The organism is Pseudomonas sp. GW822-FHT03F08, assembly GCF_058801265.1.
Window position 1 is genome coordinate 1 of record NZ_JBXANC010000007.1, and the last position, 56,867, is coordinate 56,867.

Annotated in this window: 51 protein-coding genes and 1 pseudogene (1 of these 52 running past the window's edge); 30 read left to right on the top strand and 22 right to left on the bottom strand. The window is 61.3% G+C overall.

What is annotated here, in order from left to right; translation table 11 throughout:
- Positions 1 to 73: pseudogene (locus tag AC1RME_RS18165) on the bottom strand (Hcp family type VI secretion system effector); the annotation flags it as partial.
- A 526-nt stretch (positions 74 to 599) separates the two neighbouring features.
- Between AC1RME_RS18165 and AC1RME_RS18170 the strand changes: the two are divergent.
- The 14 genes from AC1RME_RS18170 (at position 600) to AC1RME_RS18235 (ending at position 15,865) form a co-directional block, all read left to right on the top strand.
- Positions 600 to 2,222 carry a methyl-accepting chemotaxis protein gene (locus tag AC1RME_RS18170; protein ID WP_096819669.1) on the top strand — a complete coding sequence of 541 codons (1,623 nt, stop codon included), beginning with the start codon at positions 600 to 602 and terminating at the stop codon, positions 2,220 to 2,222.
- Positions 2,222 to 2,758: a chemotaxis protein CheW gene (locus AC1RME_RS18175; RefSeq protein ID WP_096819668.1), complete on the top strand. Its 537-nt coding sequence runs from the start codon at positions 2,222 to 2,224 to the stop codon at positions 2,756 to 2,758. The genes AC1RME_RS18170 and AC1RME_RS18175 overlap by 1 nt, the downstream gene beginning before the upstream one ends.
- Complete coding sequence (locus tag AC1RME_RS18180; protein WP_096819667.1) at positions 2,755 to 4,026, top strand: CheR family methyltransferase; 1,272 nt, start codon at positions 2,755 to 2,757, stop codon at positions 4,024 to 4,026. The genes AC1RME_RS18175 and AC1RME_RS18180 overlap by 4 nt, the downstream gene beginning before the upstream one ends.
- The gene (locus AC1RME_RS18185; RefSeq protein ID WP_096819677.1) at positions 4,026 to 4,709 is read left to right on the top strand and encodes a chemotaxis protein CheW; all 684 of its coding nucleotides are present in this window, start codon (positions 4,026 to 4,028) and stop codon (positions 4,707 to 4,709) included. The genes AC1RME_RS18180 and AC1RME_RS18185 overlap by 1 nt, the downstream gene beginning before the upstream one ends.
- Positions 4,706 to 7,000: a hybrid sensor histidine kinase/response regulator gene (locus tag AC1RME_RS18190; protein ID WP_096819666.1), complete on the top strand. Its 2,295-nt coding sequence runs from the start codon at positions 4,706 to 4,708 to the stop codon at positions 6,998 to 7,000. Before AC1RME_RS18185 ends, AC1RME_RS18190 begins: the two co-directional genes overlap by 4 nt.
- Positions 6,997 to 8,007: a chemotaxis response regulator protein-glutamate methylesterase gene (locus tag AC1RME_RS18195; RefSeq protein WP_096819665.1), complete on the top strand. Its 1,011-nt coding sequence runs from the start codon at positions 6,997 to 6,999 to the stop codon at positions 8,005 to 8,007. The genes AC1RME_RS18190 and AC1RME_RS18195 overlap by 4 nt, the downstream gene beginning before the upstream one ends.
- Before the next feature lie 48 nt (positions 8,008 to 8,055).
- Positions 8,056 to 9,057, top strand: coding sequence for a response regulator (locus tag AC1RME_RS18200; protein WP_096819664.1), 1,002 nt, complete (start codon positions 8,056 to 8,058; stop codon positions 9,055 to 9,057).
- A gap of 106 nt (positions 9,058 to 9,163) precedes the next feature.
- Positions 9,164 to 10,259, top strand: a protein-coding gene (gene prfB, locus AC1RME_RS18205; protein WP_096819663.1) for a peptide chain release factor 2 whose coding sequence is annotated in 2 segments (ribosomal slippage) — positions 9,164 to 9,235 and positions 9,237 to 10,259 — 1,095 coding nt in all. Because the reading frame shifts where the segments join, the coding sequence is not laid out codon by codon here.
- A gap of 69 nt (positions 10,260 to 10,328) precedes the next feature.
- Positions 10,329 to 11,831, top strand: a complete 1,503-nt coding sequence (gene lysS / locus AC1RME_RS18210; protein ID WP_096819662.1) for a lysine--tRNA ligase — start codon at positions 10,329 to 10,331, stop codon at positions 11,829 to 11,831.
- A gap of 118 nt (positions 11,832 to 11,949) precedes the next feature.
- Entirely contained in the window at positions 11,950 to 12,654 is a 705-nt protein-coding gene (locus tag AC1RME_RS18215; protein WP_096819676.1) for a TetR/AcrR family transcriptional regulator, read from the top strand.
- Positions 12,655 to 12,700: 46 nt separating this feature from the next.
- On the top strand, positions 12,701 to 13,255 hold the full coding sequence (locus tag AC1RME_RS18220) for a hypothetical protein (protein ID WP_096819661.1): 555 nt from the start codon (positions 12,701 to 12,703) through the stop codon (positions 13,253 to 13,255).
- Positions 13,256 to 13,288: 33 nt separating this feature from the next.
- Positions 13,289 to 14,566: a flavohemoglobin expression-modulating QEGLA motif protein gene (locus AC1RME_RS18225; RefSeq protein ID WP_096819660.1), complete on the top strand. Its 1,278-nt coding sequence runs from the start codon at positions 13,289 to 13,291 to the stop codon at positions 14,564 to 14,566.
- 58 nt (positions 14,567 to 14,624) lie between these two features.
- Positions 14,625 to 15,539, top strand: coding sequence for an alpha/beta hydrolase (locus AC1RME_RS18230; RefSeq protein ID WP_096819659.1), 915 nt, complete (start codon positions 14,625 to 14,627; stop codon positions 15,537 to 15,539).
- Complete coding sequence (locus tag AC1RME_RS18235) at positions 15,536 to 15,865, top strand: PA3694 family proteiin (RefSeq protein ID WP_249485229.1); 330 nt, start codon at positions 15,536 to 15,538, stop codon at positions 15,863 to 15,865. The genes AC1RME_RS18230 and AC1RME_RS18235 overlap by 4 nt, the downstream gene beginning before the upstream one ends.
- A 66-nt stretch (positions 15,866 to 15,931) precedes the next feature.
- Here the strand turns inward: AC1RME_RS18235 and lptF are convergent, their stop codons facing one another.
- The 3 genes from lptF to AC1RME_RS18250 form a co-directional block, all read right to left on the bottom strand.
- On the bottom strand, positions 15,932 to 16,720 hold the full coding sequence (gene lptF, locus AC1RME_RS18240) for a lipotoxin F family OmpA-related lipoprotein LptF (protein WP_493091600.1): 789 nt from the start codon (positions 16,718 to 16,720) through the stop codon (positions 15,932 to 15,934).
- Between the two features lie 55 nt (positions 16,721 to 16,775).
- A complete protein-coding gene (locus AC1RME_RS18245; RefSeq protein ID WP_493091601.1) occupies positions 16,776 to 17,180 on the bottom strand; it encodes a DUF4398 domain-containing protein in 405 nt (134 codons plus the stop codon).
- Between the two features lie 274 nt (positions 17,181 to 17,454).
- Positions 17,455 to 17,799, bottom strand: coding sequence for a pilin assembly protein (locus AC1RME_RS18250; protein ID WP_096819655.1), 345 nt, complete (start codon positions 17,797 to 17,799; stop codon positions 17,455 to 17,457).
- A 214-nt stretch (positions 17,800 to 18,013) separates the two neighbouring features.
- On the opposite strand from AC1RME_RS18250, the gene ppc reads away from it, so the two are divergent.
- From ppc to AC1RME_RS18280, 6 genes are all read left to right on the top strand, one after another.
- A complete protein-coding gene (ppc, locus tag AC1RME_RS18255; RefSeq protein ID WP_493071648.1) occupies positions 18,014 to 20,644 on the top strand; it encodes a phosphoenolpyruvate carboxylase in 2,631 nt (876 codons plus the stop codon).
- 300 nt (positions 20,645 to 20,944) lie between these two features.
- Positions 20,945 to 21,592 carry an adenylate kinase gene (gene adk / locus AC1RME_RS18260; protein ID WP_096819653.1) on the top strand — a complete coding sequence of 216 codons (648 nt, stop codon included), beginning with the start codon at positions 20,945 to 20,947 and terminating at the stop codon, positions 21,590 to 21,592.
- A 94-nt stretch (positions 21,593 to 21,686) separates the two neighbouring features.
- Positions 21,687 to 22,361 carry a tRNA (adenosine(37)-N6)-threonylcarbamoyltransferase complex dimerization subunit type 1 TsaB gene (gene tsaB / locus AC1RME_RS18265; RefSeq protein WP_096819652.1) on the top strand — a complete coding sequence of 225 codons (675 nt, stop codon included), beginning with the start codon at positions 21,687 to 21,689 and terminating at the stop codon, positions 22,359 to 22,361.
- 173 nt (positions 22,362 to 22,534) lie between these two features.
- Complete coding sequence (locus tag AC1RME_RS18270) at positions 22,535 to 22,843, top strand: hypothetical protein (protein ID WP_096819651.1); 309 nt, start codon at positions 22,535 to 22,537, stop codon at positions 22,841 to 22,843.
- Entirely contained in the window at positions 22,843 to 23,703 is an 861-nt protein-coding gene (locus AC1RME_RS18275; RefSeq protein ID WP_493091602.1) for a DUF72 domain-containing protein, read from the top strand. Before AC1RME_RS18270 ends, AC1RME_RS18275 begins: the two co-directional genes overlap by 1 nt.
- Before the next feature lie 33 nt (positions 23,704 to 23,736).
- A complete protein-coding gene (locus AC1RME_RS18280) occupies positions 23,737 to 24,573 on the top strand; it encodes an isocitrate lyase/PEP mutase family protein (RefSeq protein ID WP_096819649.1) in 837 nt (278 codons plus the stop codon).
- A 12-nt stretch (positions 24,574 to 24,585) separates the two neighbouring features.
- Here AC1RME_RS18280 and AC1RME_RS18285 read toward each other — a convergent pair whose 3' ends face one another.
- Positions 24,586 to 25,200 (bottom strand): energy transducer TonB, encoded by a 615-nt coding sequence (locus AC1RME_RS18285; protein WP_096819648.1) that lies wholly within the window; start codon positions 25,198 to 25,200, stop codon positions 24,586 to 24,588.
- 93 nt (positions 25,201 to 25,293) lie between these two features.
- On the opposite strand from AC1RME_RS18285, the gene AC1RME_RS18290 reads away from it, so the two are divergent.
- On the top strand, positions 25,294 to 26,076 hold the full coding sequence (locus AC1RME_RS18290) for a class I SAM-dependent methyltransferase (protein WP_085712818.1): 783 nt from the start codon (positions 25,294 to 25,296) through the stop codon (positions 26,074 to 26,076).
- A gap of 45 nt (positions 26,077 to 26,121) precedes the next feature.
- Here AC1RME_RS18290 and AC1RME_RS18295 read toward each other — a convergent pair whose 3' ends face one another.
- A complete protein-coding gene (locus tag AC1RME_RS18295) occupies positions 26,122 to 26,757 on the bottom strand; it encodes a TetR/AcrR family transcriptional regulator (RefSeq protein WP_096819647.1) in 636 nt (211 codons plus the stop codon).
- 94 nt (positions 26,758 to 26,851) lie between these two features.
- Between AC1RME_RS18295 and AC1RME_RS18300 the strand changes: the two genes are divergently transcribed.
- The 3 genes from AC1RME_RS18300 (at position 26,852) to AC1RME_RS18310 (ending at position 32,900) form a co-directional block, all read left to right on the top strand.
- Positions 26,852 to 27,952 (top strand): efflux RND transporter periplasmic adaptor subunit, encoded by a 1,101-nt coding sequence (locus AC1RME_RS18300; RefSeq protein WP_096819646.1) that lies wholly within the window; start codon positions 26,852 to 26,854, stop codon positions 27,950 to 27,952.
- Positions 27,953 to 27,958: 6 nt separating this feature from the next.
- Positions 27,959 to 31,027 (top strand): efflux RND transporter permease subunit, encoded by a 3,069-nt coding sequence (locus AC1RME_RS18305; protein ID WP_096819645.1) that lies wholly within the window; start codon positions 27,959 to 27,961, stop codon positions 31,025 to 31,027.
- 481 nt (positions 31,028 to 31,508) lie between these two features.
- Complete coding sequence (locus tag AC1RME_RS18310; RefSeq protein WP_096819644.1) at positions 31,509 to 32,900, top strand: Fic family protein; 1,392 nt, start codon at positions 31,509 to 31,511, stop codon at positions 32,898 to 32,900.
- Here AC1RME_RS18310 and AC1RME_RS18315 read toward each other — a convergent pair.
- Genes AC1RME_RS18315 through plsB form a run of 3 tightly spaced genes read right to left on the bottom strand, consistent with a single transcriptional unit; the run spans position 32,897 to position 36,564 of the window.
- The gene (locus AC1RME_RS18315; protein WP_096819643.1) at positions 32,897 to 33,586 is read right to left on the bottom strand and encodes a DUF4197 domain-containing protein; all 690 of its coding nucleotides are present in this window, start codon (positions 33,584 to 33,586) and stop codon (positions 32,897 to 32,899) included. The two genes, AC1RME_RS18310 and AC1RME_RS18315, sit on opposite strands and share 4 nt — an antisense overlap.
- 23 nt (positions 33,587 to 33,609) lie before the next feature.
- On the bottom strand, positions 33,610 to 34,008 hold the full coding sequence (locus AC1RME_RS18320; RefSeq protein ID WP_096819642.1) for a YbaY family lipoprotein: 399 nt from the start codon (positions 34,006 to 34,008) through the stop codon (positions 33,610 to 33,612).
- A 51-nt stretch (positions 34,009 to 34,059) separates the two neighbouring features.
- Positions 34,060 to 36,564, bottom strand: a complete 2,505-nt coding sequence (gene plsB / locus AC1RME_RS18325) for a glycerol-3-phosphate 1-O-acyltransferase PlsB (RefSeq protein WP_493091603.1) — start codon at positions 36,562 to 36,564, stop codon at positions 34,060 to 34,062.
- Positions 36,565 to 36,801: 237 nt separating this feature from the next.
- Here plsB and AC1RME_RS18330 point away from each other — a divergent pair, with 237 nt between their 5' ends.
- Complete coding sequence (locus AC1RME_RS18330) at positions 36,802 to 37,011, top strand: cold shock domain-containing protein (protein WP_007954750.1); 210 nt, start codon at positions 36,802 to 36,804, stop codon at positions 37,009 to 37,011.
- A 57-nt stretch (positions 37,012 to 37,068) separates the two neighbouring features.
- On the opposite strand, the gene AC1RME_RS18335 is transcribed toward AC1RME_RS18330, so the two are convergent.
- From AC1RME_RS18335 to AC1RME_RS18350, 4 genes are all read right to left on the bottom strand, one after another.
- Positions 37,069 to 37,446, bottom strand: a complete 378-nt coding sequence (locus tag AC1RME_RS18335; protein WP_085605197.1) for a hypothetical protein — start codon at positions 37,444 to 37,446, stop codon at positions 37,069 to 37,071.
- A 75-nt stretch (positions 37,447 to 37,521) separates the two neighbouring features.
- Positions 37,522 to 38,331 carry a putative RNA methyltransferase gene (locus tag AC1RME_RS18340; protein WP_096819640.1) on the bottom strand — a complete coding sequence of 270 codons (810 nt, stop codon included), beginning with the start codon at positions 38,329 to 38,331 and terminating at the stop codon, positions 37,522 to 37,524.
- The gene (gene dapE / locus AC1RME_RS18345) at positions 38,331 to 39,482 is read right to left on the bottom strand and encodes a succinyl-diaminopimelate desuccinylase (protein ID WP_096819639.1); all 1,152 of its coding nucleotides are present in this window, start codon (positions 39,480 to 39,482) and stop codon (positions 38,331 to 38,333) included. The genes AC1RME_RS18340 and dapE overlap by 1 nt, the downstream gene beginning before the upstream one ends.
- 218 nt (positions 39,483 to 39,700) lie before the next feature.
- Entirely contained in the window at positions 39,701 to 42,292 is a 2,592-nt protein-coding gene (locus AC1RME_RS18350; protein WP_249485210.1) for a glycosyltransferase, read from the bottom strand.
- 273 nt (positions 42,293 to 42,565) lie between these two features.
- Between AC1RME_RS18350 and tcdA the strand changes: the two genes are divergently transcribed.
- Positions 42,566 to 43,384, top strand: coding sequence for a tRNA cyclic N6-threonylcarbamoyladenosine(37) synthase TcdA (tcdA, locus tag AC1RME_RS18355; protein ID WP_493091604.1), 819 nt, complete (start codon positions 42,566 to 42,568; stop codon positions 43,382 to 43,384).
- Positions 43,385 to 43,519: 135 nt separating this feature from the next.
- On the opposite strand, the gene AC1RME_RS18360 is transcribed toward tcdA, so the two are convergent.
- The 4 genes from AC1RME_RS18360 to AC1RME_RS18375 all read right to left on the bottom strand — a co-directional run bounded on the left by AC1RME_RS18360 (position 43,520) and on the right by AC1RME_RS18375 (position 46,646).
- Positions 43,520 to 43,927, bottom strand: coding sequence for a SufE family protein (locus tag AC1RME_RS18360; RefSeq protein ID WP_493091605.1), 408 nt, complete (start codon positions 43,925 to 43,927; stop codon positions 43,520 to 43,522).
- Positions 43,924 to 45,129 (bottom strand): aminotransferase class V-fold PLP-dependent enzyme, encoded by a 1,206-nt coding sequence (locus AC1RME_RS18365; RefSeq protein WP_493091606.1) that lies wholly within the window; start codon positions 45,127 to 45,129, stop codon positions 43,924 to 43,926. The genes AC1RME_RS18360 and AC1RME_RS18365 overlap by 4 nt, the downstream gene beginning before the upstream one ends.
- Positions 45,130 to 45,217: 88 nt before the next feature.
- Positions 45,218 to 46,252 carry a 2,3,4,5-tetrahydropyridine-2,6-dicarboxylate N-succinyltransferase gene (gene dapD / locus AC1RME_RS18370; RefSeq protein ID WP_007954762.1) on the bottom strand — a complete coding sequence of 345 codons (1,035 nt, stop codon included), beginning with the start codon at positions 46,250 to 46,252 and terminating at the stop codon, positions 45,218 to 45,220.
- 31 nt (positions 46,253 to 46,283) lie between these two features.
- A complete protein-coding gene (locus AC1RME_RS18375) occupies positions 46,284 to 46,646 on the bottom strand; it encodes an ArsC family reductase (RefSeq protein ID WP_493091607.1) in 363 nt (120 codons plus the stop codon).
- Positions 46,647 to 46,829: 183 nt separating this feature from the next.
- On the opposite strand from AC1RME_RS18375, the gene AC1RME_RS18380 reads away from it, so the two are divergent.
- Complete coding sequence (locus AC1RME_RS18380; protein WP_493091608.1) at positions 46,830 to 48,461, top strand: Na+/H+ antiporter; 1,632 nt, start codon at positions 46,830 to 46,832, stop codon at positions 48,459 to 48,461.
- 24 nt (positions 48,462 to 48,485) lie between these two features.
- On the opposite strand, the gene AC1RME_RS18385 is transcribed toward AC1RME_RS18380, so the two are convergent.
- Positions 48,486 to 48,728, bottom strand: coding sequence for a hypothetical protein (locus AC1RME_RS18385; RefSeq protein WP_493091609.1), 243 nt, complete (start codon positions 48,726 to 48,728; stop codon positions 48,486 to 48,488).
- Between the two features lie 50 nt (positions 48,729 to 48,778).
- Here AC1RME_RS18385 and AC1RME_RS18390 point away from each other — a divergent pair, with 50 nt between their 5' ends.
- On the top strand, positions 48,779 to 49,261 hold the full coding sequence (locus AC1RME_RS18390) for a hypothetical protein (RefSeq protein WP_493091610.1): 483 nt from the start codon (positions 48,779 to 48,781) through the stop codon (positions 49,259 to 49,261).
- A 165-nt stretch (positions 49,262 to 49,426) separates the two neighbouring features.
- Here AC1RME_RS18390 and AC1RME_RS18395 read toward each other — a convergent pair whose 3' ends face one another.
- The 4 genes from AC1RME_RS18395 to map all read right to left on the bottom strand — a co-directional run bounded on the left by AC1RME_RS18395 (position 49,427) and on the right by map (position 55,092).
- On the bottom strand, positions 49,427 to 50,155 hold the full coding sequence (locus tag AC1RME_RS18395) for a M12 family metallopeptidase (protein WP_096819632.1): 729 nt from the start codon (positions 50,153 to 50,155) through the stop codon (positions 49,427 to 49,429).
- Positions 50,156 to 50,323: 168 nt separating this feature from the next.
- The gene (gene dapC / locus AC1RME_RS18400) at positions 50,324 to 51,523 is read right to left on the bottom strand and encodes a succinyldiaminopimelate transaminase (RefSeq protein WP_096819631.1); all 1,200 of its coding nucleotides are present in this window, start codon (positions 51,521 to 51,523) and stop codon (positions 50,324 to 50,326) included.
- A 43-nt stretch (positions 51,524 to 51,566) separates the two neighbouring features.
- A complete protein-coding gene (locus AC1RME_RS18405; RefSeq protein WP_096819630.1) occupies positions 51,567 to 54,269 on the bottom strand; it encodes a [protein-PII] uridylyltransferase in 2,703 nt (900 codons plus the stop codon).
- A gap of 40 nt (positions 54,270 to 54,309) precedes the next feature.
- On the bottom strand, positions 54,310 to 55,092 hold the full coding sequence (gene map / locus AC1RME_RS18410) for a type I methionyl aminopeptidase (protein ID WP_096819629.1): 783 nt from the start codon (positions 55,090 to 55,092) through the stop codon (positions 54,310 to 54,312).
- A 373-nt stretch (positions 55,093 to 55,465) separates the two neighbouring features.
- Here map and rpsB point away from each other — a divergent pair, with 373 nt between their 5' ends.
- Positions 55,466 to 56,203 carry a 30S ribosomal protein S2 gene (gene rpsB, locus AC1RME_RS18415; RefSeq protein ID WP_003222119.1) on the top strand — a complete coding sequence of 246 codons (738 nt, stop codon included), beginning with the start codon at positions 55,466 to 55,468 and terminating at the stop codon, positions 56,201 to 56,203.
- A gap of 191 nt (positions 56,204 to 56,394) precedes the next feature.
- Positions 56,395 to 56,867 carry the 5' portion of a translation elongation factor Ts gene (gene tsf, locus AC1RME_RS18420; protein ID WP_096819628.1) on the top strand. 391 nt of this gene lie beyond the right edge of the window, so only the first 473 of its 864 coding nucleotides appear in the window; its start codon is at positions 56,395 to 56,397; the stop codon falls past the right edge of the window.

Genomic DNA, 56,867 nt, shown 5'->3' on the forward strand with positions numbered 1-56,867 from the left:
CGGCGGTGAAGGCGCCGGCAGTGATCAGGCCTTGTTTTTCGCCGGTAACCGACATGTACGCTGGTGTTGCCATGGGAGGTGCTCCTTGCGGATAAAGTTAGGGTGCCCGGGAGGCGAAATCGCCCGGTGGGTGCCAAAGCTATATCAAGGACCGTGCCAGCTTTGCCAAAGTCTCCGTGATACGGGGGCGAAACTGCTGTTAAGTGCATGTTTCAAGATGTTTCATGCCAAATTAAGGCCAAAAGTGCGCAACTTCTTGCGCAGTACTGCGCAAGAAGTTGCGCACTCGGCTACAGGCGACGGTACTCGGGGGCTGTAGCGATATCGGGCGGCGATTTTGCGAATCAAGTGCGCAAGAAGTTGCGCACCATGGCACATGGCCATTGTGTCGCCAGGTCATCTAAAACCGAAATGGCCAATCCATCGCCCCTTTTTGCCATTGCGTCACTGGCACGCCGCCCTCCGATTGCTTGAAAGTCCCTATCCAGAGCCCACCCCGTTTACCACCGGAAGGCCCGAGCGCGGCAAACCGTCTTATAAATGAAACACCGCCCTCAGCTATACTCCCCCGCATTTCGACCTGGCCCCGAGGACTGACTGTGAAGAACTGGACGTTGCGCCAACGCATTTTGGCGAGCTTTGCGGTGATTATCGCCATCATGTTGCTGATGGTGGTCGTCTCGTATTCTCGGCTGCTGAAGATCGAAGCCAGTGAAAACAGCGTCCGTGACGACGCGATTCCCGGCGTCTATTACAGCTCGATGATCCGCGGCGCGTGGGTCGACAGCTATCTGCAGACTCAGGAGTTGCTGGGGCTGAAAGAAGGGCAGGGCGTCAGCAGTGAAGACGCGGCGGACTACCAGTCCTTCGAGAAACGTCTCCAGGAGCAGATGGCCAACTACCGCAACACCGTGACCACCGACGAGGACCGGATCGAGTTCGCCGCGTTTGAAAAGGATCACGACAACTACATGAAGATCCAGGACGCCGTGCTGGATCTGCACAAGCGCAATCTGGAAGCCGATGCGGTCAAGCTGTTCAACGAGAAGCTGACCCCGGCCTGGGTTGGCGGGCGTATGAAACTCAACGACATCATCGGCGAGAACAAGAAAGTCGCCGACCAGGCCATGGCCAACATCGACGACGCGGTGGCGGCAGCCAAGGTCAGCATGTTTGTCTCGCTGCTGGTGGCCGTGCTGGCTGCCGGTTTCTGCGGTCTGTTGCTGATGCGCGCGATCATGGCGCCGATGAACCGCATCGTGCAGATCCTCGAAGTCATGCGTACCGGCGACCTGAGCAGCCGCTTGAACCTTGAGCGCAAGGATGAGTTCGGCGCCGTGGAAACCGGCTTCAACGACATGATGACCGAGCTCACCTCGCTGGTGTCCCAGGCCCAGCGCTCGTCGGTGCAGGTCACCACGTCGGTGACCGAGATCGCCGCCACCTCCAAACAACAGCAGGCCACTGCCACCGAAACCGCCGCCACCACGACTGAAATCGGCGCGACGTCCCGCGAGATCGCGGCGACCTCCCGTGACCTCGTACGCACCATGACCGAAGTGTCCACCGCCGCCGATCAGGCCTCGGTGCTGGCCGGTTCCGGGCAACAAGGCCTGGCACGCATGGAAGACACCATGCACTCGGTGATGGGCGCGGCGGATCTGGTGAACGCCAAACTGGCGATCCTCAACGAGAAGGCCGGCAACATCAATCAGGTGGTCGTGACCATCGTCAAGGTCGCCGACCAGACCAACCTGTTGTCCCTGAACGCCGCGATCGAAGCGGAGAAGGCCGGTGAGTACGGTCGCGGTTTCGCGGTGGTCGCCACTGAAGTGCGGCGTCTGGCGGATCAGACGGCTGTCGCTACTTATGACATCGAACAGATGGTTCGCGAGATCCAGTCGGCGGTGTCGGCCGGGGTGATGGGCATGGACAAGTTCTCCGAGGAAGTGCGTCGCGGCATGTCCGAGGTCCAGCAGGTGGGCGAGCAGCTGTCGCAGATCATCCATCAGGTGCAGGCGCTGGCGCCGCGGGTGTTGATGGTCAACGAAGGCATGCAGGCCCAGGCCACCGGCGCCGAGCAGATCAACCATGCGCTGGTGCAACTGGGTGATGCCAGCAGCCAGACCGTCGAGTCGTTGCGTCAGGCCAGTTTCGCCATCGACGAACTGAGTCAGGTGGCCGTAGGCCTGCGCAGCGGCGTTTCGCGATTCAAAGTCTGATGAGCGAAATCACCGCCAAACGCAGCGCTGCACCGGTGGCGAAGCAGGCGTTGTTCTTGCTGTTTCGCATCGGCAGTGAACGCTACGCCCTGCGTGCCACGGAAGTGGCCGAAGTGCTGCCGCGCCTGCCGTTGAAACCGATTGCCCGGGCGCCGCACTGGGTGGCGGGGGTGTTTGCCTATCGTGGTTCGGTGGTGCCGGTGATCGACCTCAGCGCCCTGACGTTCGGTCACCCCGCCGAGGCGCGCACCAGCACACGGCTGGTGCTGGTGCATTACCGCGCGGATGATTCGCAACCCTCGCAATGGCTCGGGCTGATCCTCGAGCAGGCCACCGACACCCTGCGTTGCAACCCGGATGATTTCCAGCCGTACGGCCTCGACAATCGTCAGGCGCCGTACCTGGGCCCGGTGCGCGAAGACGCTCGCGGGCTGGTGCAATGGGTTCGGGTCAATGATCTGTTGGACGAGACGGTGCGCCCGTTGCTGTTCCCGACGCCGCCGCTGGATCCGGCGCGGCTTGAGGAGCAGCCATGAGCAGCGACCAGCGCTTCTTCGATTTCCTCAAGGAACGCATCGGTCTCGACGTTGCTTCGGTAGGCCCGGCGATCATCGAGCGGGCGGTGCGCCAGCGCATCATCCTGTCGCAGATGGTCACGGCCGATGAGTACTGGCAAACGCTGCAAGGCTCACGGGACGAACAGCAAGCGCTGATCGAGGCAGTGATCGTCCCCGAGACCTGGTTTTTCCGTTACCCGGAATCCTTCGCCACCTTGGGCAAACTGGCACGCAAGCGCCTGGCCGAGCTAAACAACATGCGTGCGCTGCGCATTCTCAGCCTGCCGTGCTCCACTGGTGAAGAACCTTATTCGATTGCCATGGCGTTGCTCGATGCGGGCCTCAAGCCCCATCAGTTCAAGGTCGATGGCATGGATGTCAGCCCCTTGTCGGTGGACAAGGCGCAACGGGCGCTGTACGGCAAGAACTCGTTTCGCGGCCAGGAACTGGCGTTCCGCGAACGGCATTTCATGCCGGAGGACGAAGGCTATCGCCTGAATGAATACGTGCGCGAACAGGTGCGTTTGCAGGTCGGCAATGTGCTGGATCCGACGCTGTTGGCCAGCGAGCCACCGTTCGATTTCGTGTTCTGTCGCAACCTGCTGATCTATTTCGATCAACCGACCCAGCAACAGGTGTTCGCCGTGCTCAAGCGCCTGACCCATGTGGATGGCGTGCTGTTTATCGGCCCGGCTGAGGGCAGCCTGCTCGGACGGCTGGGCATGCGCTCGATCGGGATTCCGCAGTCTTTCGCGTTCAGTCGCCACAGCGATCCACAACCCGAACCATTGCCAATGCCGGTCGCCATCCCGACACCGTTGCCGGTGCGCCAGCCGGTGCGCAGCGCGCCGCCGCCCGTGCGCAACCGGCCGTTTGCCGCTGTGACACCGTTGCCCGCCACCGTCAAAAGCCCGAATCCCGACGCCACGACCCTGCTGGCCAACATCGCCGCCCTGGCCAACGAAGGCAAAAGCGCCGAAGCCCGCGCTGCGTGCGAACAGTATTTGCGCAGCCATGAGCCGGTGGCCCAGGTGTTTTACTGGCTTGGCCTGCTCAGCGATGTTGCCGGCAGTGCTCTCGAAGCCCAGGGTTTTTACCGCAAGGCGTTGTACCTCGAGCCGCAACACGCCGAAGCCTTGATGCACCTGGCCGGGTTGCTGCAAGCCCAGGGCGATACGGCCGGTGCCAGACGATTGCAGGAGCGCGCCGCCCGCAGCGGCCGCACCGCCGACAGTGAGCGTAAATGATGATCCCGTCCGACACCTTGAACGTCACCCACGAAGACGCCCGGGCCATCGACGATTGCTGGAATCGCATCGGCATCCACGGCGACAAGTCCTGCCCGCTGCTGGAAGAACACATTCACTGCCGCAATTGCTCGGTGTATTCCGCCGCCGCCACACGCCTGCTCGACCGCTATGCGCTGCAGCAGGACGAACGCGATCCGGTGGCGATCCAGGTTGAGACCGAGCTGAAAACCCGCTCACTGCTGATGTTCCGCCTCGGTGAGGAATGGCTCGGCCTGGCCACCCGCAGTCTGGTGGAGGTCGCGCCGTTGCAGGCGATTCACTCTCTGCCGCATCAGCGCTCCCGGGCCTTGCTCGGCGTGGCGAACGTGCGCGGGGCGCTGGTGGCGTGCCTGTCGCTGGTCGAACTGCTCGACCTCGACAGCAACGCCGCCCCGGCGACCGGCGCACGGATCATGCCGCGCATGCTGATCATCGCGGCCCAGGGCGGGCCGGTGGTGGTGCCGGTGGACGAAGTCGACGGGATTCACGCCATCGACGAGCGAATTCTCGATGCTGCGTCGCGTTCCGGGGCGCAGGCCAGTGCGAAATACACCCGAGGCGTGCTGCCTTTCAAAGGTCGCAGCCTGCGTTGGCTGGATGAAGAACAGCTGCTGTCCGCCGTGACCCGGAGCCTCACATGACCCCCGAGCAAATGCGCGACGCCTCCCTGCTGGAGCTGTTCAGCCTCGAAGCCGAAGCCCAGACCCTGGTGCTCAGCGCCGGGCTGCTGGCGCTGGAACGCAATCCGACCCAGGCCGATCAGCTCGAGTCGTGCATGCGGGCGGCGCATTCGTTGAAAGGTGCGGCGCGGATTGTCGGCATCGACAGCGGCGTCAGCGTCGCCCACGTGATGGAAGACTGTCTGGTCAGTGCGCAGGAAGGGCGGCTGTTCCTGCGCCCGGAACACATCGACGCGCTGTTGCAGGGCACCGACTTGCTGATGCGCATCGCCACGCCGGCCAACGGCCCGCAACCGGCGGACATCGAGGTTTACGTGGCGTTGATGGGCAGTTTGCTCGATCCGGCTGCGCCGGCAGTGGTACCCGTCGCTCCGAGCGCGCCGCCGATGGCCGAGTTGCAGCTTCAGCCACCTCCAGTAGTTGAGCCGACGCCGGTTGAAATCCCCGTCGAAACTGCCGAGCCAGAACCCGCACCGCGCAAGAGCAAGCGCACCACCGAGGGTGGCGAGCGGGTTCTGCGGGTTACTGCCGAGCGCCTGAACAGCCTGCTCGATCTGTCGAGCAAATCCCTGGTGGAAACCCAGCGTCTCAAACCGCATCTGGCCACGATGCAGCGCCTCAAGCGCATGCAGAACAACGGTCTGCGGGCGCTGGAAAGTCTCAATGTGCATCTCAAGGAGCATGCCCTGAGCCTTGAGGCCCAGGAAGCGCTGGAAGATGCGCGGCGTTTGCTCGCCGAATCCCAGCAGTTGCTGGCAGAAAAAAACGCCGAGCTCGACGAGTTTGCCTGGCAAGCGAGCCAGCGCGCGCAAGTGCTCTACGACACCGCGCTGGCTTGCCGCATGCGGCCGTTCGCCGATGTGCTGTCCGGTCAAGTGCGGATGGTGCGCGACCTCGGTCGCAGTCTCGGCAAACAGGTGCGACTGGAGATTGAAGGCGAGAAAACCCAGGTCGACCGCGATGTGTTGGAAAAGCTCGAAGCACCGCTGACGCACCTGCTGCGCAATGCGGTCGATCACGGCATCGAAACGCCGGAAGAACGCCTGCTCAAAGGCAAGCCTGAGGAAGGTCTGATCCGTTTGCGCGCCTCGCATCAGGCCGGTCTGCTGGTACTGGAACTGAGCGATGATGGCAACGGTGTGGACCTGGAAAAAGTCCGCCGCAGCATCGTCGAACGCCAGTTGTCACCCGCCGAAACCGCCGCCCAGTTGAGCGAAGAAGAACTGCTGACCTTCCTGTTCCTGCCGGGATTCAGCCTGCGGGACAAGGTCACCGAAGTGTCCGGGCGTGGCGTCGGCCTCGATGCTGTTCAGCACATGGTCCGCCAGCTGCGTGGCGCAGTGGTGCTGGAGCAGACAGCAGGCGAGGGCAGCCGCTTCCATCTCGAGGTACCGCTGACCCTGTCGGTGGTGCGCAGCCTGGTGGTGGAAGTCGGCGATGAGGCCTACGCCTTCCCGCTGGCGCACATCGAGCGCATGTGCGACCTGGCACCGGACGATATCGTGCAGGTCGAAGGCCGTCAGCATTTCTGGCACGAGGGCCGCCATGTCGGGCTCGTTGCGGCCAGTCAGTTATTGCAGCGTCCGGCCAGCCAGAACAGCGGCGATACCCTGAAAGTCGTGGTGATCCGCGAGCGCGACGCGATCTACGGTGTGGCGGTCGAGCGTTTCATCGGTGAGCGCACGCTGGTGGTGCTGCCGCTGGACGAGCGACTGGGCAAGGTGCAGGACATTTCCGCCGGCGCTCTGCTCGACGATGGCTCGGTGGTGCTGATCGTCGATGTCGAAGACATGTTGCGTTCGGTGGACAAACTACTCAACACCGGGCGTCTGGAGCGCATTGCCCGCCACGGCCATCAGGCCGCAGAAGCGGCGCGCAAACGGATTCTGGTGGTCGACGATTCGCTGACCGTGCGCGAGTTGCAACGCAAACTGCTGCTCAATCGCGGCTATGACGTGGCCGTTGCGGTGGACGGCATGGACGGCTGGAACGCCCTGCGCTCCGAGGACTTTGACCTGTTGATCACCGACATCGACATGCCGCGCATGGACGGCATCGAATTGGTCTCGCTGTTGCGCCGCGACAACCGTCTGCAATCGCTGCCGGTGATGGTGGTGTCCTACAAGGATCGCGAGGAAGACCGGCGCCGTGGACTGGACGCCGGAGCCGACTATTATTTAGCCAAGGCCAGTTTTCATGACGACGCCCTGCTCGACGCGGTGGTTGAGCTCATCGGAGGAGCGCGGGCATGAAAATCGCAATCGTCAACGACATGCCTTTGGCGGTAGAGGCCCTGCGCCGGGCGCTGGCCTTCGAGCCTGCGCATCAGGTGGTGTGGGTCGCCAGCAATGGCGCCGAAGCGGTGCGGCTGTGCGCGGAAAACACCCCGGACCTGATCCTGATGGATTTGATCATGCCGGTGATGGATGGCGTCGAAGCCACCCGGCGCATCATGGCCGAGAGCCCGTGCGCGATTGTCATCGTTACCGTTGACCGCCAGCAGAACGTGCACCGGGTGTTCGAAGCCATGGGCCACGGCGCGCTGGACGTGGTCGACACGCCGGCCCTTGGCGCCGGCAACGCCCAGCAGGCAGCGGCGCCGCTGTTGCGCAAGATTCTGAATATCGGCTGGCTGATCGGCGAGAAAACCGCTCGCGCCCGCCCGGCCCAGACGACACCGCGCAGTTCCGGGTCGTGCCAGCGGCTGGTGGCGATCGGTTCGTCAGCCGGTGGACCGGCGGCGCTGGAGGTTTTGCTCAAAGGCCTGCCGCGCAACTTTTCCGCGGCCATCGTGCTGGTGCAGCATGTCGATCAGGTGTTCGCCGCCGGCATGGCCGAATGGCTGGCCAGCGCCAGCGGCCTGGACGTGCGCCTGGCCCGGGAAGGCGAGCCGCCGCAGGCCGGCGCGGTGTTGCTGGCCGGCACCAATCATCACATCCGATTACTCAAGAACGGCACGCTGGCCTACACCGCCGAGCCGGTCAACGAAATCTACCGCCCCTCGATCGACGTGTTTTTCGAAAGCGTCGCCAACTACTGGAACGGTGACGCCGTAGGGGTTTTATTGACCGGGATGGGACGCGACGGGGCTCAAGGGCTTAAGCTCATGCGCCAACAGGGTTACCTGACCATCGCGCAGGATCAGCAAAGCAGTGCGGTGTACGGCATGCCCAAGGCCGCCGCGGCCATTGATGCAGCCGTAGAAATCCGTCCACTGGAAAAGATAGCGCCACGATTGCTGGAGATTTTCCCCAAATGAACACGTCCATCCGCAATCCTGGCCCCCGCAGCACTCAGGTGACCGCCCATGAATGACTTACAGATCGATGACATCAAAACCGACGAGAACGCCGCCATGGTGTTGTTGGTGGACGATCAGGCGATGATCGGCGAAGCCGTGCGCCGTGGGCTGTCGAATGAAGAGAACATCGACTTCCACTTCTGCTCCGACCCGCATCAGGCCGTGGCTCACGCGGTGCGGATCAAACCGACGGTGATCCTGCAGGATCTGGTGATGCCCGGCCTCGATGGCCTGAGCCTGGTGCGCGAATACCGCAATCACCCGGCGACCAAGGACATTCCGATCATCGTCCTGTCGACCAAGGAAGACCCGCTGATCAAGAGTGCGGCGTTTTCGGCCGGGGCCAACGATTACCTGGTGAAGTTGCCGGACAACATCGAACTGGTGGCGCGCATCCGTTATCACTCGCGCTCCTACATGACCCTGCTGCAACGGGACGCGGCCTATCGCGCGTTGCGGGTCAGCCAGCAGCAATTGCTCGACACCAACCTCGTCTTGCAGCGGCTGATGAACTCCGACGGCCTGACCGGGCTGTCCAACCGCCGGCACTTCGACGAATACCTGGAGCTGGAATGGCGCCGTTCGCTGCGTGACCAGAGTCAGTTGTCGCTGCTGATGATCGACGTCGACTACTTCAAGTCCTACAACGACACATTCGGCCACGTCGAAGGCGACGAAGCCCTGCGCAAGGTCGCCACGGCGATCCGCGAGGCCAGCGCCCGGCCGTCCGACCTGCCGGCGCGTTATGGCGGCGAAGAGTTTGCGCTGGTGCTGCCCAACACCTCGCCGGGCGGGGCGCGACTGGTGGCGGAGAAGCTGCGCCAGACCGTGGCGGCACTGAAGATTCCGCACAATGCTCCGGTCGAAGGGTCGAGCCTGACCATCAGCATCGGCCTGGCGACGATGGTGCCGGAGGCGGGCAGCGACTGCCGGTTGCTGATCTCGGCGGCGGACCGCGGTTTGTATCTGGCGAAGAACAATGGGCGCAATCAGGTGAGGATCGAATGAACCATCGGGTTCATTCGCCTCAAGAGCCGCCAGACGGGCTGCCGTGACAGCTTGATTACGTTATACTCGCCGGCTTTCAAAAGTTCGCCAACGAGTGCTGCCCGTCATGGAAATCAACCCGATCCTGAACACCATCAAGGACCTGTCCGAGCGCTCCGAAACTATTCGGGGGTATCTTTGACTACGATCAAAAGCATGAGCGTCTGATCGAAGTCAATCGCGAGCTTGAAGATCCTGCAGTCTGGAACAAACCTGAATACGCCCAGGAACTGGGCCGCGAGCGCGCTGCGCTGGCGCAGATCGTCGACACCCTCGACGAACTGGACGGTGGCCTGGCCGATTGCCGCGAGCTGCTGGACATGGCCGTTGAAGAGAACGACGAGGGCGCGGTCAACGACGTCGTCGAAGTCCTTCAAGGTCTGGAAGAGTCCCTGTCCAAGCTCGAATTCCGCCGTATGTTCAGCCACGAGATGGACCCGAACAACGCCTACCTGGACATCCAGGCCGGTTCCGGCGGCACCGAAGCCCAGGACTGGGCCAACATCCTGCTGCGCATGTACCTGCGCTGGGCCGACAAACGCGGTTTCGACGCGACCATCATGGAGCTGTCGGCCGGTGAAGTCGCCGGGATCAAGGGCGCCACCGTGCACATCAAGGGCGAATACGCCTTTGGCTGGCTGCGGACCGAGATCGGCGTGCACCGTCTGGTGCGCAAGAGCCCGTTCGACTCCGGCAACCGTCGCCACACCTCGTTCTCCGCGGTGTTCGTCTCGCCAGAGATCGACGACAAGGTGGAAATCGAAATCAACCCGGCAGACCTGCGGATCGACACCTATCGTTCCTCCGGTGCCGGTGGTCAGCACGTAAACACCACCGACTCGGCCGTACGTATCACCCACGTACCGACCAACACCGTGGTCAGCTGCCAGAACGAACGTTCCCAGCACGCCAACAAGGACACCGCCATGAAAATGCTGCGGGCCAAGTTGTACGAGCAGGAAATGCAGAAGCGCAACGCGGCGTCCCAGGCGCTGGAAGACACCAAGTCGGATATCGGCTGGGGTCACCAGATCCGTTCGTACGTGCTCGATGCGTCGCGGATCAAGGATCTGCGCACCAACATCGAACGCAGCGATTGCGACAAGGTGCTCGACGGCGACATCGACGAATACCTGGAAGCCAGCCTGAAATCGGGGCTGTAAGCTTTCACCCGACCTCAAGTCCCCCGCCATCGGCGGGGGCAACGAACCTGTGATGGAATATTTAAAGACATGAGCGACCAACAACTCGATCCGCAAGCCCTGCAACAGGAAGAAAACTCCCTGATCGCCCTGCGCAAGGAAAAGCTTGCTGCCGAGCGCGCCAAGGGCAATGCCTTCCCGAACGACTTCCGCCGCGAAAACTACTGCGAAGCACTGCAGAAACAGTACGCGGACAAGACCAAGGAAGAGCTGGCAGAGGCTGCGATCCCGGTCAAGGTTGCGGGTCGCATCATGCTCAACCGTGGCTCGTTCATGGTGATCCAGGACATGACCGGTCGCATCCAGGTCTACGTCAACCGCAAGACCCTGTCCGAAGACACCCTGGCCGCGGTGAAAACCTGGGACATGGGCGACATCATCGCCGCCGAAGGCACCCTGGCCCGTTCCGGCAAGGGTGACCTGTACGTCGAGATGACCAGCGTGCGCCTGCTGACCAAATCCCTGCGCCCGCTGCCGGACAAGCACCACGGCCTGACCGACACCGAACAGCGCTACCGTCAGCGCTACGTTGACCTGATCGTCAACGAAGACGTGCGTCAGACCTTCCGCGTGCGTTCGCAAGTGATTGCGCACATCCGCAGCTTCCTGATGAAGCGCGACTTCCTCGAAGTCGAAACGCCGATGCTGCAGACCATTCCTGGCGGCGCTGCGGCCAAGCCGTTCGAAACCCACCACAACGCGCTGGACATGGAAATGTTCCTGCGTATCGCGCCAGAGCTGTACCTCAAGCGTCTGGTGGTTGGTGGCTTCGAGAAAGTGTTCGAGATCAACCGCAACTTCCGTAACGAAGGCGTTTCGACTCGTCACAACCCTGAATTCACCATGTTGGAGTTCTACCAGGCTTACGCCGACTACGAAGACAACATGGACCTGACCGAAGAACTGTTCCGTGAACTGGCGCAGCTGGTTCTGGGCAGCACCGACGTGCCGTACGGCGACAAGGTGTTCCACTTCGGCGAGCCGTTCGTGCGCCTGTCGGTGTTCGATTCGATCCTCAAGTACAACCCTGAGCTGACCGCCGATGACCTGAACGACATCGACAAGGCTCGCGCCATCGCCAAGAAGGCCGGTGCCAAGGTGCTGGGCTTCGAAGGTCTGGGCAAACTGCAGGTGATGATTTTCGAAGAACTGGTCGAGCACAAGCTGGAGCAGCCGCACTTCATCACTCAGTACCCGTTCGAAGTGTCGCCGCTGGCCCGTCGCAACGATGACAACCCGAACGTCACCGACCGCTTCGAGCTGTTCATCGGCGGCCGTGAAATCGCCAACGCCTACTCCGAGCTGAACGACGCGGAAGACCAGGCCGAGCGCTTCATGGCGCAGGTGGCCGACAAGGACGCCGGCGACGACGAAGCCATGCACTACGACGCCGACTTCGTTCGCGCGCTGGAGTACGGCATGCCGCCAACGGCCGGTGAAGGTATCGGTATCGACCGTCTGGTGATGTTGCTGACCAACTCCCCGTCGATCCGCGACGTGATCCTGTTCCCGCACATGCGGCCACAAGCGTAAGTGTTTCAATAAAAAAGCCGCCTGAAATGGGCGGCTTTTTATTGCCTGTCTGGTACAAACGTATCAAATGGTTAATTTTGAAGAAAACAACAGAGGTATGCCTGTCGTGATCGGTGCAATGGCTCAAGAGGGTGCAGCGGGAATCGCCACTGCGGTCGCTGAAAGTGTTCAGTACCAGGGCCGCAAGGCCAGCCGACAGGGCAGCGAGCAGCGTCGGCAGGACATTCTCGACGCGGCGATGCGCATTGTCGTGCGCGACGGCGTGCGTGCCGTGCGCCACCGTGCGGTGGCGGCCGAAGCCGGTGTGCCGTTGTCGGCGACCACCTATTACTTCAAGGATATCGATGACCTGCTCACCGATACCTTCGCCCAATACGTCGAACGCAGCGCGGCCTACATGGCCAAGTTGTGGATCAACAACGAAGGCCTGCTGCGCGAAATGGTGGTCAGCGGCGACGGCAGCCCTGAATCGCGCTCGCAACTGGCTGACGATATCGCCCGGTTGATGGCCGACTACGTGCACCGGCAACTGGTCAACCGCCGCGAGCACTTGATGGCCGAACAGGCTTTTCGTCAGGAAGCGCTGCTCAACCCGCGTCTGGCGGTATTGGTGCGCTCCCACCAGCAGATTCTGTTGCAGGGCACCTGCCAGTTGTTCCAGGTGCTGGGCTCACGCGAGCCGCAGCAGGATGCCAAGGTGTTGACGGCGATTATCGGACGGATGGAATATCAGGGCCTGCTCAACGACGCCGAGCCTTTGGCCGAAGAGGACATGCTCGGCATTCTGACCCGCTATATGCATCTGGTGCTGGCGTCGATGTAACGCTCCCACAGGTCCGGTGGCGAGTTCGGTTCATAGGGAGTGTTGAATGAAAGCCTGGCGTGGCGCGTTGATCGCGCTGTCGTTCCTGCTGCTCAGCGGTTGTCTGGTGACCTTCAAGGAGCCGTTGCCCGCCAGTGAGCCGGCACCCAAGGGCCTGCTCGGCCAATGGTCGAGCACCAACGCCTGGGGCGAACCGATGAACCTGGAACTGACGCGCCTGGGCAACGACCGCTATCAGGCGGTCGCGTACTTCAAGGCCAGACCGCGCGAGCGCGAAGCCTATCCGTTCACCGTGTCGCGCCATGGCAACCGCTGGTATCTGTCGGCGAAGGTGCCGGCGCAGTATGGCGGGCACTTCACCATCGCCGGTTTCGAGATTACCGATAAGCACGAACTGGTGATCTACAACCTCGATCTCGAACAGATCAACCAGGCCATCGCGCAGAAAAGCCTCGACGGCCAGGGCTTCCAGACCGATGACGGCGAGGGCGTGCAAGTCGACAGCGCTCTCGAAAAGGTCTTTGCTTACCTCGACGACCCGGCCAATTCCGACGTTTTCGTCGAAGCGGCGCGCTACCAGCATCAGGCCAAGGCCAAATAATTCAGTTCGTCACGTTTTCTACAGGAGTTTCGGGTGGACGATTACCAGCAGACGATACGCACGCTGTCCGATCGCATTGTGCTGGCGCAGACGCCGATTCGCGTCCTTGACGCAGTCAAGTGGGACGAGAACATCCGCAAGGGTTTTCTCAAGGCCAAGGGCAAGGAATTGCCGGCGGTGGATCGCGACTACTACCTCAACCGGCCGCTGTCTTTCGATTCGAGCAAGGTGAAGCTGGAATTCCAGAACATCGAGCGCGACATCACCCGCCAGCTCGGCCAGTTCAACCCGGTCGGCCAGATCATGCGCCGCATGTGCAAGGAATACCGGATGGTGGTGCGCATGCTCGAAGCGCGTGGCACCGAGGATTTCGGCCTGATTTCCCAGGAACTGTACGGCGCTGCGTCCGATGCGTTCCACGCCGGTGACCCGACCCTGGCCGACCTTGGCCTGATGATGTCGGACTACCTGAACAACATCGACGGTCGTGGCGACCTGAAGGACGAACCGAAGATCCTCACCGCCAAGGATGCCGTGCACCTGCTGCAAACCCGCCTGAACAAGGTGTTCGGCGAGGCCGAGGAAACCATACGCGTGTTCGAGTCCGACGGGATCGTCGCCGACGCGGCGGCGGGCGCCGACTACATCAAGATCCGCACCGACGCGATGTTCAACGACCGCGACGTGCGCGCGCTGGAAGTCCACGAAGGCCTGGTGCACGTCGGCACCACGCTCAACGGCCTGAACCAGCCAATCTGCACCTTCCTGTCCAAAGGCCCGCCCTCGTCGACGGTGACTCAGGAAGGCCTGGCGATCCTGATGGAAATCATCACGTTCGCCTCCTACCCGAGTCGCTTGCGCAAACTGACCAACCGCACCCGCGCCATTCACATGGTCGAGGAGGGCGCGGACTTCCTGCAGGTGTTCGAGTTCTTCCGCGAGCAGGGCTTTGAAATGGCCGAAAGCTACGGCAATGCCAGTCGGGTTTTCCGGGGATCGACGCCGACCGGTCTGCCATTCACCAAAGACTTGTCCTACCTCAAGGGCTTCATCATGGTTTACAACTACATTCAGTTGGCCGTGCGCAAGGGCAAGCTTGAGCAGATCCCGCTGTTGTTCTGCGGCAAGACAACCCTTGAGGACATGCGAACCCTGCGTCAGCTGGTGGACGAAGGCCTGGTGGTACCGCCGAAGTATCTGCCGGACCAGTTCCGCGACATGAACGCGTTGTCGGCGTGGATGTGCTTCTCCAACTTCCTCAATCACTTGAGCCTGGACCGGATCGAGGCCGATTACTCGAACATCCTGTAGCCCCCTTGAACGTTCCCACGCGGTGCGTGGGAACCCGAATTTCGCGAGGTTTCAACGGATGAGAATCCTCGGCATCTTCTGCCTGCTCCTGACCCTCGGCGGTTGCAGCTCTCTGCTGTTCTACCCCGAGCCGGGTCAGATCTTCACGCCGGAAAAGGCCAAACTCGAATACCGCACCGTCACCCTGACCACCGCCGACGGCCTCAAGCTGAACGCCTGGTGGCTGCCGGCCAAACCCGGTGTCGAGGTCAAGGGCACGGTGCTGCACCTGCACGGCAACGGCGGCAACCTGCCGATGCACCTGGGTGGGAGCTGGTGGTTGCCGAAAAACGGCTATCAAGTGTTGCTGGTGGACTATCGCGGTTACGGCTTGTCCGAGGGCGAGCCGAGCCTGCCGGCGATCTATCAGGACATCGACGCCGCGTTCGCCTGGCTGGACAAGGCGCCGGAAGTCAAAGGCAAACCGCTGGTGTTGCTGGGCCAGAGCCTCGGTGGCTCGATGGCCGTGCATTGGCTGGTGCAACATCCGGAAAGACAAAAACAGCTCAAGGCGCTGGTGCTCGACGGCGTGCCCGCCAGTTATCGCAGCGTCGGCCAGTACGCCCTCAGCACCTCATGGATGACCTGGCCATTTCAGGTGCCGCTGTCGTGGCTGGTGCCGGACGGTGACAGCGCGATCAACGCGATGCCGCAACTCAACGGCGTACCGAAACTGATCTTCCACAGCCTCGACGATCCGTTGGTGCCCCTTTCCAACGGCATCCGTCTGTATCAAGCTGCGCCGCCACCGCGTGTGCTGCAACTGACCCGAGGCGGGCATGTGCAGACCTTCGGCGACCCGGTGTGGCGCCAGGTGATGCTGCGCTACCTCGACGATCCCGAGCACTTCAACGGCCTGCGACGCCTCGGCGAGATCCCGAATTATCCGCCTCCCCAGAATTCTGAAGCTGAACCACCAGAGAGTCCGCAATGAGTGAAGAACGTAACGCCATCCCGCTGATCATCACCGGTATCTGCAGCATCCTCGGCACTGTCGGTGCCCTGTGGTACTACGGCTACCTGCACTTCGCCAAACCCGAGGATGCGTTGCTGCTCAACGAATTCACCATGCTCAAGACCATTCCCGGCGAAGACTACAAAGTCTCCCTGGACCCGGCGCCGCAAGTGGCGCAATGCATCGATGGCGTGCTGGTGCTGTTCGACACCGAACAGAAAGGCCTGACCGGGGTGTTGATCAACGGCCAGAAAAAGGCTGTGCGCTGCATGGGTGAAGAGACGCCGCAGAAGCTGGAAGAGTAAATCTGCGACATACAAAAAGCCCCGCCTGATCAACTCAGGCGGGGCTTTTTCGTTACCGCGTGACGCTTAGTTCGAGCTGACAGCCGAACGCGGAATCACCGGCTGGTTGTCGTTGGAAATGGTCACTTCCACCCGACGGTTCATCGCACGGCCCGAGACGCTGCCGTTATCGGCCACCGGGTATTCCTTGCCATAACCCTGCACCACGATGCGCGACGGATCGACGCCCATTTTGATCAGCGCCACCTGCACCGAAGTCGCACGACGCTCGGACAGCGACTGGTTGTAGTTTGCCGCGCCAGTGCTGTCGGTGTAGCCCTCGACGATCACTTTGCGATCAGGGTTTTCCTGAAGGAATTGCGCCAGCTTGTTGATGTTCACCAGGCCGCTGGATTTCAGGTCAGCCTTGTTGGTGGCGAACAGCACGTCACCGAAGGTCACCAGCGTACCGCGATCGGTCTGCTTGGCGTTGAGGCTGTCCTGCAACTGCTTGATCTGTTGATCGCGGGCATCCAGACGTGCCTGGGCACGTTGGGCGGAGGCGTTCTTCAGGTTGTTTTCAGCGGTGCGCAGGGCGATGGTCTGCTTGGCCACTTCCACGCGCTGGTTGGTCAGGTAGGCCAGTTGGTCAACCTTGGACGCGTTTTCCTTGTCCAGATAGGCCTTGTCAGCCTTGTCCAGGTAATCGCTGGCGTCCTTGGTTTCCAGTGCGGCCACTTTGCTCGCCTGCGGGTTGGCCTGCAGACCGGCGTAGTTGGTGCGCGCCTGTTCCAGGTTCGGGTTCGGCGGCGTCGAGCAGGCAGCCAGGGCAACACTTGCGGCCAGCAGAGCGGGGATCATCAGTTGTTTACGCATAATCGTTCGTCCTTTCTATCGGTAAGAGATTCAGCCTTGCAGTCGGGATGCGCGCTTATTGCACGGTGCGCTGACTTTCCTGACGCAGTTCCTGAACACCTTTCTGGGCATCCTTCACAGCGAGTTCAGCTTTCGCCGCCTGAGCTTTGCGTTCTGCTACGCGAGCGTCCCACTCGGCTTGCTCGGACAGCTTGCGAGCCTCGTCATACTTCTTGTCGTGCATGGCGATTTCGGCTTGTTTGAGCTTGTCCTGTGCCTGCTTCATTTCCACGGCGGCGAATTCGGTACCGCCGGCGCTGACCGCGCTGTTGACCGCCGATTGGGTGACGGCGTACTGCTCGGACGGTGGATTGCCGGCGCAACCGGCCAGCACGAAGCTGGTGCCGATGGCGAGAGCGGCCAGTTTCAGACCGCGCAGGTGGGAGAACGAGGTTTGGGTCTTCATGGTCTTCAACTCCATTGGTTAACTCCTTGAAAGCTTCGAAATCCATCCTGGTAGCGGAGCCGCAACCGTCATGTGCAAGTGCGTTTTGAAACGCTCGTTCCAGGCGTGGTTACCTGTTCCGACCGAAGGCTTTTTTTAAAAGTTCAGAAAAGATGGCTCATCGCCAAAAAATATTCTGACCGAATGGACAGGGCTCTAAACCGGGAACTTTGGACGCGCGCAGCGGTATCCCCGAGCCATTTCAGGCTCGGGGACAGGGCTGTTCAAGGGAGAGGAGAGGCAGGGAAAATCAGTGTTTCTGCTTACCGACGGCGGCCGATAAATCGTGCAGATGACGCCGCGACAACGCGAGAAAACGCGGCGTCGGGCCGACGTCTTCATACAGCGGATCACCTTCCTCATCGGTCGCGACCACGGTCGAACCTTTGACATACGGCAGGCTCGCTTCGAACTCTTCGAGGGCGGCGCCGATCAGCTCGCCGAGCAGTTCTTCGGCGTGGCGTTTGGGGTACATCTCGGCAATCGCGGCCAGCCGTGCGGCCGCTTCCACATCCAGATGAATCGTGTAGCCGGTCTCGGTCAGACGACCCTTGGCGGTTTCTTCCCAATGCTGGGCGAGTTCACGGATTTTCATAATGACCTCATGTCGCACCTGCTCGTGGCAGGTCTGGGTGAGTGTCCGCCGTCAGCCGGCGGCAAGCCGTTGTGGGGCTTACTGTTGAGACTAGCTTCAGAGCGCAAGGTTTAAAGTCCCTTCGTCGTCTGCTTGTAAGAAGCGTCCCAGAGCGGCACTCTCTGTTCATCCACTCACTTGCGATCCGTCACCGATTACTGCTGGAGAGATGCTGATGACCGATATTGATGCACGCTTGCGCGAAGACGTTCACCTGCTCGGTGAGCTGTTGGGCAACACCATTCGTGACCAGTACGGCGAGGCGTTTCTCGACAAGATCGAGCAGATTCGCAAGGGCGCCAAGGCTGACCGACGCGGCTCGATGGACGCTGAACTCAGCGCCAGCCTCAATCAGTTGAGCGAAGACGAATTGCTCCCGGTGGCGCGGGCGTTCAACCAGTTTCTCAACCTGGCGAACATCGCCGAGCAGTACCAGCTCATCCATCGTCGCGAAGAGTCGCAGGCCGCGCCGTTCGAGTCCCGGGTGCTGCCGGAATTGCTCGCCCGTTTGCGCGAGGAAGGGCACAGCGCCGATTCCCTTGCACGGCAACTGTCGCGACTGGAGATCGAGCTGGTGCTGACCGCGCACCCGACCGAAGTGGCCCGGCGCACGCTGATCCAGAAGTACGACGCGATCGCCGCGCAACTGGCGGCCCAGGATCACCGCGACCTGACCAGCGCCGAGCGCGAGCAGATCCAGAACACCCTGCAACGTTTGATCGCCGAAGCCTGGCACACCGAAGAAATCCGCCGCACCCGGCCGACCCCGGTGGACGAGGCCAAGTGGGGTTTTGCAGTGATCGAGCACTCGCTGTGGCAGGCGATTCCCAACCATATGCGCAAGGCCGATCAGGCACTGTTCGCCGCCACGGGCCTGCGTTTGCCGCTGGAGGCTGCGCCGATCCGCTTCGCGTCGTGGATGGGCGGCGACCGTGACGGCAACCCGAATGTCACCGCTGCGGTGACTCGCGAAGTACTGTTGCTGGCGCGCTGGATGGCAGCAGATTTGTATTTGCGCGATGTCGATCACCTGGCGGCTGAACTGTCGATGCAACAGGCCAGCGAAGCGCTCAAGGCCAAGGCCGGCGACAGCGCCGAACCCTATCGCGCCGTGCTCAAGCAATTGCGTGAACGCCTGCGCGCTACGCGCAACTGGGCTCATGCATCGCTGGCGGCGAACACTCCGGCCCCGGCGGATGTGCTGCACAACAACCGCGACCTGCTCGATCCGCTGGAGCTGTGCTACCACTCGCTGCACGAGTGCGGCATGGGCGTGATCGCTGACGGGCCGTTGCTCGATTGCTTGCGCCGGGCCGTGACCTTCGGCCTGTTCCTGGTGCGCCTCGACGTACGTCAGGATTCGTCGCGACACAGCGCGGCCATGACCGAAATCACCGATTACCTCGGCCTCGGTCGCTATGAAGACTGGGACGAAGAACAACGCATCAGCTTCCTGACCCGCGAACTGCAAAACCGTCGGCCGTTGCTGCCGGCGCATTTCAAACCCTCGGCGGACACTGCCGAAGTGCTAGCCACCTGCAAGGAAATCGCTGCCGCGCCGGGCGCTTCGCTGGGCTCTTACGTGATCTCCATGGCCGGCGCTGCCTCCGATGTATTGGCGGTGCAACTGCTGCTCAAAGAGTCCGGCGTACTGCGGCCGATGCGCGTGGTGCCGCTGTTCGAAACCCTCGCCGACCTCGACAACGCCGGCCCGGTGATCGAGCGCCTGTTGCTGTTGCCGGGTTATCGCGCGCGTCTGCAAGGCCCGCAGGAAGTGATGATCGGTTACTCCGACTCGGCCAAGGATGCCGGCACCACCGCGGCGGCGTGGGCGCAATATCGGGCGCAGGAGCGGCTGGTGGAAATCTGTCGCGAGCAGCAAGTCGAACTGCTGCTGTTCCACGGTCGCGGTGGCACCGTGGGCCGTGGTGGTGGCCCGGCTCACGCGGCGATCCTGTCGCAGCCGCCGGGTTCGGTGGCCGGGCGTTTCCGCACCACCGAGCAGGGGGAAATGATTCGATTCAAATTCGGCCTGCCTGACATCGCCGAACAAAACCTCAATCTCTATCTGGCTGCCGTGCTCGAAGCGACCTTGCTGCCACCGCCGCCGCCGACGCCGGAATGGCGACATCTGATGGACGAATTGGCCGCCGACGGTGTCGCCGCTTACCGTGCCGTGGTGCGGGAAAACCCACAATTCGTCGAGTATTTCCGCCAGTCAACGCCAGAGCAGGAGTTGGGACGTTTGCCGTTGGGCAGCCGTCCAGCCAAGCGCCGCGCCGGTGGTATCGAAAGCCTGCGGGCGATTCCGTGGATCTTCGGCTGGACCCAGACCCGCCTGATGCTGCCGGCCTGGCTCGGTTGGGAAACCGCGTTGAGCAAGGCACTGGCGCGTGGCGAAGGCGAATTGCTGGGGCAGATGCGCGAGCAGTGGCCGTTTTTCCGCACCCGCATCGACATGCTGGAGATGGTGCTGGCCAAGGCTGACGCCGACATTGCGCTGTCCTACGACGAGCGACTGGTTGAGTCGGACTTGTTACCTTTGGGTGTGCACTTACGCGACCTATTGTCGCAGGCATGTTCCGTGGTCCTCGGCCTGACCGGTCAGTCGCAGCTGCTGGCACATAGCCCGGACACCCTCGAATTCATCCGTCTGCGCAACACCTATCTCGACCCGCTGCATCTATTGCAGGCTGAGCTGCTGGCGCGTTCGCGGCAGCAGAATGTCGAGCAGGGCAGCCCGGTGGAACAGGCGTTGCTGGTGTCTGTGGCGGGGATTGCCGCCGGTTTGCGAAATACCGGCTAAGGTTTTCTGCGTGGGGCGGGGCACCCGGGGCAAACGTCGGGTGCCGTTTATTGATCGTGGGGAAAATGCGGTCAGGCGACAGTTAATGATGGGGTTGCGACTTGGGGAACCGCGTCGCAAGGTCGCGGCAGGCGCCGGTTTCTCCGACTTTTGGCGTCTTGTGTGGGCGCAGCCTGCTGTGTATCTTGGTCAGCCTCTGGCCGTTTGGGCGGTCACGACCCTATTTCCAGGATTTCGCCCCATGAGGCGAATCCGTTGTTTTGCAAAAGCTTTTTATAAAAAAATTGAGGAGCACATCTAATGCGCGTCATTCTGCTGGGAGCTCCCGGGGCCGGTAAAGGTACTCAGGCTAAGTTCATCACCGAGAAATTCGGCATCCCGCAAATCTCCACCGGCGACATGCTGCGTGCTGCGGTCAAGGCCGGCACTCCGCTGGGCGTTCAAGCCAAGAGCATCATGGATGCCGGCGGCCTGGTGTCGGATGACCTGATCATCGCACTGGTCAAGGACCGCATCGCTCAGGCTGACTGCGCCAACGGTTTCCTGTTCGACGGTTTCCCGCGCACCATTCCTCAGGCTGAAGCGCTGGTGACTGCCGGTGTCGAGCTGGATGCGGTGGTTGAAATCGCCGTTGAAGACGAAGAAATCGTTCAGCGTATCGCCGGTCGTCGTGTTCACGAGGCCAGCGGCCGCGTGTACCACATCGTCTACAACCCGCCGAAAATTGCCGGTAAAGACGACATCACCGGTGAAGAGCTGGTGCAGCGCAAAGACGACACCGAAGAAACCGTGCGCCATCGCCTGTCGGTCTACCACTCGCAGACCAAGCCGCTGGTGGATTTCTACCAGAAGCTGTCGGCTGCCAACGGCAAGCCGAAGTACAGCCATATCCCGGGTGTCGGTTCGGTTGAAGCGATCACCGCCAAGGTTCTTGAAGCGCTGAGCTGAAAAACCTGATCCGCTGCATCATCCACGGCCCGCTTGCGGGCCGTAGTTGTTTATACTGGCGCACTTTTTCCCCACCTGATTTACGGACACATCGATGAGCACCTTGCTGGCCCTGGACACCGCGACTGAAGCTTGCTCCGTTGCCTTGCTGCATGACGGCAAGGTCACGAGCCATTACGAGGTGATCCCGCGCCTGCACGCGCAGAAACTGCTGCCGATGATCCAGCAACTGCTGGCCGACGCCGGCACCACGCTGCAAGCCGTGGACGCTATCGCCTTCGGTCGTGGCCCGGGCGCTTTCACCGGTGTGCGCATCGCCATCGGCGTGGTGCAAGGCCTGGCGTTTGCGCTGGATCGCCCTGTGTTGCCGGTGTCGAATCTGGCGGTGCTGGCGCAACGTGCTTATCGCGAACACGGCGTGAGCCAGGTCGCGGCGGCCATCGATGCGCGCATGGATGAAGTGTATTGGGGCTGCTATCGCGAGACGGCCGGGGAGATGCGTCTGGTCGGCACCGAAGCGGTGTTGCCGCCGGAAGTCGCCGCGCTGCCGGACGATGCGACTGGCGACTGGTTCGGTGCCGGCACCGGTTGGGGCTACGGCGAGCGCATCGCGGTCAATCTGAGCGGTTCCGACGCGGGCATGCTGCCCCATGCCGAAGACCTGCTGACGCTGGCCCGCTTCGCCTGGGCGCGCGGTGAGTCGATCCCGGCCGACGACGCCCAGCCGGTTTACCTGCGCGATAAAGTGGCCACCCCGAAAGCCCGCTGAAGACAATCTCCCTGTGGCACCCGCCACAGGGTTCCGCCAGCTCCTGCCAATCGTCAGTTTCCAACGCCCCGCTTTAAACCTTTTGTCTTTTATGTGTTCTAGTTATCACTCGGCGATTTGCTAAGTCGGTCAGGTGCCGCTAAATTGCCATCATCGATACCGAGCATGACTTTATGCGTATAGACGGCGTTTCCACTCAGTCCTACCCCATCAAGCGCAAGCCTCGCAAAGGCAATCCGGCGCTGGATGAGTCCGTCGAGGATATCGAAGGCGAGCTGGAATTCCCCACCGAGGCGCAACTGGCCGCCCGTGCTGCCAAAAACGCTGCGCAACGCCTGAGCAATCTGCCCGCCCGCCAACAAGACATGATTTATCACCGTGCGATGAAGAAAAGCGTGGCCATGGCCCTGGCCAGCTACCTGAGCACCGCCGGTTTTGTCGATTGGGACGCAGACGTGCTGGGCCTCGACCTTTACATCTGATGGATCTGCCTTACTACCTCGGTTGCCCGTCCTGGAGTGAAAACGCCTGGCGCGAGTATCTGTATCCGGTAGACGCCAAGACCTCTGATTTCCTCGGTCTCTATTCGCAAGTGTTCAACGCCGTGGAAGGCAACACGACCTTCTATGCCAGCCCCTCGCCGGCCACCGTGCAGCGTTGGGCCGAGGTCATGCCCGAGCACTTTCGCTTCACTGCCAAATTCCCCGGCGACATCAGCCACAGCGGTGATCTGCGCGATCAACTGACTGCTGCCGAAACCTTCATCCAGTTACTCAGCCCCCTCGGTGAACGCGTGTCGCCGCTTTGGCTGCAACTGTCGAAGAGCTTCACTCCGCAACGTTTGCCAGAACTCGCAGCCTTCATCGACGCGTTTGATCGACCGCTGGCGGTGGAAGTGCGGCACGAACAGTTCTTCGCCAAGGGCGAAAGCGAACGCCTGCTCAATCGTCTGCTGCTGGATCGCGGTGTGGAGCGCATCTGCCTCGATCCGCGCGCGTTGTTCAGTTGTCTGTCCACCGAGTCTTCGGTGATCCACGCCCAATCGAAAAAGCCCCGGGTGCCAACCCGTCCGGCAGCGTTCACCCTGTTTCCGCAGGTGCGCTTCATCGGCCATCCCGAGCTTGAAGCCAACGACCCGTTCCTGGTGCCGTGGGTGGCGAAAATCGCCGAATGGATCGAAGAAGGGCGCACGCCGTACATCTTCCTGCACACCGCCGATAACCTTCTGGCGGCGAAGCTAGCGCAACGTTTCCATGCACAACTGATGCAACGTTTGCCTGGCCTGCCGTCCCTGCCTGAGCTATACAGAGAGCCCGCTGCCGAGCAACTTGGCCTGCTCTGAGGCGGATTCTTTTTCCTGCCCAGGAGCCTGCCGATGGACGCCCAAGCCCGCAAAGAACAAGCCCGTAAAGCCGAAGCCTTCAAAGCCCTGCATGAACGTCCCGGGATTTTCGTGATTCCCAATCCGTGGGACGCAGGTTCGGCGAAGATGCTGGCCAGTCTGGGCTACCAGGCGTTGGCGACCACCAGTGCCGGTTATGCGTTTTCCCAGGGCAAACCCGATGGCGCTTTGGGGCTCGAACAGACTCTGGACAATGTTCGGGCAATTGCCGCAGCCACGGATCTGCCGGTGGCGGTGGACCTGGAAAACGGTTTCGCTGACGCTCCAGCCGAGTCCGCGCAAAGCCTGTTGCGTGCAGCCGAAGCGGGTGCGGTGGGTGGTTCGATCGAAGATGCCACTGGCCGTCCGGATGCTCCGATCTACTGCTTCGAACACGCGGTGGCGCGGATAGAAGCCGCCGTCGCAGCGGTGCGCACGCTGCCGTTTCCCTTCACCCTGACGGCCCGCGCGGAAAACTACCTGCACGGCAATCCGGACATCAACGACACCATTCGCCGTTTGCAGGCGTTCGCCGAGGCTGGCGCCGACGTGCTCTACGCTCCGGGTCTGAGGACGGCTGAAGAGGTCCTGGCGGTGGTGCGCGCAGTCGCGCCGAAACCGGTCAACGTGTTGATGTCCGGTGGCCTGAAACTGACCGTGCAGCAGCTGGAAGAAATGGGTGTGAAGCGGATCAGCACCGGCTCGGCGCTGGCTCTGGCGGCGTTTGGCGAGTTCTTCCGGGCTGCCGAGGAAATCCAGCAATCGGGCACGTTCGGCTTCACTTCGCGTTCGATGCCGTACGCCAAGGCCAATCAATTCTTCAAGGGTTGAGGCGGGGCGGGATCAGGCGGCGATGCGCAGGTTCTGCTGAACGATCGGGCGCACCCAGCCGTTATCGAAGTCCAGGGCTTTCTGCTGTTCGACGATTTCTTCCGGCGGGAGCGGCGGGTAAGGCTGCAGCAGATCCAGGTCGAACTCGGCAATCGGCAGGTACAACGGCTTTTTCTGCGGGGCAGGGCCCGGTTCCGGAATCGGCTGGCCGTTGTTGATCACGACCGGACGAACCCAGCTGCTGTCGAAATCCTGCTGCTTTTGCTGAGTCTTGATGGCTTCTGGCGGGAACGGAGGGTATGGCTCGGCCAGTGTCATGTCGATTTCGGCAATCGGCAGGAACAGCGGCTCAGGCGGGCGAACCGGAGTTTCCACCACGTTGCATTCGCGCTGGCTGATGATGTGCGCGTGCAGTTCGCTGCCGACTGTCGGTTCTTCAGGGCTTTGCAGATCAACCGGTGGGAATGTGCCGCAGGCCGGCACCACATCACTCGACTGTTCGGCCATCGCCTGGGCAAAGAAATCCTGCCACAGGTGACTGACGCCGCTCAGTGCTTGAGTGTTTTGACGGCTGAAATCGCCATGGGGCGAGATGTAGCCAATCGATGTGGGAAGAATGCCTGACATTTTTTTCGGTTGACGCTCAGCTCTGGCAAAATGCGCGTTGATTGGGTTATCGGCGGTTTTTGCCGATCCTTAACTTTTTTGAGCGTGTTTTCCATGATTGAGCAACCCGCGGCCTGCCGCATCCATGTCGAAGCCCTCGGCCCGACGTTTGAAGCGCAGGCCGAGCAGTGGGCGCAGCGCCTGAACCTGCCGTTGCAGGTGGCTGACGGCGAGTTCGCCCTGCAGGTCGGCGAGCAGGGTTTGCAACTGCAACAGCTGGGGCCGGATGCGCCGGGGCCGGTGCGGGTCGACTTCGTCGAGGGTGGCGCGGCGCATCGTCGGTTGTACGGCGGCGGCAGCGGTCAGATGATCGCCAAGGCGGTCGGCATCGCCCAGGGTGTGCGTCCGCGGGTGCTGGATGCCACGGCGGGGCTCGGGAAAGATGCGTTCGTGCTGGCGAGCCTGGGCTGCGAGATGAGCCTGATCGAGCGCCAGCCGCTGATCGGCGCCTTGCTGGAGGATGGCCTGGCCCGCGCGGCGGAAGATTTCGACGTGGCGCCGATCGTGGCGCGGATGACGCTGCTCAAGGGCAACTCCATCGACGTGATGCGTAACTGGGAGGGCGAGCCACCGCAGGTGATCTACCTCGACCCGATGTTCCCGCACCGTGAGAAAACCGCATTGGTGAAGAAGGAAATGCGCCTGTTCCGTCCGCTGGTGGGCGATGATCCGGATGCGCCGGCCCTGCTGGAAGCGGCGTTGGCGCTGGCCACGCACCGGGTAGTGGTCAAGCGCCCGCGCAAGGCGCCGTGCATCGAAGGGCCGAAGCCGAGTCATGCGCTGGACGGCAAGTCCAGTCGCTATGACATTTACCCGAAGAAAGCGCTCAAGGCCTGAGTCGCCGCATAAGAAAATCCCACGCATGGCGTGGGATTTTTGTTTTCAGGGGCGATAGGCCCGCATGAACAGCTCGACCACTTCCTGCACATGGCTTTCCGCTGCCTCGTCCGTCAGTGGTTCACCGCAGCCGTACAGCAGCCGGAAATTCCCCGCGCCCTTGATCAGGCAGAAGAAGTGCTCGGCGGCGTTGTGCGGGTTGTCGATGCTCAGCACGCCGGTTTCATGAATCCGCCGCAGCAAGCGCTCCATGCCTTGCACCATGCGCTGGGGACCGGCCTCGAAGAAGATCAGCGACAGCTTCGGATCCTGACTGCCCAGCGCCATGATCAGGCGATGCAGGTTCACCGACTCGTCGCTGTTGATCAGGTGATGAAAGCCTCTGGCAATGTTCAGCAACACATTTTCCACCGCGATGCCGTCCGGCAATTCGAAGAACAGCGGCGGCAATTGCTCCTCGCATTTGGCGACGACGGCGGCAGAAAACAGCGTTTCCTTGTCATTGAAATGGCTGTAGACCGTCAGCTTCGACACGCCAGCCTCGGCGGCCACCGCGTCCATGCTGGTGTTGGCATAGCCGTGACTCAGGAACAGGATTTTCGCCGCTTCGAGAATCGCCTGGCGCTTGGCCGGATCCTTCGGGCGGCCGGGGCCGTTTGGAGCTGAAAGATTGTTCGACATTCTTCGCTTTTAATACTGGACTGGTGAGTTTGCTATTAATAACATACCGGTCAGTATAATTATTCCAAGCCTCCTTAGCGAAAGGTCCTTCACCATGTTCCGCCATGCGTTGTCCTTTGCGGTGCCAGTCACTCTGGCGTTCTTATTGTCGGCATGTGGCAAGGAAGAGGTGACGCAAGTCAGCGTGCGACCGGCCATGGTGGTGCAGCCAGAGCCTTCGGCGCAGGCGATGGAAAGTTATCCGGGCGAGGTTCGTGCCCGGTATGAACCGGATCTGGCGTTCCGTATCGGTGGCAAAGTCAGCCGACGACTGGTCGAGGAAGGCCAGCGCGTGAAGGCTGATCAGCCGCTGGCCGAACTCGATCCGCAGGACGTGCGCCTGCAACTGGAAGCCACCCGCGCCCAGGTCACTGCCGCCGAAGCCAATCTGAATCTGGTGCGCGCCGAGCGTGACCGCTACAAGACTCTGATGGAACGGCAGATGGTCAGCCGCTCGGCCTACGACAATGCCGAAAACCTCTACCGCTCCGGCGAAGCCCGCCTCAAACAGATCAAAGCCGAATTCAACGTCTCGACCAATCAGGCCAGTTACGCCGTGCTGCGTGCGCCACAGGATGGCGTGGTCGCCAAACGCTCGGTAGAGGTCGGACAAGTGGTCGCCGCCGGGCAGACCGTTTTCACCCTCGCCACCGATGGTGAGCGTGAAGTACTGATCAGCCTGCCGGAACAGAGCTTCGGTCGCTTCAAGGTCGGCCAGCCAGTGTCGGTGGAGCTGTGGACTCAACAGAACCAGCGCTTCGCCGGGCAGATCCGCGAGCTGTCGCCGGCCGCCGATCCGAAATCCCGTACCTTCGCCGCGCGCATTTCATTCACCGCCGGCAAAGTCCCCGCAGAACTCGGCCAGAGCGCCCGGGTATTCGTGCAGACCGCCGACGTAATCCCGCTGTCGGTGCCGCTCTCGGCCCTGACCGCCGAAAACGGCGCGACCTATGTCTGGGTCGTCAGCGCCAACAACACCTTGAAAAAGACGCCCGTGCGCATCGGTCCGTTCGGTGAGAAAACCGTGCCGGTGCTCGAAGGCCTCAACGCCAGCGACTGGGTAGTGGCCGCCGGCGTGCATGTGCTGCTGGAAGGGCAGCAGGTGCGTCCCGTGGATCGCTCCAACCGTGTGGTCAATCTGGCGGACAAGGAGTAAGGCCCGATGCGCTTCAACCTTTCCGAATGGGCGCTGCGTAATCGCCAGATCGTACTGTTCCTGATGCTTCTGCTGGCCATCGTCGGCACCTTGTCCTACACCAAGCTGGGGCAGAGTGAAGACCCGCCGTTCACCTTCAAGGCCATGGTCATCCAGACCCGCTGGCCGGGCGCCACGGCGCAGGAAGTCTCGCGTCAGGTCACCGAGCGCATCGAAAAGAAACTGATGGAAACCGGCGAGTACGAACGCATTGTCTCGTTCTCCCGCCCCGGTGAATCCCAGGTCACATTCATTGCCCGCGACTCGATGCATTCGGTGGAGATCCCGGACCTCTGGTATCAGGTGCGCAAGAAGGTCAGCGACATTCGCCAGACCCTGCCACCGGGGATTCAGGGACCGTTTTTCAACGATGAATTCGGCACCACCTTCGGCAATATCTATGCGCTGACCGGCGACGGTTTCGACTACGCGGTGCTCAAGGATTATGCCGACCGCATCCAGATCCAGCTGCAGCGGGTCAAGGACGTGGGCAAGGTCGATCTGCTCGGGCTGCAGGACGAGAAGATCTGGGTCGAGCTGTCCAACGTCAAACTCGCCACGCTCGGCCTGCCGCTGGCAGCCGTTCAGCAGGCGCTTGAAGAGCAGAACGCAGTGTCCACCGCCGGGTTCTTCGAGACCGGCAGCGAGCGGTTGCAGCTTCGGGTTTCGGGGAATTTTCAGACAGTCGACGAGATCAGGAACTTCCCGATCCGCGTCGGTGATCGTACGTTCCGTATCTCTGATGTCGCTGATGTGCGGCGCGGTTTCAACGATCCACCGGCACCGCGCATGCGCTTCATGGGCGAAGACGCGATCGGGCTTGCGGTGGCGATGAAGGACGGTGGCGACATTCTGGTGCTGGGCAAGGCCCTGGAAGTCGAATTCTCCCGCATCCAGAAAAACCTGCCGGCCGGCATGCAGTTGCGCAAGGTGTCCGATCAGCCGGCGGCGGTGAAAAGTGGTGTTGGCGAGTTCGTCCAGGTGTTGGTTGAAGCGCTGGCCATCGTGTTGCTGGTGAGTTTCTTCTCCCTCGGCGTGCGCACCGGCATGGTGGTGGCGCTGACCATTCCGCTGGTGCTGGCGATGACGTTCGCCTGCATGTATTACCTCGGTATCGGCCTGCACAAGATTTCCCTCGGTGCGCTGGTGCTGGCGCTGGGCTTGCTGGTGGACGACGCGATCATCGCCGTGGAAATGATGGCGATCAAAATGGAGCAGGGTTTCGACCGGATCAAGGCGGCCAGTTACGCCTGGACCAGCACCGCGTTCCCGATGCTCACCGGCACGCTGATCACTGCCGCAGGCTTCCTGCCGATTGCTACCGCGCAGTCCGGCACCGGTGAATACACCCGCTCGATCTTCCAGGTTGTCACCATCGCGTTGCTCGCTTCATGGGTGGCGGCGGTGATGTTTGTGCCGTACCTCGGGGAAAAACTCCTGCCGGATCTGGCGAAAATTCACGCCGCCAAACACGGTTCGGGGGACGGACATCCGGACCCTTATGCCACACCGTTTTACCAGCGGGTTCGACGGCTGGTGGAATGGTGCGTGCGTCGGCGCAAAACGGTGATCGTGCTGACGGTGGGGCTGTTCGTCGCCTCGGTGATGCTGTTCAAGTTCGTCCCGCAGCAGTTCTTCCCGGCCTCCAACCGGCTGGAGCTGATGGTCGATCTGAAACTGGCCGAAGGCGCTTCGCTGGCCAACACCACCGCCGAGGTCAAGCGACTGGAAGCGATGCTCAAGGATCACGCCGGCATCGACAATTACGTGGCCTACGTCGGCACCGGATCGCCGCGTTTCTACCTGCCGCTGGATCAACAACTGCCAGCGGCGAGCTTCGCCCAGTTCGTCGTGCTGGCGAAAACCATCGAGGAGCGTGAGGCGCTGCGTACGTGGCTGATCGATACCTTGAACGAGCAATTCCCGGCCCTGCGCTCGCGGGTCACGCGGCTGGAAAACGGCCCGCCGGTCGGTTATCCGGTGCAGTTCCGTGTCACCGGCGAGCACATCGAAGAAGTCCGGGCCCTGGCGCGGAAAGTCGCGGCCAAGGTTCGCGAGAATCCACATGTGGTGAACGTGCATCTGGACTGGGAAGAGCCGAGCAAGGTCGTGTACCTGAACATTGATCAGGATCGCGCCCGGGCACTGGGTGTGAGCACGGCGAATCTGGCGAAATTCCTCCAGAGTTCGCTGACCGGTTCCAGCGTCAGCCAGTACCGCGAAGACAACGAATTGATTGAAATCCTCCTGCGCGGCACCGTGCACGAGCGCACCGAACTGTCGCTGCTGCCGAGTCTGGCAGTGCCGACCGACAACGGTCGCAGCGTTGCGCTGTCGCAGATTGCCACGCTGGAATATGGCTTCGAGGAAGGCATCATCTGGCACCGCAACCGGCTGCCGACCGTGACCGTGCGTGCGGACATTTACGGCAAAGAGCAGCCGGCGTCGCTGGTCAAACAGATCATGCCGACCCTCGATCCGATTCGCGCTGAATTGCCTGACGGTTATCTGCTGGATGTCGGCGGCACCGTCGAGGATTCCGAGCGCGGGCAGAAGTCGGTGAATGCCGGTGTGCCGATGTTCATTGTCGTGGTGCTGACGTTGCTGATGGTGCAGCTGCGCAGTTTCTCGCGCACGGCGATGGTGTTTCTGACGGCACCGCTAGGGTTGATCGGGGTGACGCTGTTTCTGTTGGTGTTCCGTCAGCCGTTCGGGTTTGTGGCGATGCTCGGGACGATTGCGCTGTCGGGGATGATCATGCGCAACTCGGTGATTCTGGTGGATCAGATCGAGCAGGATATTGCGGCGGGGCTCAGGCCTTGGCAGGCGATCATCGAAGCGACGGTGCGGCGGTTCCGGCCGATTGTGTTGACGGCGCTGGCGGCGGTGCTGGCGATGATTCCGTTGTCGCGCAGTGTGTTTTTCGGGCCGATGGCGGTGGCGATCATGGGGGGGTTGATTGTGGCGACGGCTCTGACGCTTTTGTTTTTGCCGGCGTTGTATGCGGCTTGGTTCCGGGTTCGTCGGGACGGGTGATTTGGTTTGTTGAGCGTGGCGGCCTGCGGGCCCGCCAGGCTCTGGGTGTTCTTTGTGAATATCCGTTGCTTCGGGTGCTGCCGCTGGCGGTTCCGCTCTTACAGCGGCTCACTTTTTCAAACGCCAAAAAGTAAGCAAAAGGCTGGGCCCCGGCGTTCGGCACCTCGCTTTGGCTCGGTGTTCCTTCGTTCCGGGATTCATCCGGGGGCATCGCCTCCGGTTTGCTTCGCTGCACCTCCTCTCGATGTGTTCGACTGCGTCGAACGGCGCTTCGCGCCTACCCCCGGATAAATCCCTCCACTCAGCCTGCCGAAGGGGCCGGCACGTCAAGAGCGGTACTCGAGCTAACGCTCATTGTGTTTGAGTGGTTGTGGGTTGTGGGGGCTCCTACAGCTTTTTCAGAATTCTCTGATATTGAGGACGTCCGGTCTTGGGTGTTGTACTCGATCCTCTGTTTTTATGAGTGATCGAGAGGTTTTTTGTGAAGAAGCCGCCGGTATTGAAAGGACGGTCCGATCCGGTATTCGATTTGTTGGCGCGGGCGCCTCACAAGCAGCATCTGGTGGATTATCTGGCGCTGCTCAAGCCTCTTGATGATCGGGGGCGTTATTTGCCTTTTGAGGATTTGCGCTATCGCTGGGCGCCGGGGCTGGATGCTCGTTTGTGTTGGGCGTTGGTGAAGAGGGCGAGGGCTGCGCAGTACGTCAATCTCCTGCCGTTGGGCGAGCCGCCGCAGTGGGGCAAGTATTTGCTGACGCCATCGGCACGGAAAACCCTTTCGGCCGTCGATCTGCAGACGACTTCCGCTTCGCTGGAATGCATGACCGGGCAGATCGGCGAACGGTCGCATTTCAGTTATTTGCTCAATGATCTGATCGAAGACGAAGTGGTCGCCAGCAGCCAGTTGGAAGGTGCGGCCACGACCACGCGAGTTGCCAAGGACATGCTCAAGTATCAACGGCAGCCGCGCACGCCGGATGAGCGCATGGTCATGGGCAATTACAGGATGATGAATTTCGCCTGGGAAAACCGTTACCAGCCCTTGAGCGTCGACTTGATCGCGGCAATGCATCGGGTGGGCGTCGAGGGGATCGATGACGCGCAATACAGTCCCGGTTTTTTCAGGACGAACGATGAAGTGGTGGTACAGGATGGCGAGGGCAACACGGTGCATACACCGCCGCCGGCTGTCGGGCTGGTGATGCGTTTGCAGAGGCTCGTACGCTGGATCAATCAGCCACTCGGTTCACCTCAAGAAAGGGACTACCTGCACCCGTTGATCAAGGCGATCACGCTGCATTTTTCTCTGGGCTACGAACATCCGTTTCGCGATGGCAACGGACGGGTTGCGAGGGCGTTGTTCTACTGGTTCATGTTCAAACACGAGTTTTCGGCATTTCGCTACATTGCGATCAGTCCTTTGCTGCGCAACGCACCGGTGAAGTACGGACGTTCGTATTTGCACAGCGAGGCCGACGAACTGGATCTGACGTATTTCATCGAGTTCCAGTGTTCGGTGATTCAGCGTGCAGTCAGTCGCTTCACGGACGTCTACCGCAAAAGCCTGGCGTACACGGAAGACTTTGAGCGGTGGCTGATGGCGTCGGGTTTTTTCGAGCGGCTGACGCAAAGACAGCGGGCGCTGTATCAGGTGGCCAAGAGTGGAGTGGCGAAGGAATTTACGGCGAGCAATGTGAAGGAGCACTTGGGCTGTTCTTGCAGCACGGCGATGTCAGCCCTGAATGGGCTGGTCGAGTTGCAGGTCTTCGAGAAAAGGAAAATGGGCAGCGAGTGGGTGTTCTTTTTACGCAGTCCAGCCAGTGAGTTGAAGGACGGGAGCGAGTTGTCTCGCTCCCGTGCAGCGTCGGCCTAGAGGCTGCCAAACACCTTCTTCGCCAGACTCGTCGCCGCAGCGGCCGGGTTCTTGCGGATGGTTTCTTCTTGTTTGCCGATCATCTCGAACAGGCCGTTCAGTGCCTGTTCGGTGACGTAGTTTTCGACATTGGCGCTTTTTGCATCCACTACGCCCAACGTTGCAGCCTGGCCGGCGAAGGCGTTGTATTTCTGCGCCACGCCGACTTTGTCGGTCGCCTGTTTGACGATCGGCAGGAACTTGGCGCGGATCTGTTCGCGGCTGGATTTGTCCAGGTATTGGGTGGCGGAGTCGTTGCCACCGCTGAGGATGCCTTTGGCGTCGGCCACGCTCATTTTCTTCACGGCGTCGACCAGGATCGGCTGGGCCTGGGTCACGGCGGTTTCCGCGGCCTTGTTCATGGCGGTTTCCAGCTCGTCGACCTGGGCGCCCATGCCGAACGCTTTCATCTTGCCGGCGACTTTGCCGAGTTTGCCCGGCAGCTCGATTTTCACGTCCGGGTTATTGCTGAAGCCGCCCGGCGTGCCAAGTTGTTTGACGGCCAGTTGCGCACCTTGGGTCAGGGCGTCCTTGAGGCCGCCGGTGGCGTCGCCTTGCGACAGGTCGCTCAGTGACAGGGCCATAGCGTTGGCGGAGATCATCAGGCCCGCGCACAGGCCGGCGAAGCGAAGGGTTGGACGGAGCATGAAAGCTTCCTTGTTCAAAAGAATTAGCGGGCGGCGTCGACGCGGATCTTCAGCGGCTGCGGATCCTTGCCATCAAGCTGCACGGCATGGTTTTCGGTGGTGATGAACATCAGCTCGCCGTTGACTTCGATGCGTGCGCTGACCGAATAGCGGTGGCCGGGTTTGACCTGGGCCGGATCGTAGCTCAAGTGGAATGGCAGTGGCACCTGGCCTTTGACCGGGCCTTTCTGTTCGTCGAGCACTACCGCCGGAGCATCGGCCAGCGAGACGTCCTGCAGGCTTACGCTCAAGGTTGCGCTCGGTGGCAGGGCGATGCGTTGCAGGTAGAACACTTCACCGTCGAGGCTGGCTTTGCCGGCTGGCGAGGTCGATTGGCAGGCGCTGAGCAATGTGGCGGCGGCCAGCAGGGATAGTTTTTTCATCGGAAATCTCCGTATCGACGGCGCCAGAAGAAGCCTGGCGCCTGTAGGAATTTAGTCGCTCTGCGCAGGGGTGGCGGGCTGATCGGCTGCATCTTCACTGCGATGCAACGCCACCTGACGGATCGACAAGCGAATCTCCGCCGGCAACACCCGTTTGGCTGCGCCTTCGGCCAGTTCGCCGAGCAGTTCGTGGTAGCTCAATTTGCCCGCTTCGTCGCGACGCAACACGTCGAGGTCGAGCATGGTCTGGATGAAGTGGCGGAACAGGCTCTTGTCGAAGAACTCCGGTGCGTTCAGGCCATGCAGGATCGACAGGCGTTGGGCCATGACCGTGCACAGGTCTTCCAGCTCTTCGGCGCTGATGGTGTTCTGGCCTGCGTTGAGCAGCAACGACACGGTCATGTAGAAGCGTTGCAGGGTCTGGGCGATGCTCTTCGACAGCAGGGTCAGCAGCACGAAATGCCGCGAGCTTGGCGCCGGACGCAGGTACACGTCTTTCTCGAAGCGCAGCAGGCCTTGTTCGACGAACGCTTCCAGCCACTGATCGATCACCGCGTCCAGTTCGTCCAGGGTCCAACGGATGAACAGCTCCGATTGCAGGTACGGATACAGCGCGCGGGTGTAGCGCAGGATCTGTTCGCGGCTCATGCGCGATGCACTCTGGAAGAAGCTCGCCAGCAGCGCCGGCAGGGCGAAGATGTGCAGCACGTTGTTGCGGTAGTAAGTCATCAGGACGGCGTTCTGCTCGTCCAGATACAGAATCTTGCCCAGCGCATCATTCTGCTCGGACAGCAGGTCCATGTCCTTCACGTGTTCGATCAGCGCCCGGCCATCGCCCTCCGGCAACGTGGTATGCGGCGAGTACGGGACTTTGCGCAGCAGCGCCAGGTACAGATCCAGCACCCGCGCCATGGCCCGATCGTCGAGCGCCAGCCGGGTGGTCGACAGCAGCGCCAGCGCCACCAGATTCACCGGGTTGATCGCCGCCGCTTCGTTCAGATGCTGCGCGACTTTCTCGCCGAGGCGATTGGTGGTTTCGTTGAGCCACGCGGGTTTGTACTGTGGGCCGAGTTCCTGCTGACGCCAGCCCGGTTGTTCGCTGTCGAGGAATTCCGCGAGCTTGATCGGTTCGCCGAAGTTCACCGCCACCTGGCCGAAGCGCTGCTTGAGCGCGCCGATGACTTTGAAGATGTCGAAAATCGACTCTTTCTTCTTGCTCGCACCGCGCAGTTCGCCGAGGTAGGTACGACCTTCAAGTACGCGCTCATAGCCGATGTACACCGGCACGAACACGATCGGCATCCGCGACGAACGCAGGAAACTGCGCATGGTGATCGCCAGCATCCCGGTTTTCGGTTGCAGCATGCGGCCGGTACGCGAGCGGCCGCCCTCGACGAAGTATTCGACCGGGAAGCCTTTGGTGAACAGGGTGTGCAGGTATTCGTTGAACACCGAGGTGTACAGCGGGTTGCCCTTGAACGTGCGGCGCATGAAGAACGCACCGCCACGGCGCAGCAGGCTGCCGATCACCGGCATGTTGAGGTTGATCCCGGCGGCAATGTGCGGAGGGGTCAGGCCGTTGCGAAACAGCAAGTACGACAGCAGCAGATAGTCGATGTGGCTGCGATGGCACGGCACGTAGATCACTTCGTGACCCTGGGCGACCTTCTGCACGCCTTCGATGTGATTGACCTTGATCCCGTCGTAGATCTTGTTCCAGAACCAGCTCAGCACCACTTCCAGAAAACGGATTGCGGTGTAGGTGTAGTCCGAGGCGATCTCGTTGCCGTAGCGCAGGGCCTGGGCCTTGGCTTTTTCCGGGGAGATGTTTTCGCGTTCGGCTTCGTCGAGGATCGCTTGCTTGACCAGTGGCTGGTTGAGCAGGCCCTTGACCAGGTTACGGCGGTGGGAAATGTCCGGGCCGATCACCGCAGCCTTGAGGTTGCGGAAGTGCACCCGCAGGATCCGCTGGGCCATCCGCACGGTGCGCTCGTGGCCCTTGTTGTGTTCTATCAGCTCGCGCAGGTGGATCGGTGCTGAGAATTGCACGCGGGTCTTGCGGCCCAGAATCATGATGCTCAGCAGGCGGCGCAGGCGCCCGGTGACCGCCCAGCTGTCGGCGAACAGCAATTTCCACGGGCTGTTCTCGCTGTCCGGCGACTGGCCCCAGAACACACTGACCGGAATGATCTGCGCGTCTTCGGCGGCATTCTGGCTCAGGGCGCTGACCAGTCGGGTCAGGGTCGGCGGCGCACCGCGCTTGTCCTGGCGGCCGAGCCAGTCCGGGTCCGGCGTCAGGTAGAAGAACGCCGCCGGCTCCAGCAGATTTCCGACTGACACCGGCAGCACCGGGCGCGGCAAACCGGCCTTGGTGCATTCGGTGTCGACCACCGCCAGATCGGTCAGCGATGGGTTTTGCAGGACGTAGAACACCGGACGACTGCGGTCGAGGTTGAGGGTGAACGACGACTGGTTGATCGTCTCGGAGCGAACCCAGAGATACAACAGTCGGCGCAAGGTGCCAAACACAAGACGGCGGAACGGGGAACGGGTCATACGGCTTCTGCATGAGTGGATAAACCGAGCGTTTGCTCGGGCGGTCGACAGTTTGCCGGATTACTCGAAAATCGGCAAAAAAGCGGCGAAGTAATCTCCTGTTGAGAGTTTTGTCGCCTGTCATATACTCGGCGCTCTGTCGCCGGGGCCCTTTTATGGACGTCGGACGCAGGCTGACGTTCCGCAAAGGCTTTCCTGCGAAAAGCCTGTTCAATAATAAAAAAGGAGTATGAACAGATGGCAACACGTGAAACCGGCAACGTGAAGTGGTTCAACGACGCCAAGGGCTACGGCTTCATTCAGCGCGAAGACGGGGTGGACGTGTTCGTGCACTACCGCGCGATCCGCGGCGAAGGCCACCGTTCGCTGACCGAGGGTCAGCAGGTTGAATACGCGGTGGTGGAAGGGCAGAAGGGCTTGCAGGCCGAGGATGTTGTAGGCCTGTAATGATCGTTCCCGCGCTCTGCGTCCGCCGTGGGTCGCAGAGCGTGGGAGTGTTCAGCGTCAGGCAGTTTTCCAGGTGATCTCTTCTTCACCGTCTTCGCTGATGCGAATCCAGCGATCCGCCGTTTCCTCACCTTCTTCCTCGACCCACGTCCCCGGCGCGCAGCGCACTTCGACGTTCAGCGCGGCAAAGGCTGCGCGGGCGCAGGCGATGTCGTCGTCCCATGGGGTCGCATCGCTTTCCAGGTACAGGCTGTTCCACTTGCCCACGGCTTTTGGCAGCCAGGTCACCGGGATGTTGCCGGCCTTGCACTTGTAGGTCTGACCTTTCTGTACCCAGTCGCTGCACGGGCCAAGGGCGGCGCCCAGCCAGGCGGAAATGGCCTTGTGGTCGACGTCGGCGTCTTTCAGGTAAATCTCGATGTCCGGTTGGCGCATGGATATCCTCACTGCGGGTCTGAAAAATCCATTCGCGGATTTAGCCGGCCCCGGGTCGTTGCCCGGGACCAAAAGTTATTGAAGAACGAAATAATCGTAGCGCATCGACACAGTGGTCACGAACGGCTCGGGCTGTTCGATCACTGCGGCACGGCGTTCGGCACTGGCGCGCCAGCCGTGGGGCGTCATCGCCAGCAGGTTGGCGCGATCCTCGGGCTTGTCCAGCGTCAGTTTGAATTCGAGGGTTTCACTGTGCGCCAGCGCCATGCCTTCCGGCACCAGGGCCAGGTGCTTGTCGTCGGTGTACTCGCGCACTTCGTCGTACAGGCGTTCGCGCAGTTCCATCAGATGGCCGCTGGTCGGGCCGACCTTCATCAGGCCGCCGCCGACGCTGAGCAGACGCTTGGCTTCTTCCCAATCCAGTGGACTGAAGACGCTGGCCAGAAACTGGCAGCTGCCGGAGGCCAAAGGCACCCGGGCCATGCTGGCGATCAACCAGGTCAGCGCCGGATTGCGTTTGCAGGCGCGTTTGACCGCTTCCTTCGAAATATCCAGCGCGTAACCGTCAGCATCCGGCAAGGCCTCTGCGATCTGCGCGGTGTAATAACCCTCGCCACAACCGATATCGACCCAGCGGGCCGGCGCATAACTCGCCGCCAGTTCCGCCAGACGCTTGGCTACCGGCGCATAGTGGCCGGCGTTCAGGAAGTCGCGGCGGGCCTCGACCATCGCCTGATTGTCGCCAGGGTCGCGACTGTTCTTGTGCTGCACCGGCAACAGGTTCAGGTAACCCTGGCGCGCACGGTCGAAGCGGTGGCCGGCGGGGCAGACCACACCGTTGTCCACCGCGTTCAGCGGTTCACTGCAGATCGGGCACGCGAGCATCAGGCGAGCAACTTGATCAGGGTCTGGTAGTAGATCTCGGTCAGCACGTCGAGGTCGGCCGCCAGCACGCGCTCGTTGACCTGGTGGATGGTCGCGTTGACCGGGCCCAGTTCAACAACCTGCGTACCCATGGTCGCAATGAAACGGCCATCGGAGGTGCCGCCGCTGGTGGACGCCTTGGTCTCGCGACCGGTGATCTGCTTGATGCTCGACGACACCGCGTCGAGCAGCGCGCCCGGCTCGGTGAGGAACGGCAGACCGGACAGCGCCCAGTCGATGTGCCAGTCCAGGCCATGCTTGTCGAGGATGTCGGCGACGCGTTTCTGCAGGCCTTCGACCGTCGATTCGGTGGAGAAACGGAAGTTGAACAACGCCACCAGATCGCCCGGAATCACGTTGGTCGCGCCGGTGCCGGAGTTGACGTTGGAAATCTGGAAACTGGTCGGCGGGAAGAAGTCGTTGCCGTGATCCCAATGCTCGGCGGCCAGCTCGGCCAGAGCCGGGGCAGCGAGGTGGATCGGGTTCTTCGCCAGGTGCGGATAGGCCACGTGGCCCTGCACGCCGCGTACGGTCAGTTTGGCGCCGAGGGAGCCGCGACGACCGTTCTTCACCACGTCGCCCACCAGGGTAGTGCTCGATGGTTCGCCGACGATGCACCAGTCCAGACGCTCGTTACGGGCGGCCAGACGCTCGACCACAGCCTTGGTGCCGTGATGCGCCGGGCCTTCTTCGTCGCTGGTGATCAGGAACGCAACCTTGCCCTTGTGATCCGGGTAGTCGGCGACGAAGCGCTCGGCCGCCACGGTCATCGAGGCCAGGCTGCCTTTCATGTCCGCCGCGCCACGGCCGCAGAGCATGCCGTGTTCGTCGATCACTGCGTTGAACGGGTCGATCTGCCACGCGGTCACCGGGCCGGTCGGCACCACGTCGGTGTGACCGGCGAAGCACAGCACCGGGCCGTCGTGTTTGCCGTGGATCGCCCAGAAGTTATCCACATCTTCGATGCGCATCGGCTCCAGGGTGAAACCGGCATCGCCCAGGCGCTGCATCATCTGCTTCTGGCAATCGGCGTCGACCGGCGTCACGGACGGACGGCGGATCAGGTCGATGGCGAGTTGGAGGGTCGGCGAAAGGTCGGCGTGGGCCGTCATGGAAAACTCCGGATGCTTGAAATTGGGCAAGGGCCAATGGGGGAGCCAGCCTGCTGGCGATGGCGGTGTGTCAGTCAACATAAAGGCTGATTGTTACATTGCCATCGCGAGTCAGCTCGCTCCCACAGGGTTGGATATCACGCCAAGCCCCGCAAAATGGCGGTTATCTTAAAGCAAAACGGCGACCATTGGCCGCCGTTTAGTGCATCGCAGAGGATTTAGACGGCCGGTGCCGGTTCAGGCGTCGGCGCCGGTTTCGGCAGCGACGACAGGAACGCCATGATCAGCGCCGCCACGTACGGCAGCGACTGCACCAGCAGCATGGTCACCCAGAAGCGCATGTCGTTGCTCGGCAGGCCCTGCACCAGGAAGATCCCCAGCGCCGCGCCCCACAACAGCAGCATGATGAACAGCTCCTCCCGGGCTTCGGAAATCGCCACCCAGAAGCCATGGTTGTCAGCGTTTTTCGGCGTGCGGAAGAACGGAATGCTGCTGGTGAAGAAGCCGTACAGCACCGCTTTGGCGATGGTGTGCGACAACGCCAGACCGGCCAGTGCCGCGCAGAACGCATCCTTCAGGTTCACGCCCACGGCGCGACGGTACAGGAAGATGATCTTGCCGACCTTGAACACAAACAGCGCCAGCGGCGGGATTGCGAAAATCAGCAGCGGCGGATCGACCCGTTGCGGCACGATGATCATTGCCGCCGACCACAACAGCGCGCCGACAGTGAAGAAGATGTTCATGCCGTCCGCGACCCACGGCAGCCAGCCCGCGAGGAAGTGGTAACGCTGGCCACGGGTCAGCTCGGTGTCCTTGCCGCGCAGCAGGCTGCCGGTGTGACGCTTGATGATCTGGATCGCACCGTAGGCCCAGCGGAAACGCTGCTTCTTGAAGTCGATGAAGGTGTCCGGCATCAGACCCTTGCCGTAACTGTCGTGGTAATACGCCGCCGACAGGCCTTTCTCGAATACGCGCAGACCGAGTTCGGCGTCTTCACAGATACACCAGTCGGCCCAGCCCAGTTCTTCGAGCACCGAGCGACGGGTCATGGTCATGGTGCCGTGCTGGATGATCGCGTCGCGGTCGTTGCGGGTCACCATGCCGATGTGGAAGAAGCCTTTGTATTCGGCGTAGCAGAGCTTCTTGAAGGTGGTTTCGTTCTGGTCGCGGTAGTCCTGCGGCGACTGCACCACGGCGATTTTCGGGTCGGCGAAGTGCGGCACCATGTGCTTGAGCCAGTTCGGGTGCACGCAGTAGTCGGAGTCGATCACCGCGATCACTTCGGCGTCCTTGGCGGTGTGCGGGATCAGGTAGTTCAGCGCACCACCCTTGAAACCGGCCAGGGGCGAGACGTGGAAGAACTTGAAGCGCGGGCCGAGGGTTTCGCAGTAGTCGCGCACCGGTTCCCAGACCGCCGGATCCTTGGTGTTGTTGTCGATGATCAGGACTTCGAAGTCCGGATAGTCGAGGTTGGCCAGGGCGTCGAGGGTCTGTTTGACCATCTCCGGCGGCTCGTTGTAGCAAGGCACGTGAATCGAGACTTTCGGGCGGTAGTCCGAGTCGCCGACCACCGGCAGGAATTCACGGCGACGCTTGTGAATCCACACGGCCTCGGCCAGTTCGTGGGCCTCGGTCAGCAGCACGATGAACACCCCGAGCGCACCAAGCGCCAGCAGGAAACCCACCGTCAGGCTGAACCACGTGCTGTATTGCTGACTGTAGTCGTAACCGATCCACACCAACACCGAACCGCACAGGAACGCGATAAACGTCAGGAACGTACGGCCGCGCTGGCGCAGGGCCGAGCCGTCAATCATCAGCAGGGTCAGCGACAACAGCGCCAGCACCACCGAGCCGATGGCCAGCACGCGCCATTGCGGGATCGCCACCACCGGGCCTTCGAAGTTGAACTTCTGCTGGCGCGCGGCGTTGAACACGCCCCAGTAAGCGCCGACCGAACCTTCGTCGCTGGCCTTCCACGGCTGGTCAAACGCTTCGATCACGAAGTAGTTGAAGCCCTGGCGGTTGAGTTTGTTGACCAGCGTGCGCAGGTAGATCGCCTGATCCGCCGGCGACGCATCGGCGCCACCGCGCATGCGGCCGTTGCTCGGCCAGCCCACTTCGGACAGCAGCAGCGGTTTTTTCGGGAACATCTTTTTCAGGTCGCGGGCGCGGTCGAAAACGAACTGCCCGGCCTTGTCCACCGGAATGAACTCCCAGTAAGGCAGAACGTGCGCGGCGATCAGGTCGACGTGCTTGGCCAGTTCCGGGTGCTCTTCCCAGACGTGCCACTGTTCGGAAGTGGTCACCGGCACTTTCACTGCTGCACGTACGCGGTCGAGCAGCACGCTCAGTTGTTCGGCGGTGATTTCCTTGCGGAAGATCGCTTCGTTACCGACCACCACGCGCACCACGCTGCGCGAGGTATTGGCCAGTTCGATGGCGCGGGTGATTTCGCGCTCGTTGCGTTCCTGGTCCGGGCTGATCCAGATCCCCAGTGTCACGCGCAGGCCGAACTCTTCAGCCAGTTTCGGGATGTCCTGCAGGGAACCGTCGACCGAGTAGATGCGGATGTTGTCCGTCAGCTTGCTCATGATCTCCAGGTCGCGGCGCATTTCATCGTCGGACGGATACTGATCCTTCTGCGGGAACTGTCCTTGCTGGAACGGTGAATAGGAGAAGCCGGAGATCTGCTCCGGCCAGTTCGGCGCGGAGACGGGGCGGTTGATCAGCGCCCAGAAACCGGTGAACAGGGCGGCGATTGCCAGAACCACCACCAGGTTGAGTCCAAATTTACGCGATGACATAGCTGTGTCGGGTTCCAAGGTCTGTGGAACGAAGGGTCGGCTGGTTGACGCCTGAGGGCGCGCATCCTACACCGGCAGTTCGCCGAGTCCTACAACAGACAGGGAAATGCCGGACATTGGGCAATCCAACCTGACTTAAGTTCTTTCGTTTCAGCATGTAAGGCAAATCTTTGTTACGCACAGCTTTAATTAAAGCAGGCAGGTTCACCGTTCATAGCGCAAAGATGCTCTTGGCCGCCGACGGCCCTATAATGCGCGCCGGTTTTTGGGGTAATGGTCATGAGTACAGAAGATCCGCGGTTTGCAGGCATCGCCCGTTTGTATGGCGTCGAGGGGATGGAGCGCTTGCGCGCCGCCCACGTGGCGATTGTCGGCGTTGGCGGCGTCGGTTCCTGGGCGGCGGAAGCCATGGCCCGTTGCGGGGTGGGCGAGATTTCGCTGTTCGACCTCGACGATGTCTGCGTCAGCAATGCCAACCGGCAGCTGCATGCGCTGGACAGCACGGTCGGCAAACCCAAGGTCGAGGTGATGGCCGAGCGTCTGCGCGGGATCAACCCGGACTGCAAGGTGCACGCCGTGGCGGACTTCGTCACCCGCGACACCATGGCCGAATACATCACGCCGAACATCGACTGCGTGATCGACTGCATCGATGCGGTCAACGCCAAGGCGGCGCTGATCGCCTGGTGCAAGCGCCGCAAGATCCAGATCATCACCACCGGCGGTGCCGGCGGGCAGATCGATCCGACGTTGATTCAGGTCTGCGACCTCAACCGCACCTTCAACGATCCACTGGCCTCGAAAGTGCGTTCTACGTTGCGCCGCGACTACGGCTTCTCGCGCACCGTGACCCGTCACTACAGCGTGCCGTGCGTGTTCTCCACCGAACAGCTGCGTTATCCGAAACCGGACGGCAGCATCTGCCTGCAAAAGAGTTTTGTCGGCGACGGCGTGAAGCTGGACTGCGCCGGTGGATTTGGCGCGGTGATGATGGTGACGGCGACGTTCGGCATGGTCGCGGCGACCAAGGCTGTGGACAAGATTGTGGCGGGCGTCCGGCGGCCGGCGGATCGGGTCAAGCCTCAGGCTTGACCAGTGACCGATCGTTCCCACGCTCCGCGTGGGAATGCAGCCCGGGACGCTCCGCGTCCCAAATCAAGAGCCGAACGCGGAGCGTCCGTTGAGGCATTCCCACGCAGACGGTTCGACGCCTCGACGTGGGAACGATCAGTTAGGGGCGAGTTCACGCATCCGCTGCAACACGGCATTCAAGCCATTGCTGCGCGACGGCGACAACTGTCGCGACAGCCCCAGTTGATTGAACCAGTCCGGCAGATCCACCTGCTGCAACTCGCCGGCGGTCAAACCGTTGACCCGCAGCAGCAACAGCGCCACCAACCCGCGAATCATCCGCGCATCGCTGCTCGCCGCGAACTGCCAGTGACCGTCGCGCAACTCGCCGACCAGCCACACCTGGCTTTCGCAGCCATGCACCCGGTTGGCATCACACTTGTCCGCATCGCTCAACGGCGGCAGACGATCCCCGAACTGCATCAGCAGCCGCGCCCGCTGTTCCCAACCGGCCGCATTCTGAAACGTTTGCAGCGCTTCGGCGGCCTCGACCGGCAGGCTCATCGTAACAACTCCAGTGACTGATCCAGCGCTTCAAAGAACCGCTCCAGATCCTCGGAATCGTTGTACAGCGCCAGCGACACACGAATCGCGCCGGCCAGCTCAAAGCGTTTGAGCAGCGGCATCGCGCAGTGGTGCCCGGCACGTACGGCAATGCCCTGTTCAGTCAGCAAATGCGCCAGATCGGCGTTATGCACGCCTTCGACGACAAAACTGGCCAGCGCCAGTTGTGGCTTGCCCAGCAGACGGATGCCATTGCGGGCGGCGAGGCCACGCAACAGGTAATCGTGCAGCGCGGCTTCGTGGGCGGATACGGCGTCCAGATCCAGACCGGCGAGGTAGTCGAGGGTCGCGCCAAGGCCGATCACGCTGGCAATCGGCGGTGTGCCCGCCTCGAAGCCCAGCGGGGCAGGGCGGAAGCGCGCGTCGTGGTAATTGGCTTCCAGCACCATCTCGCCACCGAACTGCCACGGGCGCAGTTGCTCGAGCGCTTCGTTGCGCCCGAACAGCACGCCAAGGCCATCGGGACCGTACAGCTTGTGGCTGGAAAATACGTAAAAGTCGCAACCCAGGGCCTGCACGTCATGCCGGCCGTGAACCACGCCTTGAGCGCCATCGACCACGGTCAGCGCGTTCTGCGCCTTGGCCATCGCCAGCAATGCAGGCAAGGGTTGCCAGGCTCCGAGCACGTTGGACAACTGGCTGACCGCCAGCAGACGTATGCGCGGGCCGATCAGGTGAACGGCGGCGGTGAGGTCGATCACCCCGTCATCGTCCAGCGGCAGGATCACCAGTTTGAGTTCGCGACGTTGTGCCAGTTGCTGCCAAGGCAGCAGGTTGGCGTGATGCTCCAGGGCGCTGATGACAATTTCATCGCCCGGATGGAAAAGATGTTCCAGGCCGTAAGCCAGGAGATTCAGCGCGCTGGTGGCGCCGTGGGTGAAGATGATCTGCCCGCTGTCACCGGCATTCAGCCACTGGGCAACCTTCAGGCGACTGTCCTCGAACGCCTGCGTGGCATGGGCGCCGGGCAGATGCTGGGCACGATGCACGTTGGCCGCGCCATTGGCGTAGTAATGCGCCAGTGCGTCAAGCAGGGCCTGGGGTTTTTGCGTGGTGGCGGCGTTGTCCAGATAGGTCTGGTCTTGCCGTTGCAGGGCGGCGATGGCCGGGAAATCGGCGCGCCAGGGGGAGGGAATCATCATGCTTTCGAGCCCTGGTGAACTTGGGCGGGTGTACGCCAAACCCTGTGGAAGCGAGCACGCCCGCTCCCACAGAAGGATTACGCGGCGCTTAGTTGTGAGCGTGCAGCGCTTCGTTCAGTTCGATCGCCGATTTGTGGGTCTTGCATTCCACGGCACCGGTTTCCGAATTGCGACGGAACAGCAGGTCGGTCTGACCGGCCAGTTCACGGGCCTTGACCACTTTGACCAGGTTGTTGTGCTCGTCCAGCAGCGCCACCTTGGTGCCGGCGGTCACGTACAGGCCCGACTCGACGGTGTTGCGGTCGCCCAACGGGATACCGATACCGGCGTTGGCGCCGATCAGGCAGCCTTCGCCGACCTTGATCACGATGTTGCCGCCGCCCGACAGGGTGCCCATGGTCGAGCAGCCGCCGCCCAGGTCCGAACCCTTGCCGACGAACACGCCAGCGGAGACGCGGCCTTCGATCATGCCCGGGCCTTCGGTACCGGCGTTGAAGTTGATGAAACCTTCGTGCATCACGGTGGTGCCTTCGCCCACGTAGGCGCCCAGACGCAGACGTGCGGCGTCAGCGATACGCACGCCGGCCGGAACCACGTAGTCGGTCATTTTCGGGAACTTGTCCACCGAGAACACTTCCAGCAGCTCGCCGCGCAGACGGGCTTCGAGCTGCAGCTCGGCCAGTTCGCTCAGGTCGATGGCGCCCTGGCTGGTCCAGGCAACGTTTGGCAGCAGCGGGAAGATCCCGGCCAGGCTCACGCCGTGCGGCTTGACCAGACGATGGGACAGCAGGTGCAGCTTGAGGTAAGCCTCAGGCGTGGAAGTCAGTTGCGCGTCTTCGGCCAGCAGGGTGGCGACCAGCGGCTTGTGGCTTTCGGCCAGGCGTGTCAGCAGCTTGCCTTGTACCGCGTCGATGCCTTTCACGGCTTCAGCCAGTTGGGCGGCTTGTGCGGTGGTGAAGGTGATGGCCTGGTTGCCTTCGGTGTAACCGAGGATCGGTGCAACGGCAGCGACCAGCTCGGCCGAAGGATTGAGCAGCGGCTGAGCGTAGAACACTTCCAGCCATGCGCCTTGACGGTTCTGGGTGCCGACGCCGAAGGCAATACTGAACAGGGAATTGGACATGTGAATACCTCTACAAAAAGTGACGGGCTGCTTACTTGAGGGCGGCCGCGTAGATATCTGGCTTGAAGCCAATCAGGGTTCGGTCACCGAGATCGAGCACCGGGCGCTTGATCATCGAGGGTTGAGCGAGCATCAGTTCGATGGCTTTCGACTGGTCGAGATCGGCTTTGCGTTCGTCGTCGAGTTTGCGAAAGGTCGTGCCTGTGCGGTTCAACACCGTTTGCCAGCCGTGTTCGTCACACCATTGGGTCAGGTGTTCACGGTCGATGCCGGCAGTTTTGTAGTCGTGGAAGTCGTAGCTGACAGCGTGTTCATCGAGCCAGGTGCGCGCCTTTTTCATGGTGTCGCAGGCTTTGATGCCGAAAAGGTGCAACGTTTTGCTTGAAACGGTCAAGGAATCGCCCCCTTTACAGGTGCTGGAGAAAAATGGTGTCGGATTATGCCATGACCAAACCGTTTCGCGGCGGCCGAGGTTGATTTCCCGGACGGGGGCTGCGACATAGGTGCAACGGTCAGCCACAGCCTAAGCGGCTAATATGGCAGTTCAACGCTGTCGATTGTCTGAGATTTCCGCTTTATGCAAACCGCTTATACGGTCCTGATCCTGCTGATGCTGGTCAGTGTTTCGCGTCTGATCGGACGGGTCATCCCGTTGCCGCTGCCGCTGGTACAGATCGCCGCCGGGGCTTTGCTGGCCTGGCCGACCCTTGGCCTGCACGTGGCGCTGGATCCCGAGCTGTTCCTGTTTCTGTTCCTGCCGCCGCTGCTGTTTTCCGATGGCTGGCGCATGCCCAAGCGCGAATTGTGGCGTCTGCGCGGGCCGGTGCTGACGCTGGCGGTCGGGTTGGTGCTGTTTACCGTGGTCGGTGCCGGCTACTTCATTCATTGGCTACTGCCGACGATTCCATTGCCGGTGGCGTTCGCGCTGGCGGCGGTGTTGTCGCCGACGGATGCCGTGGCGGTGTCGGCGATTTCGCAGAACCGCTTGCCGACGCCGTTGATGCACATGCTGCAAGGCGAAGCGCTGATGAACGATGCCTCGGGCCTGGTGACGTTCAAGTTCGCCCTGGTGGCGGCGGTCACTGGCGCGTTTTCCTTGGCCAACGCCAGTCTGACGTTCGTGCTGGTGGCGGTCGGCGGGTTGGCGGTCGGTGTGGCACTCAGTTGGCTGGTCGGCCGATTGCGAGCATGGATGATCGCCCGGGGCTGGGACGACCCGGCGACCCACGTGGTGTTCATGTTGCTGCTGCCGTTTGCCGCTTACGTGTTGGCCGAACGGCTCGGCGCCTCGGGCATTCTTTCGGCGGTGGCGGCGGGGATGATGCAGAGCTGGCTCGACCTGCTGCCGCGCCAGACCAGCACCCGTTTGCTCAACCGCAGCGTCTGGTCGTTGCTGGAGTTCGCCTTCAACGGTTTGATCTTCCTGCTGCTCGGCCTGCAATTGCCGGACATCATCAAGGCTGTGGTCAGCCACGAGACTTCTTTGTGGCCGACGCTGTTCTATCGCTGCCTCGATGTGGTGGCGATTTTCCTGGCGCTGGTGCTGTTGCGCTTTATCTGGGTGCAGAGCATCTGGCGTCTGTCGGTGTTGCTGCGTCGCTTGCGCGGCAAGGGTGAATTGACACAAGTGCCGACTGCCCGGTCCTGCTGGCTGCTGACCGTCGGCGGTGTGCGCGGTGCGGTGACCCTGGCGGGCGTGATGTCGGTGCCGATGCTGATGGGCAGCGAGGCGTTTCCCGAGCGTGATTTGCTGATCTTCATTGCTGCCGGGGTGATTTTGATGTCGCTGGTGGCGGCGTGTATTGCGCTGCCATTGTTGTTGCGCGGCATCGAAAAGAGCCCGGACGACAAACGCCGCCAGGAAGTGCGCGACGCCTGGCGCAAGACGGCGGAAGCAGCGATTCATGCGCTCGAGATCGAAGAGGTCAACCCGCAGGACGCCGCGCAAGCCGCGCTGTCAGCGGAACTCAAGGCGCGGATCATGTCCGAGTATCGCCATCAACTGGAGGTGTTCAACGATTCGGCTGAAGCCCAGGCGCTGGCATTCCAGATGGATCTGCTTGAGCGCCGTTTGCGTCTCAAGGCGCTGCGCGCGCAACGCCTTGAGTTGTACAGCCTCAGCCGTCAGCACCAGATTGGCGATGACGTGCTGCGTGAAGTGTTGGGCGAGCTGGATTTGAGTGAGGCCAATCTGGGGCAAGTCAAGTAATCGCTTTGAGCTGCCCCGTGCTGATTACGCCGTTTGTGCAGCGGGGTAGGCATAGGCCTTCGCCATGAACGCCTTGTCCTTTTCACTGAGCACCAGATTCAGATCAATCTTGAAGTTGCCGTGGGTCCAGTTCTGGCGCACGGCGTAATGCATGATCGATTTCGGATCGTAAGGCGAATAGTCGAAATCGCTGGCGTCGAGCAGGTTGAAGTACCGTTCATCGACAGATCGGCGGGCGTAGTCGTCTTCGTCGGCGTTTTCGTCCACCCAGTGTGCAGCGTAGACCGCAGGCTTGTTCCAAGGGATGTTCGACTCGGATGCAGGTGCTCATGTTCGGCGCCCAGAGCATGTCCGAACTCATGCATGACATTGGCGGCGAACAATGCCGGGGCGAGACGGTGCTCCGGGGACAACCTCATGGTGGGTTCTTCTGCTTCGACCAGCAGCGCGTTGGTTCCGATCATCGACCAGTAAATGCCGTCTTCACTGCTGATACGGATATCTCCCGTCTCACCTTCGACAAAGTCGAACGTCAGGTTGATATGAGGCAGCCAGTTGTTCGCCGCGGATTTGACGGCGTCCTTGAACGCTTGATCACCACTCAGGAACGCGATGCGCAAGGTCCGGCCTGGTGCCCAGAAGTAACCGTGTTTCCCGACGGCTCGTTTTTTACGAGCGGATGCCGAGGTTTTTTCATTGGCTGGGTTCTCGGCTACAGCGACTTCATAAGCGCGTTGAAGCGAAACCGTTTTTTCTGTAAGGCAAAGTGTTGCGGAGTTCATGCTAAGTGTCCGTACTGATGTTGATCCAATAGGCTGTTGTTTATTCCGGGCAAGTTGGGCCGGATAACAGGCGGGTGAAAGCTAAAGGAAAGTGCGGATTGAACAAAGTCGGGTTGTGTTGCGTGATATTGAAAGTTCGCGAGGTGTTGCGCCAGGCGAACTTTTTGTGTCGGTGTCGGTTATTTATTTTGGATAAAGCAATCGCATCAGTCGTTTGTCTTTTCTACTGATCCGGCGGTTGATCGGCACTTCCCAGTTGCCCACTGTCAATGTGTTTGCCACCGGGTGATGCATGATCGATTTTCGGTCGTAGGAGGTGTAGATCGCGTCGAGTGTGTCGAAGGACGCGAACAGGTTCCTGTCGACCTGCTCCTCGCTCAGCGGGTTCATTTCACGGTTCTTGTAGAACTCGTACACCTTTGGCTTATCCCACGGAATATTGGCCTTGGGGTGTTGATGTTCGTGCATTGCACCCAGTGCGTGGCCGAATTCGTGGGTCACGATCACCTCGAAGTCTTCATGTTCTGGTTTGACCCCCAGGTTCATGGTGGGATGGTCGGGGTGGATCAACAGCGCATCGGTGCCCAGCATCGAGCTGTTGTCATTGTTCTTTGTTGCAATCCGGATGTCGCCTTTCAAATCGTCGACAAATTCAAACTTCAGGTTGATGTACGGCAGCCATTGCCTGGCTGCAGCGATAATCCTGTTCTTGTGATCGGTATCGGGTGAATCCATGAAGGCAACTTTCAAGGTTCGGCCGTTGGCCCATAGCTTTGAATAGTTAATGATGGAGCGTTTGCGTCGGGTGCCTGTATTTGCGCCTGCATTGGCGGGGTTTTCATTGATGGCCGCCGCGTACGCAGCTTGATCATCGGGCCATTGAATAAGTTGGCAATCCAGCAGGTTGTTCATGTTCACTTCTTCCTTGAAGTTAAAGTCTTGAGTTTGTTTTAGGCGCAGAGATATGCGCGGCTCAAGACTAACGTCTGGCCGGACGGCAAGTGGGGTAAATAGTTGGAGGATCTGTAACTTGTTGTATGAGGCGCCCGTGCCGGATTGCCCGGCGCGGGCGTTCAGGCATTACTTGTGGCGCAGAACGAAATCGCGAATGCGCTCGGCCGCTTCCACGCATTCCGCCAGCGGCGCGACCAGCGCCATGCGTACACGACCGGCCCCGGGGTTGACCCCGTCGACATCGCGGGACAGGTACGAACCCGGCACCACGGTCACGTGTTCTTCGGCAAACAGATCACGGCAGAACGCCGCGTCGTCACCTTGCACGTTCGGCCACAGGTAGAAGCTGCCATCCGGGCGCTGTACATCCATCACCGGGCTGAGAATGGCCAGCACGGCATCGAACTTCTCGCGATACAACGCACGGTTGGCGCGGACATGCACTTCATCGTTCCACGCGGCAACGCTGGCCAGTTGGGTCTGAACCGGCATCGCGCAGCCGTGGTAGGTACGATACAGCAGGAAGCCCTTGAGGATATCGGCGTCGCCGGCAACGAAACCGGAGCGCAGGCCCGGCAGATTCGAGCGCTTGGACAGGCTGTGGAACACCACGCAACGCTTGAAATCCTTGCGCCCCAGTTCGGCGCAAGCGCTGAGCAGGCCCGGCGGTGGGGTCTGTTCGTCGAAGTACAACTCGCTGTAGCACTCGTCGGCGGCGATCACGAAGTCGAATTCGTCGGCCAGGGCGATCAGCTTTTTCAGGACGTCGACCGGAATCAGCGCGCCGGTCGGGTTGCCTGGCGAGCACAGGAACAGGATCTGGCAGCGTTTCCAGATCTCCGGCGACACTGCGTCGAAGTCCGGGTTGAAGCCGTTTTCATCCAGGCATGGCAGGTAGTGCGGCTTGGCGCCGGCAAGGAACGCCGCACCTTCGTAGATCTGATAGAACGGGTTCGGGCTGACCACCAGCGCGTCGTCCCCGCGGTTGACCACGGTCTGGGTGAAGGCGAACAGCGCTTCACGGGTGCCGTTGACCGGCAGCACATTGCGCGCCGGATCGATCCAGCCGCCCGGTACGTTGAAGCGACGTTCGCACCAGGCCGCAATGGCCTCGCGCAGGGCCGGGATGCCCAGGGTGGTCGGGTACACCGCCATCTGATCCAGATTGTTGGCCAGCGCCTCGGCGACAAAGCTTGGCGAACGGTGTTTCGGCTCGCCGATGGACAGCGCGATCGGGCGCTTGTCCGGGTTCGGCGTGACGCTGCCGAGCAGGGCGCGGAGCTTTTCGAACGGGTAGGGCTGCAACTGGGTCAGAGCGTTGTTCATCGGTGCTGGGTCTCGTGCAAAGCGGTTGAATCCGGGCGCTCAGTCAAATGCTGATACGCGACAGTTTGATATCGGGTTCCTGATTGACGCTGAGCTGCTCGACGATTGCATCCTGCAAACGGCTGCACAGCAGCGGGTCGGACAGCGGCTGATTGTGGGCGTCGGTGATGAAGAACACGTCTTCCACCCGCTCGCCCAGGGTGGCGATCTTGGCGTTCTGCAGCGACAGATCGAACTCCAGGAAAATCCCGCCGATCCGTGCCAGCAGGCCTGGACGGTCGGGTGCGGTGAGTTCCAGCACCGTCACCGGACGCTGGGCGTCGTTGTGGATCGTTACTTGTGGTGCGAACGCAAAGTGCTTGAGCTGGCGCGGCACCCGACGCTGGATGATGGTCGGGTAATCGTCCGGGTTGCGCAGGGCTTCGGTCAGGCCGTCGCGGATCTGTTTGACCCGGGTCGGATTGTCGCCGATGGATTCGCCTTCGGTGTCGAGCACGATGTAGGTGTCGAGAGTGAACTGGCTGCTGGAGGTGATGACCCGGGCGTCGTGAATGTTCAGGTTGAGCTGGTCCATCGCGGCCACGGTCACGGCGAAGAAATCGTGCTGGTCCGGCGCATAGATGAAGATCTGCGTACCGCCCTCGAATTCGCGCTGGGTGGTTTCCTTGATCAGTACCAGCGGGCCGCCGTCGGCCGGCTGCTGGAGAATCGCATCGCTGTGCCAGGCCACATCGCCGGCGGTATGGCGCAGGAAATAGTCATCGCCCAGTTGCGCCCACAACTGCTCGACATCGTCCGGATCGGTGCCGCCGCGCACCAGAATATCCAGCGCTGCGCTCTGGGTCTGGCGGATCTGTTCTTCGCGATCCACCGGGTTTTCCAGGCCGCGGCGCAGGGCGCGCTTGGTCTCGGTGTAGAGCTGGCGCAACAGGCTGGCGCGCCAGGAGTTCCACAGGGTCGGGTTGGTCGCGTTGATGTCGGCCACGGTCAGCACGTACAGGTAATCCAGACGGGTTTCATCACCGACCGCCAGGGCGAAGTCGTGGATCACCTGCGGGTCGGACAAGTCCTTGCGCTGGGCGGTGGTCGACATCACCAGGTGGTTTTGCACCAGCCAGACGATCAGGCGGCTGTCCCACACCGGCAGTTGGTGACGCTGGCAGAACGCCTCGGCATCGACCGCGCCGATCTCCGAGTGGTCGCCATGCCGGCCCTTGCCGATGTCGTGATACAGGCCTGCCATGTAGATGAGTTCGGGCTTGGGCAACTTGGCCATGAGCTTGGCGGCCAGCGGGAATTTTTCCGACACCTGGGTGTACTGCAATTTACGCAGGTGCTTGATCAGATTCAGCGTGTGCGCATCGACCGTATAGATGTGGAACAGGTCGTGCTGCATCTGCCCGACGATGAAGCCGAACTCCGGCAGGTAGCGCCCGAGAATGCCGTAGCGGTTCATTCGCCGCAGGTTGCGGTGGATGCCGATCTTGCACTTGAACAGTTCGATGAACAGGCTGGTATTGCGGATGTCGTTGCGAAAGTTGTCGTCGATCAGGTGACGGTTTTCCCGCAGCAGACGAATGGTGTCGGCGCGCACGCCTTTGATTTCCGGCTGCTGGGCCATCAGCACGAAGATCTCGAGCATGGCGAACGGCGTACGGCGGAACACGTTGTCGTTGCGTGCCTCGATGTAACCGTCGTGCAGCTGGAAGCGCGAGTTGATCGGCTGCGGTGGCGCTTCGTCTTCCGGTGCGAGGATGACTTCCTCGAAGTGCTGGATGATCAGGTCGCTGAGCTGGGCGATGCTCATCACCACGCGGAAATACTGCTGCATGAAGTTTTCGACGGCCTGCTTGGCGTCGTCACCTTCAAACCCCAGCAGCCCCGCAATAGTGCGTTGATGATCGAACAGCAGGCGGTCTTCGGAGCGCCCGGCCAGCATGTGCAGGGCATAGCGCACTTTCCACAGGAATTCCTGGGATGACGCCAACAGGGCGTTTTCGCTCTCGACCAGGAAGCCTTCGCCTGCCAGGGCGCGCAGGTTCAGGGTGCCGTACTGGCGACGGGCAACCCACAGAATCGTCTGAATATCCCGTAGTCCGCCGGGCGAGCCTTTGACGTTGGGTTCCAGGTTGTATTCGGTGTCGTTGTACTTGTGGTGGCGGGCCTTCTGCTCGGCGCGCTTGGCCAGGAAGAACTCCTTGGCCGGCCACATGTGTGCGGTGCTGGTGACATCGAGCATGCGCTGGCGCAGACGCTCGGGACCGCAGATGGTGCGGCTTTCCATCAGGTTGGTGACCACCGTCAGGTCGGCGCGGGCCTCTTCGGCGCACTCGTCCACCGAACGAACGCTCTGACCGACTTCCAGGCCGATGTCCCACAACAGTGTGAGAAAACGCTCGATGGAATCGCGGAAGATTTCGTGATCGGCGCTGTCCAGCAGGATCAGCAGGTCGATATCGGAATAGGGGTGCAACTCACCGCGACCGTAGCCGCCGACCGCGACTAGCGCGATGTCGGCGTCTTCGCTCCAGTTGAACTGGTCCCAGGCCTTTTGCAGGATGTTGTCGACGAACCAGGCGCGATCCTCGATCAGTCGCCGGATGTCGCGGCCGCTGCGAAAACGTGCGTCGAGCACTTCGCGGGCCTGGCGGATCGCCTTCTTGAAGGCGGCGATAGGGCTCGCTTTCAGGGCCAGTTCAGCCTGGAACTGGCCGCGGTCGAAGAGTTCGGGATCCACCTGCGGCATCGATTGGCTTTCCTTCTATAGGCTGGGAGCGGTGTCGGGATCAGGCCGATACGCGCGGGATCGTGTCATCGCTGCGCAGGGTGAAGATCTCGTAGCCGGTGTCGGTGACAAGCAAAGTGTGTTCCCACTGTGCCGACAGCTTGCGATCCTTGGTGATCGCGGTCCAGCCGTCGCCCAGTACCTTGGTGTCGGCCTTGCCCTGGTTGATCATCGGTTCGATGGTGAAGGTCATCCCGGCCTTCAGTTCCATGCCGGTGCCGGCGCGGCCGTAGTGCAGGATCTGCGGCTCTTCGTGGAACACCTTGCCGATGCCGTGACCGCAAAACTCGCGCACCACGGAGAAGCCGTTCTTTTCAGCGTGCTTCTGGATGATCTCGCCGATGTCGCCGAGACGGCAGCCGGGTTTGACGATCTCGATCGCCTTGTACATGCATTCCTGGGTGACCTGGGACAGGCGCTCGGCCCAGACCGGCACGGTGCCGACGTGGAACATGCGGCTGGTGTCGCCGTGGTAGCCGTCCTTGATTACGGTGACATCGATGTTCAGGGTGTCGCCGTTTTTCAGTGGCTTGTCGTTCGGGATGCCGTGGCAGACCACGTGGTTGATCGAGGTGCAGATCGACTTCGGGTAGCCCTTGTAGTTGAGCGGGGCAGGGATGGCCTTCTGCACGTCGACAATGTAGTCGTGGCAGATCTGGTTCAGCTCATCGGTGGTCACGCCCGGCTTGACGTGTTCGGCAATCATTTCCAGCACATCGGCGGCCAGTTTGCCGGCGACACGCATGGCGGCGATGTCCTCGGGGGTTTTGAGGGTGACGGTCATACAGGCTCTCTCTGCGCTCGGCGGCGCTTGTTGATACGGGCAGGGCGACGGTTTTCGCCTGGTGGCCCTGAAAAACGCGATTCTAACAGACCAAAGGCGCAAATCCGCGCCTGCGTGCATCGCTTCGACCTATACAATAGTGCGCGGCAGGGCGATTCCAAGGGGCTGGCGCCCATGTCCCTGACGCGATTACAGATTCCGGGTTCCGTTTGCGCCCTTCCTGTGATATAAAATGCGCCGCTTTCCGGGGATAGCTCCGGGAGCATTAACCCACACACGTGTCGACACGATGACCTGGGTGCCTTTGATCCTCGGATCAGGGGTTGGTCATTGGGATACGTGGAGGCCCAACCCGACTTATCAAGGAACTATCATGTCCCAAGTCAACATGCGCGATATGCTGAAGGCCGGTGTGCACTTCGGTCACCAAACCCGTTACTGGAACCCGAAAATGGGTAAATACATTTTCGGCGCGCGTAACAAGATTCACATCATCAACCTTGAAAAAACCCTGCCAATGTTCAACGAAGCTCTGACTTTCGTAGAGCGTCTGGCCCAGGGCAAAAACAAGATTCTGTTCGTCGGCACCAAGCGTTCCGCTGGCAAGATCGTTGCTGAAGAAGCAGCACGTTGCGGTTCGCCGTACGTCGATCACCGCTGGTTGGGCGGCATGCTGACCAACTTCAAAACCATTCGTGCTTCCATCAAGCGTCTGCGTGACCTTGAAGTTCAAGCCGAAGACGGTACTTTCGCCAAGCTGACCAAGAAAGAAGCGCTGATGCGCTCCCGTGATCTTGAGAAGCTGGATCGCTCCCTGGGCGGCATCAAGGACATGGGCGGTCTGCCAGACGCACTGTTCGTGATCGACGTTGACCACGAGCGCATCGCAATCACCGAAGCCAACAAGCTGGGCATCCCGGTCATCGGCGTTGTCGATACCAACAGCAGCCCGGAAGGCGTTGACTACATCATCCCAGGCAACGATGACGCAATCCGCGCTATCCAGCTGTACATGGGTTCGATGGCTGACGCAGTAATCCGCGGTCGCAACAACGTTGCTGGCGGTACTGTTGAGTTCGCAGCTGAAGAAACTCAGGCTGCAGCTGAGTAATTGACGCCCTGGCGTTGACTCAGTAAGCAAAAAGGGGGCTTGGCCCCCTTTTTGCCACCTCGAAAACCAACTTGTCGGCAGCGCAGCTACAGCATCTGTAACGTGCAGCGGCTACAAGGTGGCTCGGGAAGAATTGAACGCCCGTTCGATCGGGTGGAATGGTTGAAAACCTATCCAAGAGGAATTTGAAAATGGCAGCAATTACTGCAGCGTTGGTTAAAGAACTGCGCGAGCGTACCGGCGAAGGCATGATGGATTGCAAGAAAGCCCTGGAAAAGGCTGACGGCGACATCGAAAAAGCCATTGATGACATGCGTGCTTCGGGCGCGATCAAGGCTGCCAAGAAAGCTGGCAACGTTGCCGCTGAAGGCGCAATCGCCATCAAGTCGAACGACAAGGCAGCCGTACTGCTGGAAGTCAACTCGCAGACCGACTTCCTGGCCCTGCAAGACGACTTCAAAAACTTCGTTGCTGCCAGCGTAGAAAAAGCCTTCGACGAAAAACTGACCGACGCAGCTCCGCTGATCGCCGCTCAGGAATCGGCTCGTGAAGCTCTGGTTGCCAAAGTTGGCGAGAACGTCAACATCCGTCGTCTGGTACGCGTAGAGGGTGACGTTGTCGGCACCTACCTGCACGGTAACAAGATCGGTGTTGCTGTTGTCCT

Coding starts and splice junctions, on each gene's coding strand:
- AC1RME_RS18175 (WP_096819668.1), top strand. CDS start 2,222: ATGAGCGAAATCACCGCCAAACGCAGCGCTGCACCGGTGGCGAAGCAG.
- AC1RME_RS18180 (WP_096819667.1), top strand. CDS start 2,755: ATGAGCAGCGACCAGCGCTTCTTCGATTTCCTCAAGGAACGCATCGGT.
- AC1RME_RS18185 (WP_096819677.1), top strand. CDS start 4,026: ATGATCCCGTCCGACACCTTGAACGTCACCCACGAAGACGCCCGGGCC.
- AC1RME_RS18190 (WP_096819666.1), top strand. CDS start 4,706: ATGACCCCCGAGCAAATGCGCGACGCCTCCCTGCTGGAGCTGTTCAGC.
- AC1RME_RS18195 (WP_096819665.1), top strand. CDS start 6,997: ATGAAAATCGCAATCGTCAACGACATGCCTTTGGCGGTAGAGGCCCTG.
- AC1RME_RS18200 (WP_096819664.1), top strand. CDS start 8,056: ATGAATGACTTACAGATCGATGACATCAAAACCGACGAGAACGCCGCC.
- lysS (WP_096819662.1), top strand. CDS start 10,329: ATGAGCGACCAACAACTCGATCCGCAAGCCCTGCAACAGGAAGAAAAC.
- AC1RME_RS18215 (WP_096819676.1), top strand. CDS start 11,950: ATGGCTCAAGAGGGTGCAGCGGGAATCGCCACTGCGGTCGCTGAAAGT.
- AC1RME_RS18220 (WP_096819661.1), top strand. CDS start 12,701: ATGAAAGCCTGGCGTGGCGCGTTGATCGCGCTGTCGTTCCTGCTGCTC.
- AC1RME_RS18230 (WP_096819659.1), top strand. CDS start 14,625: ATGAGAATCCTCGGCATCTTCTGCCTGCTCCTGACCCTCGGCGGTTGC.
- AC1RME_RS18235 (WP_249485229.1), top strand. CDS start 15,536: ATGAGTGAAGAACGTAACGCCATCCCGCTGATCATCACCGGTATCTGC.
- lptF (WP_493091600.1), bottom strand. CDS start 16,720: ATGCGTAAACAACTGATGATCCCCGCTCTGCTGGCCGCAAGTGTTGCC.
- AC1RME_RS18245 (WP_493091601.1), bottom strand. CDS start 17,180: ATGGAGTTGAAGACCATGAAGACCCAAACCTCGTTCTCCCACCTGCGC.
- AC1RME_RS18250 (WP_096819655.1), bottom strand. CDS start 17,799: ATGAAAATCCGTGAACTCGCCCAGCATTGGGAAGAAACCGCCAAGGGT.
- ppc (WP_493071648.1), top strand. CDS start 18,014: ATGACCGATATTGATGCACGCTTGCGCGAAGACGTTCACCTGCTCGGT.
- adk (WP_096819653.1), top strand. CDS start 20,945: ATGCGCGTCATTCTGCTGGGAGCTCCCGGGGCCGGTAAAGGTACTCAG.
- tsaB (WP_096819652.1), top strand. CDS start 21,687: ATGAGCACCTTGCTGGCCCTGGACACCGCGACTGAAGCTTGCTCCGTT.
- AC1RME_RS18270 (WP_096819651.1), top strand. CDS start 22,535: ATGCGTATAGACGGCGTTTCCACTCAGTCCTACCCCATCAAGCGCAAG.
- AC1RME_RS18275 (WP_493091602.1), top strand. CDS start 22,843: ATGGATCTGCCTTACTACCTCGGTTGCCCGTCCTGGAGTGAAAACGCC.
- AC1RME_RS18280 (WP_096819649.1), top strand. CDS start 23,737: ATGGACGCCCAAGCCCGCAAAGAACAAGCCCGTAAAGCCGAAGCCTTC.
- AC1RME_RS18285 (WP_096819648.1), bottom strand. CDS start 25,200: ATGTCAGGCATTCTTCCCACATCGATTGGCTACATCTCGCCCCATGGC.
- AC1RME_RS18290 (WP_085712818.1), top strand. CDS start 25,294: ATGATTGAGCAACCCGCGGCCTGCCGCATCCATGTCGAAGCCCTCGGC.
- AC1RME_RS18295 (WP_096819647.1), bottom strand. CDS start 26,757: ATGTCGAACAATCTTTCAGCTCCAAACGGCCCCGGCCGCCCGAAGGAT.
- AC1RME_RS18300 (WP_096819646.1), top strand. CDS start 26,852: ATGTTCCGCCATGCGTTGTCCTTTGCGGTGCCAGTCACTCTGGCGTTC.
- AC1RME_RS18305 (WP_096819645.1), top strand. CDS start 27,959: ATGCGCTTCAACCTTTCCGAATGGGCGCTGCGTAATCGCCAGATCGTA.
- AC1RME_RS18315 (WP_096819643.1), bottom strand. CDS start 33,586: ATGCTCCGTCCAACCCTTCGCTTCGCCGGCCTGTGCGCGGGCCTGATG.
- AC1RME_RS18320 (WP_096819642.1), bottom strand. CDS start 34,008: ATGAAAAAACTATCCCTGCTGGCCGCCGCCACATTGCTCAGCGCCTGC.
- plsB (WP_493091603.1), bottom strand. CDS start 36,564: ATGACCCGTTCCCCGTTCCGCCGTCTTGTGTTTGGCACCTTGCGCCGA.
- AC1RME_RS18330 (WP_007954750.1), top strand. CDS start 36,802: ATGGCAACACGTGAAACCGGCAACGTGAAGTGGTTCAACGACGCCAAG.
- AC1RME_RS18335 (WP_085605197.1), bottom strand. CDS start 37,446: ATGCGCCAACCGGACATCGAGATTTACCTGAAAGACGCCGACGTCGAC.
- AC1RME_RS18340 (WP_096819640.1), bottom strand. CDS start 38,331: ATGCTCGCGTGCCCGATCTGCAGTGAACCGCTGAACGCGGTGGACAAC.
- dapE (WP_096819639.1), bottom strand. CDS start 39,482: ATGACGGCCCACGCCGACCTTTCGCCGACCCTCCAACTCGCCATCGAC.
- AC1RME_RS18350 (WP_249485210.1), bottom strand. CDS start 42,292: ATGTCATCGCGTAAATTTGGACTCAACCTGGTGGTGGTTCTGGCAATC.
- tcdA (WP_493091604.1), top strand. CDS start 42,566: ATGGTCATGAGTACAGAAGATCCGCGGTTTGCAGGCATCGCCCGTTTG.
- AC1RME_RS18360 (WP_493091605.1), bottom strand. CDS start 43,927: ATGAGCCTGCCGGTCGAGGCCGCCGAAGCGCTGCAAACGTTTCAGAAT.
- AC1RME_RS18365 (WP_493091606.1), bottom strand. CDS start 45,129: ATGATGATTCCCTCCCCCTGGCGCGCCGATTTCCCGGCCATCGCCGCC.
- dapD (WP_007954762.1), bottom strand. CDS start 46,252: ATGTCCAATTCCCTGTTCAGTATTGCCTTCGGCGTCGGCACCCAGAAC.
- AC1RME_RS18380 (WP_493091608.1), top strand. CDS start 46,830: ATGCAAACCGCTTATACGGTCCTGATCCTGCTGATGCTGGTCAGTGTT.
- AC1RME_RS18390 (WP_493091610.1), top strand. CDS start 48,779: ATGCAGGTGCTCATGTTCGGCGCCCAGAGCATGTCCGAACTCATGCAT.
- AC1RME_RS18395 (WP_096819632.1), bottom strand. CDS start 50,155: ATGAACAACCTGCTGGATTGCCAACTTATTCAATGGCCCGATGATCAA.
- dapC (WP_096819631.1), bottom strand. CDS start 51,523: ATGAACAACGCTCTGACCCAGTTGCAGCCCTACCCGTTCGAAAAGCTC.
- AC1RME_RS18405 (WP_096819630.1), bottom strand. CDS start 54,269: ATGCCGCAGGTGGATCCCGAACTCTTCGACCGCGGCCAGTTCCAGGCT.
- map (WP_096819629.1), bottom strand. CDS start 55,092: ATGACCGTCACCCTCAAAACCCCCGAGGACATCGCCGCCATGCGTGTC.
- rpsB (WP_003222119.1), top strand. CDS start 55,466: ATGTCCCAAGTCAACATGCGCGATATGCTGAAGGCCGGTGTGCACTTC.